52 protein-coding genes, 1 tRNA gene and 1 pseudogene (2 of these 54 only partly in view) are annotated in these 56,416 nt (G+C 59.8%); 18 read left to right on the forward strand and 36 right to left on the reverse strand.

Going from position 1 to position 56,416, the window contains the following annotated elements; translation table 11 throughout:
- Positions 1-398, forward strand: the final stretch of a protein-coding gene (locus VDP61_RS13915) for an MFS transporter (protein ID WP_323007457.1). The gene continues 748 nt to the left of window position 1, outside the view; 398 of the gene's 1,146 nt are visible here — the last part of the coding sequence; its start codon lies beyond the left edge, outside the window; it ends in the stop codon at positions 396-398.
- A 106-nt stretch (positions 399-504) separates the two neighbouring features.
- Here VDP61_RS13915 and VDP61_RS13920 read toward each other — a convergent pair whose 3' ends face one another.
- The 4 genes from VDP61_RS13920 to trpA form a co-directional block, all read right to left on the reverse strand.
- The gene (locus VDP61_RS13920) at positions 505-1,671 is read right to left on the reverse strand and encodes an alpha-hydroxy acid oxidase (RefSeq protein ID WP_323007458.1); all 1,167 of its coding nucleotides are present in this window, start codon (positions 1,669-1,671) and stop codon (positions 505-507) included.
- Positions 1,672-1,755: 84 nt separating this feature from the next.
- Complete coding sequence (locus VDP61_RS13925) at positions 1,756-3,156, reverse strand: glutamine synthetase family protein (protein ID WP_323007459.1); 1,401 nt, start codon at positions 3,154-3,156, stop codon at positions 1,756-1,758.
- Between the two features lie 122 nt (positions 3,157-3,278).
- Complete coding sequence (locus VDP61_RS13930; RefSeq protein ID WP_323007460.1) at positions 3,279-4,643, reverse strand: aspartate aminotransferase family protein; 1,365 nt, start codon at positions 4,641-4,643, stop codon at positions 3,279-3,281.
- A 121-nt stretch (positions 4,644-4,764) separates the two neighbouring features.
- Positions 4,765-5,556: a tryptophan synthase subunit alpha gene (gene trpA, locus VDP61_RS13935; RefSeq protein ID WP_323007461.1), complete on the reverse strand. Its 792-nt coding sequence runs from the start codon at positions 5,554-5,556 to the stop codon at positions 4,765-4,767.
- 306 nt (positions 5,557-5,862) lie between these two features.
- Here trpA and ychF point away from each other — a divergent pair, with 306 nt between their 5' ends.
- On the forward strand, positions 5,863-6,960 hold the full coding sequence (gene ychF / locus VDP61_RS13940) for a redox-regulated ATPase YchF (protein ID WP_323007462.1): 1,098 nt from the start codon (positions 5,863-5,865) through the stop codon (positions 6,958-6,960).
- Positions 6,961-7,016: 56 nt separating this feature from the next.
- Here ychF and msrB read toward each other — a convergent pair whose 3' ends face one another.
- Complete coding sequence (msrB, locus tag VDP61_RS13945; RefSeq protein WP_323007463.1) at positions 7,017-7,460, reverse strand: peptide-methionine (R)-S-oxide reductase MsrB; 444 nt, start codon at positions 7,458-7,460, stop codon at positions 7,017-7,019.
- Between the two features lie 139 nt (positions 7,461-7,599).
- Here msrB and VDP61_RS13950 point away from each other — a divergent pair, with 139 nt between their 5' ends.
- The 3 genes from VDP61_RS13950 (at position 7,600) to VDP61_RS13960 (ending at position 12,452) form a co-directional block, all read left to right on the forward strand.
- Positions 7,600-8,505 carry a LysR family transcriptional regulator gene (locus tag VDP61_RS13950; protein WP_323007464.1) on the forward strand — a complete coding sequence of 302 codons (906 nt, stop codon included), beginning with the start codon at positions 7,600-7,602 and terminating at the stop codon, positions 8,503-8,505.
- 147 nt (positions 8,506-8,652) lie between these two features.
- Positions 8,653-10,731: a hydantoinase/oxoprolinase family protein gene (locus VDP61_RS13955; RefSeq protein WP_323007465.1), complete on the forward strand. Its 2,079-nt coding sequence runs from the start codon at positions 8,653-8,655 to the stop codon at positions 10,729-10,731.
- Positions 10,732-10,742: 11 nt separating this feature from the next.
- Entirely contained in the window at positions 10,743-12,452 is a 1,710-nt protein-coding gene (locus VDP61_RS13960) for a hydantoinase B/oxoprolinase family protein (protein ID WP_323007466.1), read from the forward strand.
- A 434-nt stretch (positions 12,453-12,886) separates the two neighbouring features.
- Here the strand turns inward: VDP61_RS13960 and VDP61_RS13965 are convergent, their stop codons facing one another.
- From VDP61_RS13965 to VDP61_RS13975, 3 genes are all read right to left on the reverse strand, one after another.
- The gene (locus VDP61_RS13965) at positions 12,887-14,443 is read right to left on the reverse strand and encodes a trimethylamine methyltransferase family protein (protein ID WP_323007467.1); all 1,557 of its coding nucleotides are present in this window, start codon (positions 14,441-14,443) and stop codon (positions 12,887-12,889) included.
- Positions 14,444-14,549: 106 nt separating this feature from the next.
- Positions 14,550-15,248, reverse strand: a complete 699-nt coding sequence (locus VDP61_RS13970; RefSeq protein WP_323007468.1) for an HAD family hydrolase — start codon at positions 15,246-15,248, stop codon at positions 14,550-14,552.
- A gap of 61 nt (positions 15,249-15,309) precedes the next feature.
- Positions 15,310-15,591: a DUF3572 domain-containing protein gene (locus VDP61_RS13975; RefSeq protein WP_323007469.1), complete on the reverse strand. Its 282-nt coding sequence runs from the start codon at positions 15,589-15,591 to the stop codon at positions 15,310-15,312.
- Positions 15,592-15,734: 143 nt separating this feature from the next.
- Between VDP61_RS13975 and VDP61_RS13980 the strand changes: the two genes are divergently transcribed.
- Positions 15,735-17,120 carry a diguanylate cyclase gene (locus VDP61_RS13980; RefSeq protein ID WP_323007470.1) on the forward strand — a complete coding sequence of 462 codons (1,386 nt, stop codon included), beginning with the start codon at positions 15,735-15,737 and terminating at the stop codon, positions 17,118-17,120.
- Between the two features lie 114 nt (positions 17,121-17,234).
- Here the strand turns inward: VDP61_RS13980 and VDP61_RS13985 are convergent, their stop codons facing one another.
- The 4 genes from VDP61_RS13985 to VDP61_RS14000 all read right to left on the reverse strand — a co-directional run bounded on the left by VDP61_RS13985 (position 17,235) and on the right by VDP61_RS14000 (position 19,368).
- Positions 17,235-17,756: a periplasmic heavy metal sensor gene (locus VDP61_RS13985; protein ID WP_323007471.1), complete on the reverse strand. Its 522-nt coding sequence runs from the start codon at positions 17,754-17,756 to the stop codon at positions 17,235-17,237.
- Positions 17,757-17,759: 3 nt separating this feature from the next.
- Positions 17,760-18,128: a dihydroorotate dehydrogenase gene (locus VDP61_RS13990; protein WP_323007472.1), complete on the reverse strand. Its 369-nt coding sequence runs from the start codon at positions 18,126-18,128 to the stop codon at positions 17,760-17,762.
- Positions 18,121-18,711 (reverse strand): RNA polymerase sigma factor, encoded by a 591-nt coding sequence (locus VDP61_RS13995; protein WP_323007557.1) that lies wholly within the window; start codon positions 18,709-18,711, stop codon positions 18,121-18,123. Before VDP61_RS13995 ends, VDP61_RS13990 begins: the two co-directional genes overlap by 8 nt.
- An 87-nt stretch (positions 18,712-18,798) precedes the next feature.
- The gene (locus tag VDP61_RS14000; protein WP_323007473.1) at positions 18,799-19,368 is read right to left on the reverse strand and encodes a calcium-binding protein; all 570 of its coding nucleotides are present in this window, start codon (positions 19,366-19,368) and stop codon (positions 18,799-18,801) included.
- Between the two features lie 216 nt (positions 19,369-19,584).
- Here VDP61_RS14000 and VDP61_RS14005 point away from each other — a divergent pair, with 216 nt between their 5' ends.
- Together VDP61_RS14005 and VDP61_RS14010 are read left to right on the forward strand one after the other, a co-directional pair.
- Positions 19,585-19,977, forward strand: a complete 393-nt coding sequence (locus VDP61_RS14005; protein ID WP_323007474.1) for a DUF983 domain-containing protein — start codon at positions 19,585-19,587, stop codon at positions 19,975-19,977.
- Between the two features lie 46 nt (positions 19,978-20,023).
- A complete protein-coding gene (locus VDP61_RS14010; RefSeq protein WP_323007475.1) occupies positions 20,024-20,716 on the forward strand; it encodes an NUDIX hydrolase in 693 nt (230 codons plus the stop codon).
- On the opposite strand, the gene VDP61_RS14015 is transcribed toward VDP61_RS14010, so the two are convergent.
- From VDP61_RS14015 to VDP61_RS14025, 3 genes are read right to left on the reverse strand one after another with little or no spacing between them, the layout of a single operon-like run.
- Complete coding sequence (locus tag VDP61_RS14015) at positions 20,713-21,609, reverse strand: DMT family transporter (RefSeq protein ID WP_323007476.1); 897 nt, start codon at positions 21,607-21,609, stop codon at positions 20,713-20,715. The genes VDP61_RS14010 and VDP61_RS14015 overlap by 4 nt on opposite strands.
- A gap of 20 nt (positions 21,610-21,629) precedes the next feature.
- Positions 21,630-22,535 (reverse strand): fatty acid desaturase, encoded by a 906-nt coding sequence (locus tag VDP61_RS14020; protein WP_323007477.1) that lies wholly within the window; start codon positions 22,533-22,535, stop codon positions 21,630-21,632.
- Positions 22,519-22,743 carry a DUF2061 domain-containing protein gene (locus VDP61_RS14025; RefSeq protein ID WP_323007478.1) on the reverse strand — a complete coding sequence of 75 codons (225 nt, stop codon included), beginning with the start codon at positions 22,741-22,743 and terminating at the stop codon, positions 22,519-22,521. Before VDP61_RS14025 ends, VDP61_RS14020 begins: the two co-directional genes overlap by 17 nt.
- 98 nt (positions 22,744-22,841) lie before the next feature.
- On the opposite strand from VDP61_RS14025, the gene VDP61_RS14030 reads away from it, so the two are divergent.
- A complete protein-coding gene (locus tag VDP61_RS14030) occupies positions 22,842-23,699 on the forward strand; it encodes a helix-turn-helix transcriptional regulator (RefSeq protein WP_323007479.1) in 858 nt (285 codons plus the stop codon).
- Here the strand turns inward: VDP61_RS14030 and VDP61_RS14035 are convergent.
- The 8 genes from VDP61_RS14035 to VDP61_RS14070 form a co-directional block, all read right to left on the reverse strand.
- On the reverse strand, positions 23,696-24,181 hold the full coding sequence (locus tag VDP61_RS14035; RefSeq protein WP_323007480.1) for a lipocalin family protein: 486 nt from the start codon (positions 24,179-24,181) through the stop codon (positions 23,696-23,698). The two genes, VDP61_RS14030 and VDP61_RS14035, sit on opposite strands and share 4 nt — an antisense overlap.
- The gene (locus VDP61_RS14040; RefSeq protein ID WP_323007481.1) at positions 24,169-24,813 is read right to left on the reverse strand and encodes a hypothetical protein; all 645 of its coding nucleotides are present in this window, start codon (positions 24,811-24,813) and stop codon (positions 24,169-24,171) included. Before VDP61_RS14040 ends, VDP61_RS14035 begins: the two co-directional genes overlap by 13 nt.
- Positions 24,755-25,798, reverse strand: coding sequence for an aldo/keto reductase (locus tag VDP61_RS14045; RefSeq protein WP_323007482.1), 1,044 nt, complete (start codon positions 25,796-25,798; stop codon positions 24,755-24,757). The genes VDP61_RS14040 and VDP61_RS14045 overlap by 59 nt, the downstream gene beginning before the upstream one ends.
- Positions 25,799-25,943: 145 nt before the next feature.
- The gene (locus VDP61_RS14050) at positions 25,944-26,552 is read right to left on the reverse strand and encodes a nucleoside triphosphate hydrolase (RefSeq protein WP_323007483.1); all 609 of its coding nucleotides are present in this window, start codon (positions 26,550-26,552) and stop codon (positions 25,944-25,946) included.
- A 10-nt stretch (positions 26,553-26,562) separates the two neighbouring features.
- A complete protein-coding gene (locus VDP61_RS14055) occupies positions 26,563-27,567 on the reverse strand; it encodes a type I glyceraldehyde-3-phosphate dehydrogenase (RefSeq protein WP_323007484.1) in 1,005 nt (334 codons plus the stop codon).
- Between the two features lie 185 nt (positions 27,568-27,752).
- Positions 27,753-28,565, reverse strand: a complete 813-nt coding sequence (locus tag VDP61_RS14060) for a sugar phosphate isomerase/epimerase family protein (RefSeq protein ID WP_323007485.1) — start codon at positions 28,563-28,565, stop codon at positions 27,753-27,755.
- A complete protein-coding gene (locus VDP61_RS14065) occupies positions 28,562-29,947 on the reverse strand; it encodes a bifunctional enoyl-CoA hydratase/phosphate acetyltransferase (protein WP_323007558.1) in 1,386 nt (461 codons plus the stop codon). The genes VDP61_RS14060 and VDP61_RS14065 overlap by 4 nt, the downstream gene beginning before the upstream one ends.
- 60 nt (positions 29,948-30,007) lie before the next feature.
- Entirely contained in the window at positions 30,008-30,205 is a 198-nt protein-coding gene (locus VDP61_RS14070; RefSeq protein ID WP_323007486.1) for a heavy-metal-associated domain-containing protein, read from the reverse strand.
- A 139-nt stretch (positions 30,206-30,344) separates the two neighbouring features.
- On the opposite strand from VDP61_RS14070, the gene VDP61_RS14075 reads away from it, so the two are divergent.
- Together VDP61_RS14075 and cueR are read left to right on the forward strand one after the other, a co-directional pair.
- Positions 30,345-32,786: a heavy metal translocating P-type ATPase gene (locus VDP61_RS14075; protein WP_323007487.1), complete on the forward strand. Its 2,442-nt coding sequence runs from the start codon at positions 30,345-30,347 to the stop codon at positions 32,784-32,786.
- Positions 32,783-33,172, forward strand: a complete 390-nt coding sequence (gene cueR, locus VDP61_RS14080; RefSeq protein ID WP_323007488.1) for a Cu(I)-responsive transcriptional regulator — start codon at positions 32,783-32,785, stop codon at positions 33,170-33,172. Before VDP61_RS14075 ends, cueR begins: the two co-directional genes overlap by 4 nt.
- Before the next feature lie 50 nt (positions 33,173-33,222).
- Here cueR and VDP61_RS14085 read toward each other — a convergent pair whose 3' ends face one another.
- Positions 33,223-34,815 (reverse strand): alpha-amylase family glycosyl hydrolase, encoded by a 1,593-nt coding sequence (locus tag VDP61_RS14085; protein ID WP_323007489.1) that lies wholly within the window; start codon positions 34,813-34,815, stop codon positions 33,223-33,225.
- Positions 34,816-35,301: 486 nt separating this feature from the next.
- Here VDP61_RS14085 and VDP61_RS14090 point away from each other — a divergent pair, with 486 nt between their 5' ends.
- Genes VDP61_RS14090 through VDP61_RS14105 form a run of 4 tightly spaced genes read left to right on the forward strand, consistent with a single transcriptional unit; the run spans position 35,302 to position 38,618 of the window.
- Positions 35,302-35,856, forward strand: a complete 555-nt coding sequence (locus VDP61_RS14090; RefSeq protein ID WP_323007490.1) for a GNAT family N-acetyltransferase — start codon at positions 35,302-35,304, stop codon at positions 35,854-35,856.
- Complete coding sequence (locus VDP61_RS14095) at positions 35,853-36,275, forward strand: FdtA/QdtA family cupin domain-containing protein (RefSeq protein WP_323007491.1); 423 nt, start codon at positions 35,853-35,855, stop codon at positions 36,273-36,275. Before VDP61_RS14090 ends, VDP61_RS14095 begins: the two co-directional genes overlap by 4 nt.
- Positions 36,276-36,325: 50 nt before the next feature.
- Positions 36,326-37,525, forward strand: coding sequence for a glycosyltransferase family 61 protein (locus VDP61_RS14100; RefSeq protein ID WP_323007492.1), 1,200 nt, complete (start codon positions 36,326-36,328; stop codon positions 37,523-37,525).
- Position 37,526: 1 nt separating this feature from the next.
- Positions 37,527-38,618, forward strand: a complete 1,092-nt coding sequence (locus VDP61_RS14105) for a DegT/DnrJ/EryC1/StrS family aminotransferase (RefSeq protein WP_323007493.1) — start codon at positions 37,527-37,529, stop codon at positions 38,616-38,618.
- A gap of 189 nt (positions 38,619-38,807) precedes the next feature.
- On the opposite strand, the gene VDP61_RS14110 is transcribed toward VDP61_RS14105, so the two are convergent.
- From VDP61_RS14110 to VDP61_RS14145, 8 genes and pseudogenes are all read right to left on the reverse strand, one after another.
- Positions 38,808-39,473 (reverse strand): glutathione S-transferase family protein, encoded by a 666-nt coding sequence (locus tag VDP61_RS14110; RefSeq protein WP_323007494.1) that lies wholly within the window; start codon positions 39,471-39,473, stop codon positions 38,808-38,810.
- 75 nt (positions 39,474-39,548) lie between these two features.
- Complete coding sequence (mtgA, locus tag VDP61_RS14115) at positions 39,549-40,265, reverse strand: monofunctional biosynthetic peptidoglycan transglycosylase (protein ID WP_323007495.1); 717 nt, start codon at positions 40,263-40,265, stop codon at positions 39,549-39,551.
- Positions 40,266-40,354: 89 nt separating this feature from the next.
- A complete protein-coding gene (gene gltB, locus VDP61_RS14120) occupies positions 40,355-44,902 on the reverse strand; it encodes a glutamate synthase large subunit (RefSeq protein WP_323007496.1) in 4,548 nt (1,515 codons plus the stop codon).
- Between the two features lie 68 nt (positions 44,903-44,970).
- A complete protein-coding gene (locus VDP61_RS14125) occupies positions 44,971-45,348 on the reverse strand; it encodes a hypothetical protein (RefSeq protein ID WP_323007497.1) in 378 nt (125 codons plus the stop codon).
- Positions 45,338-46,066 (reverse strand): hypothetical protein, encoded by a 729-nt coding sequence (locus VDP61_RS14130; protein ID WP_323007498.1) that lies wholly within the window; start codon positions 46,064-46,066, stop codon positions 45,338-45,340. Before VDP61_RS14130 ends, VDP61_RS14125 begins: the two co-directional genes overlap by 11 nt.
- Positions 46,067-46,113: 47 nt before the next feature.
- Positions 46,114-47,554 (reverse strand): annotated as a pseudogene (locus tag VDP61_RS14135) (NAD(P)-dependent oxidoreductase).
- Between the two features lie 161 nt (positions 47,555-47,715).
- Positions 47,716-48,519: an undecaprenyl-diphosphate phosphatase gene (locus tag VDP61_RS14140; protein ID WP_323007499.1), complete on the reverse strand. Its 804-nt coding sequence runs from the start codon at positions 48,517-48,519 to the stop codon at positions 47,716-47,718.
- Positions 48,520-48,537: 18 nt separating this feature from the next.
- A complete protein-coding gene (locus VDP61_RS14145; RefSeq protein WP_323007500.1) occupies positions 48,538-49,524 on the reverse strand; it encodes a complex I NDUFA9 subunit family protein in 987 nt (328 codons plus the stop codon).
- Between the two features lie 149 nt (positions 49,525-49,673).
- On the opposite strand from VDP61_RS14145, the gene VDP61_RS14150 reads away from it, so the two are divergent.
- Together VDP61_RS14150 and VDP61_RS14155 are read left to right on the forward strand one after the other, a co-directional pair.
- Positions 49,674-49,758, forward strand: a tRNA-Leu gene (locus VDP61_RS14150).
- A 413-nt stretch (positions 49,759-50,171) separates the two neighbouring features.
- On the forward strand, positions 50,172-50,561 hold the full coding sequence (locus VDP61_RS14155; protein WP_323007501.1) for a putative zinc-binding protein: 390 nt from the start codon (positions 50,172-50,174) through the stop codon (positions 50,559-50,561).
- Positions 50,562-50,636: 75 nt separating this feature from the next.
- Here VDP61_RS14155 and VDP61_RS14160 read toward each other — a convergent pair whose 3' ends face one another.
- Genes VDP61_RS14160 through VDP61_RS14175 form a run of 4 tightly spaced genes read right to left on the reverse strand, consistent with a single transcriptional unit; the run spans position 50,637 to position 55,253 of the window.
- On the reverse strand, positions 50,637-51,785 hold the full coding sequence (locus tag VDP61_RS14160) for an OpgC domain-containing protein (protein ID WP_323007502.1): 1,149 nt from the start codon (positions 51,783-51,785) through the stop codon (positions 50,637-50,639).
- Positions 51,778-53,544, reverse strand: a complete 1,767-nt coding sequence (gene mdoH, locus VDP61_RS14165; RefSeq protein ID WP_416236540.1) for a glucans biosynthesis glucosyltransferase MdoH — start codon at positions 53,542-53,544, stop codon at positions 51,778-51,780. Before mdoH ends, VDP61_RS14160 begins: the two co-directional genes overlap by 8 nt.
- 12 nt (positions 53,545-53,556) lie before the next feature.
- Entirely contained in the window at positions 53,557-53,754 is a 198-nt protein-coding gene (locus VDP61_RS14170; protein ID WP_323007504.1) for a hypothetical protein, read from the reverse strand.
- Entirely contained in the window at positions 53,751-55,253 is a 1,503-nt protein-coding gene (locus VDP61_RS14175) for a glucan biosynthesis protein G (RefSeq protein WP_323007505.1), read from the reverse strand. The genes VDP61_RS14170 and VDP61_RS14175 overlap by 4 nt, the downstream gene beginning before the upstream one ends.
- Positions 55,254-55,845: 592 nt before the next feature.
- On the opposite strand from VDP61_RS14175, the gene VDP61_RS14180 reads away from it, so the two are divergent.
- Positions 55,846-56,416, forward strand: partial view of a LysR family transcriptional regulator gene (locus VDP61_RS14180; protein ID WP_323007506.1) — the 5' portion only. It continues 317 nt past the right edge of the window; only the first 571 of its 888 coding nucleotides appear in the window; it begins with the start codon at positions 55,846-55,848; the stop codon falls past the right edge of the window.

Consider the following 56,416-nt stretch of genomic DNA (forward strand, 5'->3'; position numbering starts at 1 on the left):
TGGCAGCAGCGCGGTTGGGGGGGCAGGCGCTGATCCAGCGAATTGCGCCGATACGCCTGCTGCGCTGGGGCGCGGGCGTGGCCAGCATCGGCGCGCTGATCGCGGCCTTGGCGACAAGCCCGGCCATGGCCTATGCCGGGTTCATTGTCATGGGCATCGGCGCATCCGTTATTGCCCCCACCGCCTTTTCATTGGTTGGCAGCAACGCACGGCCAGAGGCCCGCGCCCGCGCCGTGGCCCGCGCCACCCTGCTGGGCTATTTCGGCTATTTCTTTGGCCCGCCGGTTTTGGGCCTGATCGCAGGCAGTTTTGGCCTGCGTGCGGCCTTTGTCGCCACCGCCCTTGGAATATCGCTGGTGCTGATACTTGCCCCGATGATGGCGCGTGCCAAGCGCTAAAGCGCATCGCCTTGAACCCGCCTCACATATCGCGGCCTGAAATCAAAGATTTCAACGCGATATGTGATAGGCCTTGTTTCAAGCCAAGGGCGAAACGCTGCGGCGGTCACGCCACCCAGTCGCCTTCAAAGCCTTTCGGGATCAGCAGGTTCTTGCGCCCCAGCCCGTCAATCGACCGCTCACCCACCAGCCCCATCGTGGTGACCAGCTCTTTCTGGATCAGGTCAAGCGCCTTGGTTACGCCCGCCTCGCCCATCGCGCCCAGACCGTTGATATAGGCGCGCCCGATATAGGTGCCCTTGGCCCCCAGTGACAGCGCCTTCAGCACGTCCTGGCCTGACCGGATTCCGCTGTCCATATGAACCTCGACCTTGTCGCCAACTGCATCGACAATGCTGGACAGCGCCCGAATGGCTGACAGCGCCCCATCCAACTGCCGCCCACCGTGATTTGAGACGACAATCGCATCGGCCCCAACTGACAGCGCGTTGCGCGCATCCTCGGCATCCATCACGCCCTTCAGAATAACCTTGCCGCCCCACATTTCCTTGAACTTGGCGATACGCTTCCAATCCAGGCTTTCGTCAAACGCTTCTGCCGTCCAGGATGACAGGCTTGACGGGTCCGAAACCCCTTTGGCATGGCCCACGATATTGCCAAAGAACCGCCGCTTGGTTTGCAGCATTTCCAGCCCCCACGGCACTTTGGTCATCATATTGGCGATGGATTGCGGGGTCAGCTTTGGCGGTGCCGAAAGCCCGTTTTTCAAATCCTTGTGCCGCTGCCCCATGATCTGCAAATCGACCGTAATCACAATGGCTGAACAATTCGCCGCCCGCGCGCGGTCAAACAAGCGCCGCATGAAATCATCGTCTTTCAGGGTGTACACCTGAAACCAGAACGGCTTGGTGGTGTGTTCGGCCACATCCTCGATTGAGCAGATGCTCATGGTTGACAGGGTGAACGGCACACCGAATTTTTCCGCCGCCTGTGCCGCCAAAATCTCGCCATTGGCGTGCTGCATCCCTGTCAGGCCGACGGGGGCAAGGGCGACCGGCATCGCCACCGCTTCACCGATCATCGTGCTTTGGGTGCTGCGCCCCGACATATCAACCGCCACCTTCTGGCGCAGCCGCAACTGCGCAAAATCAGAGGTGTTTTCGCGAAAGGTCTGCTCGGTATAGCTGCCGCTTTCTGCGTAATCATAAAACATCTTGGGCGTCCGCTTTTTATGCAGTCGCTTCAGGTCTTCAATACAGGTGATCACTGGCATGGGGCGCTCCGGTAGATGTGGTAAAGTATTTTTACCAATAAGGGGGTGCATTGCAACGAAAATGCGAGGGCGACGCGCGGCCGCTCAGACTGTGTGCAGATACAGGTCAAAATCCACTTCTGATACGGTGCGCGCGACCCGCGCATATTCTGCCGCCTTGATGGCAACAAAGGTGCGGTGCATATCCTCGCCCAAGGCATCGCGCAAAAACTGCGAGTCCCGCGCCGCCTCGATCGCACCGCGCCAATCGACCGGCATATCGCCGGCCTCGGCCCCCTCATAGCCGTTGCCGGTGGTTTCCGGCCCCGGATCAACACGATGCGCAAGCCCGGCGCGAATGCCCGCCAAGACGGTGGCAGCCACCAGATAGGGGTTGGCATCCACCCCTGCAGGGCGATGCTCGATCCGCCGCGCCTTGATGTCACCCGCCGGAATGCGCAAGGCAACCGAGCGGTTGTTCACCCCCCAGGACGGGCTGACCGGGGCATAGGATTGCCCGACAAACCGCCGCCAGCTATTGCCATGCGGCGCGAATACCAGCATCGATTCCGCCATCGTCGCCCGCAGGCCCCCCAGCGCGTGCAGAATGGTCGGTGACCATTCGCCCTCGACCGCCTCGACAAACACATTGTGTCCGGCCTTGTCCAGCATCGACACATGAAAATGCATGCCCGAGCCTGCGTATTGCTCTACGGGTTTGGCCATGAAACAGGCCGTCACGCCATGGCTGCGCGCCTGCGCCCGCACGATCCGCTTTAGCCGCATCAGATCATCAGCGGCCTGCATAACGTCGGTCCGGTAATGCAAGGTCAGCTCATATTGCCCCGGCGCATATTCGGAAATCATCGTCTCGGCCTTGATCCCCGCCGCCGCTGCCCCGGCGTAAATATCAGAAAACAGAGGCAACATGCCGTGCAGATGATCGACTGAATACACTTCGGTCTTGGCACTCGCGCGCCCGTCCAGCACATCACGCGCGGGCTGCATCTTGCCATCGGGCCCACGCTCATTGGCCAGCAAAAAGAACTCCAACTCAAACGCGCCCGCCGGATACATCCCTTCGGTGGCCAAAGCATCAACCTGCCGCTGCAAGGCGTGGCGCGGGTCCGAGGTCATCGGCTTGCCGTCCAGATCATACATGCACATGAATACTTCGGCGCGCGCGGGCTTGGTGCCATGCAGCGGCACCAGACTGCCTGGCACCGGCCAGGCCCGCAAATCGCCGTCACCCTGATCCCAGATCAGGCCGGTTTCATGCACATCCTCGCCGCAAATATCCAGCCCCATGATCGAGATCGGCAGATGCCGCCCGGATTTGTAAAACCCCAGCAATTCGTGCCGCCGAATGATCTTGCCACGCCCCACGCCATTGGCATCATGCAACACCAGATCAATCGCTTCGATCTCGGGGTGGGCAGCCAAAAACGCCTCCGCCTCGGCCACGCTTGATCCCGAAGGGCTTACATCCTGTTTCACTTGTGCCATAGCAACGTCCCTTTTTTGTTCGTCTTTCTGTTCGGCCTAAATATCCCGGGGGGAATCCGGGGTACCCGGATGGGGGGCAGCGCCCCCCTTTGCCCGCGCGGCATGTCTTGTGGTGCAACCCGTCAATCAAACAGCTCCGCCAACACCTCGACAAAGGCGCCGATCAACCGATCCACCTGCCGCTTTTTTGTCATCGGACTGATCAGCATCATATTGTGAAACGGCGCAATCAGGCAGCCCCGGTTCACAAGCCCCAGATGCAACGCGCGTTCCACCGGCGGGCATTGTGCCGCCAGGGCTTGCGATCCGTTGCGCAACGGGCCGGGGGCACAAATGAATTCTACCCGCGCGCCAACCCGCACCACATGCCAGGGGGCCGATACCCCGGTGATCGCAGCGGCCAGCCCTGCCTCCAGCCGTGCGGCCAGCTTTTCCATATGGGCATAGGCCTTGCGGGTCATCACCGCGCCCAGATTTGCGCGCAGAGCGGCAAATTGCAGCGGGTTGCCCGACAGCGTGGTCCCCATACCGGAATGGCCGGGCGTCCGGGTCAGGTCATACGCAACAAAGCGGCGCGCAACCTCGGGGGCAAGCCCCCAGGCAGCACAGGCCACACCGCCCGCGATGGATTTGCCAATGACAAAGATATCGGCCTGCAATCCGTTGCCCCGCGCCCAGCCACCCAAACCGCTGGAAACCGTATGGGTTTCATCTATGATCAGCAGCGTGCCAGCGGCATCACAGGCCGCCCGCACCGCCAGCCAATAGCCGGGATCGGGCAAGACCATGGCGCAATTGGTCATCACCGGCTCGGCCAGAACTGCCGCCACATCGCCTGCGGCCAAAGCCGCCTGCAGGGCCGCAATGTCATTGAACTCTACCGCTACGGCATGGGCGGCGGGGTTGGCGACCTGGCCCACCATGCCCGCGCGGGTCACGGTCTGGCCATCTGCCAGTGCCACCATCACATCCTCAACCGTGCCGTGATAGCAGCCGTTGAACACCAGAATTTTGGGCCGCCCGGTTACCGCCCGCGCCACGCGAATGGCGCAGCGGTTGGCATCGGATGCCGTGGTGGCAATCTGCCAGCGGAAATTGCCAAAGCGTTTGGTCAACAGCCGCCCCACTTCCAGCGCATCGGGTGAGGGCAGCATATAGGTCAGCCCGCGCCTTGCCTGCTGTGCCACGGCTTTGGCAACGGGGGCAGGCGAATGGCCAAACAGGCTGCCGGTGTCGCCAAGGCAAAAATCATCAAGCCGGTAGCCATCCACATCGGTAATCCGCGCCCCCTTGGCGCTTTCCACCAATAGCGCAAAGGGCATCGGCCAATCGCGCATCCAATGCATCGGCACACCCGCCAGAAACGCCCCATCGCCCGCCGCAAGGGCGGCTTGGGTGTTGGGGCGGCTTGCGGCAAAGCGGATGGCTTCGCGGGTTGCAAAGTGGCGCAGGCGGTCCGTCTCTATTCCGGCGATCAGCGTGGTCATATCGGCCCCCATCTTTGCGGGCCTCAGCCGACCCGCGTCATTTCATTCAGTGCTGGTCATTCGGTAGCGGGCTGTCTCGGCCCCCACATCAGGCCTTTGCCCCAGAGCCCTGCGGCACGGATCAGCCGCGATGGGCGCCAGCGGCAAGCGCGGCAACGCGCGCCAGCACCTCGGCCACGGGTTTGCCATCGGCGATATCCTTGACGATCGCGGACCCAACCACGCAGCCATCGGCGATGCCGGCAATCGCCTCGGCCGCTTCTGGCGTGGTGATACCAAAGCCGACAATCACCGGCAGGTCGGTTCTGGCCTTGATCCGGGCCACTTCGGGGGCGACATCGGCGGCCTCGGGGGCCGCGGCCCCGGTGATCCCGGTGATTGACACATAATACACAAAGCCAGACGTATTTTGCAGCACCTTCGGCAGGCGTTTGTCATCGGTGGTGGGCGTGGCAAGCCGGATAAAGTTGAGCCCCGCTTTTTGCGCCGGAATACACAGTTCTTCGTCTTCTTCAGGCGGCAGGTCAACAATGATCAGCCCGTCAATCCCGGCGGCTTTGGCCTGTGTCAAAAACAGATCCGGGCCGCGCGCATAGATCGGGTTGTAATAGCCCATCAGAACGATTGGCGTGATGTCATCATTCTTGCGAAACGCCGACACCATCGCCAGCGTTTTGTCCAGTGTCATCCCGCCTTCCAGCGCGCGTTGCCCGGCAAGCTGGATTGTGGGGCCATCCGCCATCGGGTCGGTGAAGGGCAGACCGATCTCGATAATATCGACACCCGCACCCGGCAAACCCTGCATCACCGCAAGCGAGGTTTCAACATCCGGGTCCCCCGCCATGATATAGGAAACAAAGGCCTTCTTGCCCGAAGCTTTCAGGGCGGCAAATTTCTGGTCAATCCGTGTCATGGTGGCGTCCTTATAGGTGTCGTCGCCCGGTTTGCCCAAAGCCGGGCCGGAAATCAATGGCCGTCAGGTCCGATTGGGCCTCTGCATCCTTCAATCTGTGCGAAACAGGCCTGGGCCGGGCCAAACCCTGCGATCTGATGGCGGTCTGGCCGCGTAATAGCGGCGTTGTGAACCCCTGCGGCGGGGCAGGCCTTGCGCCTTTTGCGCGCAAATCTTCGCTGTGAAAGGCCTGTCTGCCAAGCGCTGTGCTTGCAGCCTGCCCATAATTCAGCCTATGAGGGCCAGGACATTGGATGGAGATATGACATGGGCTTTCGCATGGGAATTGTCGGCTTGCCGAATGTGGGTAAATCAACCCTGTTCAACGCGCTGACCCGCACGGCAGCGGCGCAGGCGGCAAATTTTCCGTTTTGCACGATAGAGCCGAATGTGGGTGATGTTGCCGTGCCGGATCCGCGGCTGGAAAAGCTGGCCGCGATTGCCGGGTCCAAGACGATTATCCCGACGCGGATGACCTTTGTGGATATCGCGGGTTTGGTGCGGGGTGCCAGCAAGGGCGAGGGGCTGGGCAACCAGTTCCTGGCCAATATCCGCGAATGTGATGCGATTGCCCATGTTTTGCGCTGCTTTGAAGATGATGACATCACCCATGTCGAAGGCAAGATTGACCCGGTGGCGGATGCCGAGACGATTGAGACAGAGCTGATGCTGGCCGATCTGGAATCGATTGACCGGCGGCTTGCCAACCTTGCCCGCAAGATCAAGGGCGGCGACAAGGAAGCGGGCGATCAGGTGCGTTTGCTGAAGCAGGCGCAGGCCGTGCTGGAAGAAGGCAAACCGGCGCGCTCGGTCGCGGTGGCCGAGGATGATCTGCGCAACTGGCGGCTGTTGCAGCTTTTGACCTCAAAGCCGGTGCTGTTTGTTTGCAACGTCGAGGAATCCTCGGCCGCGCAGGGCAATTCCCAATCGGCGCGTGTGGCGGAAATGGCCGCGAAACAAGGCGCCGGGATGGTGGTTATTTCGGCGCGGATCGAGGAAGAGATCAGCCAGCTTGATGCCGAGGAAGCCAAGATGTTTCTGGGCGAGATGGGGCTGGAGGAAGCGGGCCTGGATCGGTTGATCCGCGCGGGTTATGAGCTGCTGGGGTTGCAGACCTATTTCACCGTCGGGCCGAAAGAAGCGCGGGCCTGGACGATCACAAAAGGCACGCTGGCGCCGCAGGCCGCCGGGGTCATTCATGGCGATTTCGAGAAAGGGTTCATCCGGTCCGAGACGGTTGGATATGATGATTATATCGCCGGCAATGGCGAGGCCGGGGCCAAGGAAGCGGGCAAATTCCGGGTTGAGGGCAAGACCTATCTGGTGAAAGACGGCGACGTGCTGCACTTCCTGTTTTCTGGCTGAGGTAATGGCGGCTGCACGGCTTGCAGGCCGCGCAACCGCCATGGAGCGCGACGAATTTACCCTTCCTCGACCTGATCAAGATAGGCGGCGTAGCCCTCGGCCGCCATTTCAGCGCGGGGGATAAAGCGCAGGCTGGCAGAGTTGATACAATAACGCAGGCCACCCATGTCACGCGGGCCGTCGTTGAAAACATGGCCAAGATGGCTGTCACCATGGGCAGAGCGGACCTCGATGCGGGTCATGCCAAGGGTGGTATCGCGCATTTCCTTGACGTTTTCGGTGACAATCGGTTTGGAAAAAGAAGGCCAGCCACAGCCGGAATGGAACTTGGCCGAGGAGGCAAACAGCGGCTCTCCGGACACGATATCGACATAGAGGCCCGGCGCAAAATGGTCGTCATATGCGCCGGTATAGGGGCGTTCGGTGCCGTTTTCTTGTGTGACACGGAATTGCTCGGGTGTCAGGCTGGCAAGGGCTTTGGGGGTTTTGGCATAGGTCATGGTTCTGTCCTGCGGTCGGGTGAAGGGCTGGCTATAACCTAGGGGCTGGCGTTGGATTGTCCAGAGGCGGGCCTGTTGGGCGGTCAAAGCGGCAAACGGGCTTGACGCGCGGCCAAACCGGCGTATCCAATCGGGTACAATGATCAAAAGCCAGATAACCCTGAAACAGCTAGAAGCCCTGGTCGCAGTGGTCGACCTTGGGTCATTTCGCAAGGCAGCAGCGGCTTTGGGCACGACACAGCCCAACATCTCGAACCGGATTGCGACGCTGGAGGCCGGCCTGGATGTGATTGTAATGCACCGCGACGCCGGGTCGGTACGGCTGTCCGAGCGGGGCAAGGCGCTGGTGGCGGCGGCCCGCAAGGTGTTGTGGGATGCCGAGGCGTTTTTGGAGGTGGCAGAACGGCAAGATCTGGTTGCTGACCGCTTGCGGCTTGGGGTGACGGAACTGGTTGCCTGCACCTGGCTGCACCCGTTCTTGCGCCGGTTCCGTGCGGTGTACCCCGCCGTCGCGGTAGAGCTGGAAGTGGGATTGTCGGCCGAGGTGGAAAAGAAACTGGCGACCGGCCAGCTTGATCTGGCGCTGCAAACCGGGCCGTTTGCGTATGAAACCGCAGCGGCGCTGGCCTTGGGAACCTATCGCTATATCTGGGTTGCAACGCCTGCATTGGTGCCGCGGGGGGCGGTGAAAACGCCGCTGGGTGATTTGCTGAAAACCCCGGTTCTGATCCATGCCAAGCATACGCTGGCGGCCCGTGCGCTGCTCAAGCTGACCGAGGCGCGCAAGCTGGCGACCGATCAGATCGTCTATTCCAACAGCCTTGCCTCTTGCGTGCAGATGGCGATTGACGGGATGGGCGTTTCGCTGTTGCCCGCGGCATTGGTGCGCGACCAGATTGCATCAGGGCTGTTGGCCGAGGTTGCGGTCGACTGGCTTCCGGAACCGCTGGAATTTTACGCCCGGTTTGACCGCGCACGGGTGCCGCGCTTTGTGGAAGTGGCGGCAGAATTTGCGGTGGAAACAGCGCAGGCGCGGCGCGATTAGATCACAAAAATTTATCGGCTATAGTAATTTTAAGAATTTGTATTGATGTGCATCACATGCGAGGAGTCTGCAACAGATTGATTCCTTGCCTGTGCCTTTGCCCCAGCGCGATTGCCAGCGTCAGACAGTGAAGTGGAGAGAACCCGAATGAAAGCAGCAACCGTGCGTCTTGGGGTCGATATTGGCGGCACCTTTACCGATGTCGTTCTGGAAAAAGGCGGGGCGCAGTTTTCGACCAAGGTGCTGACAACCTATGCGGCACCTGAAAATGCGATCATTGACGGCATGGCGCAGGTTTGTGCCAAAGCCGGGGTGTCGCCGGGTCAGATTGGGCAGATTATTCACGGCACGACGCTGGCCACCAATGCGCTGATAGAGCGGCGGGGGGCCAAGACGGCGCTGATCACCACCGAGGGCTTTCGCGATGTGATCGAGATGCGGACGGAGTCGCGGTTTGAGCAATACGACCTGAATCTGGTGCTGCCAGAACCGCTGCTGGCGCGGCAGATGCGCTTTACCCTGCGTGAGCGGGTGAACGCCAAGGGCGAGGTGATGATTGCGCTGGACCGTGCCGAGGTTGAGGCCGTGGTGGCGCAGATTGCCGAGGCCGGGTTTGAAAGCGTGGCGGTGGGGCTGATCCATTCCTACCTGAACCCCGCGCATGAGCGGATGATCCGCGATGTTCTGGCCGAAAAGCTGCCCGATGTCGCGGTGTCCATCTCGGCCGAGGTCAGCCCGCAGATGCGCGAATATGAGCGGTTCAATACCGTGGTTGCCAATGCCTATATCAAGCCGTTGATGGCGTCATACTTGGGGCGACTGGAAGGGCGGCTGAAGGATGAGGGCGTGGATTGCCGGATTTTCCTGATGCATTCGGGGGGCGGGATTATTTCTATCCAGAATGCGGCTGATTTTCCGGTGCGGTTGGTTGAAAGCGGGCCTGCGGGGGGCGCGGTGTTTGCTGCCCATATCGCAGGGCGCTATGGGTTGGACAAGGTGCTGTCGTTTGACATGGGCGGGACCACGGCCAAGATTTGCCTGATCAAGAACCAGACGCCAAAAACCAGCCGGGTGTTCGAAGTGGCGCGGACCTATCGGTTCAAGAAAGGCTCTGGCATGCCGATTTCGATTCCGGTGATTGATATGGTCGAGATTGGCGCGGGTGGTGGCTCGCTGGCGCATGTTGACTCTATGCGCCAGATCCGGGTCGGGCCGGAAAGTGCGGGGTCCGAACCGGGGCCAGCCTGTTACGGGCGCGGCGGCGACCGGCCTGCGGTGACCGATGCCGATTTGGTGCTGGGAAAGCTGGACGGTGACAATTTCGCGGGCGGCTCGATCACGCTGCATCCTGCGGCGTCAAAGGCGGCGCTGGGCGCGCATGTTGGCGATGTGCTGGGCATGGAGGCGGTTGAAGCCGCCTTTGGCGTGGCCGAGGTGGTGGATGAAAATATGGCCAATGCCGCGCGGGTGCATGCGGTGGAAAATGGCGAAGACCTGTCGGATTATACCATGATTGCCTTTGGAGGTGCGGCGCCCCTGCATGCCGGGCGCTTGTGCGAAAAACTGGGGGTCCGTCGGTTGATCGTGCCGCCGGGGGCAGGGGTGGGTTCGGCCATCGGGTTCTTGCGCGCGCCGTTCAGCTTTGAGGCGAACCGTTCGGTCTATATGAAGCTGAGCAATTTCGACGGGTCGCGGATCAAGGATCTGTTGACCGAATTGCGCGATGAGGCCACGGGGTTTGTGCGCACCTGTGATGCGGTCAGCCCGATCTTGGCGGAATTCAAGGTTTATATGCGCTATTCCGGGCAGGGCTGGGAAATTCCGATCACCCTGACCGAGCGCCAGGCGATGAACCCTGACGGCGCAACCTTTCTTGCGCGGTTCGAAGAAGATTACACCAAGCTGTTTGGCCGCACGGTCGCGGGGATGGATGTAGAGATTACGGTGTGGTCGGTGAATGCCACAACACCGCCGGAAACCGTCGCGCGGATTGACGTGACGGACGATGCGGCGGCGGCAGATTTGACAGGCGCGCGGCAGGTATTTGATGCCGCCACCGGCGCTTTTGTAACGGCGCATGTGGTGGAACGGGCAGGGCTGGCGGCAGGGCAACGGGTGCCGGGGCCGGCGGTGCTGGTAGAGGCTGAAACCACGATCATCGTGCCAGCCAGTCGCGATGCCATTTGTCAGCCAGACGGCTGCATCGACATCGTGTTGAAAGGGTGAAGGGGATAATCATGGCCAAAGAACATTCAACCGTCGCCTATCAAGTGATGTGGAACCGCCTGATTTCGGTGGTCGAAGAACAGGCGCAAGCCCTGGTGCGCACCGCGTTTTCAACAAGTGTGCGCGAGGCGGGCGATCTTTCGGCGGGGGTCTATGACACGCATGGCCGGATGCTGGCGCAGGCGGTAACAGGCACGCCGGGGCATGTGAACGCCATGGCTGATGCTGTGGCGCATTTTATCCGCCGCATTGGCAGGCAGAATATGTTTGCGGGCGATGTGTATCTGACCAATGACCCTTGGGAAGGCACTGGGCATCTGCATGATATCACCATGGTCACACCGTCCTTTCACAACGGATTGCTGGTAGGTTTTTTTGCCTGCACGGCGCATATTGTCGATATCGGCGGGCGCGGCTTTGGCGCGGATGCGGCAAGCGTTTATGAAGAGGGGCTTTATATCCCCATCATGAAATTCGCTGAACGCGGCACGGTGGATGAAACCCTGGTGCGGATCGTGCGCGGCAATGTGCGAGAGCCGGATCAGTTGGTCGGCGATATGTATGCGCTGGCAACCTGCAATGAAATTGGCCACCGCCGCCTGATTGAGATGATGACCGAGTTTGGCCTGACCGATCTGGAGGGGATTGCGACGTTTATCCTTGAAAATTCGCGCCGCGCCACGCTGGAGCGGATTGCGGCGCTGCCGCGCATGTCGGCGGATGGCGAGATGACGGTAGACGGGTTTGACGTGCCGATCACGTTGAAGGTCAAGGTGACCGTACACGAAGACCGGATTGTTTCGGATTTTACCGGAACGTCAGGGGTGGACAAGAAGGGCATCAACTGCCCGCTGGTCTATACCAAAGCCTATGCCTGCTATGCGCTGAAAGTGGCGATTGCCCCCGAGATTCCGAACAACCACGCCTCTTTGTTGCCGTTCGAGATTGTGGCCGAGGAAAATACCATCGTGCATGCGGTTCATCCCGCGCCGGTAGCCTTGCGCCATATCATCGGGCATTTTGTGCCGGATGTGGTGTTCAATGCCTTTGACAAGATCGTGCCGGGGCTGGTGCCCGCCGAGGGCGCCGGCTGTCTGTGCAACTTTCAGGCCAGCTTGCGGCCCCGCAGCGATGGGCCTGCACCGATCGGTGCGCGGCGCTCAGAGGTGTTGACGTTCAATTCCGGTGGCTCGGGGGCGCGGCCGGGTTTTGACGGGCTGAACGCAACGGCCTTTCCGTCGGGCGTGATGACAATGCCGATCGAGGCGACAGAACATGCCGGGCCGGTGATCATCTGGCGCAAGGAGTTGCGCCCCGACAGCGGCGGTGCGGGCAAAACGCGCGGCGGGCTGGGGCAATATATGGAAGTCGGCGCGATGGAAGGCTATGAGTTCGACATCCAGGCGATGTTTGACCGTGGCCAGCATCCGGCGCGGGGGCGGCGCGGGGGTGGCAGTGGTGGGCAGACCACGATTGTTCAGGATGACGGCACCGCGATGCGCGTCAAGGGCAAGCAGTTTGTGCCCCATGGCCGCCGCGTGTTGATGGCATTTCCTGGCGGTGGCGGTTACGGTGCCGCGGGTGATCGTGACCCGGCTTTGGTGCGGCGCGACCTTGCGCGGGGCTATATCTCGGCCAAGACCGCAGAGAGCGACTATGGGATGAGCCGGGCGCAGATTGAAGCCGTTCAAGAGGCCATACGCAAGGGGCATGACGTGTGATGACAAACCTGCGCAAGCGGCCCGCGACTGTGGAAAAAACGGGCACCCTTTAGCGTTTCGCCTTTGACTTGAAGTAAGGCCTATCAAATCATGCTTTGAAATCTTGATTTCAGGCAGCGATATATGCGCAAGGTTTAAGGCGAAACAGTTCAATGCACGTTGCGTTTAAATGGTTTCGTGCTCTGCGGTTTTGAAGGAATTGTCGCATTCGGCCTTGGTGAAGCGGCCACCAGCGCGCCAGAGAGGTTTTCGCAAGGGCCTGCCGCCGCCCTGCAGATCAAAGCCTTGGGGTTGGCGGGGGCCACTTAACCGGGTTCAGGCCGGGGCTAAATTGCTTGCCCAGACGCCTTGCTGCCCAAAACCGCCGTGCAACCGGTGGGGTGGTGCAACCGGCTGCCGGTTTGCGGCAGGAACATGCCCAAGATGTCAGGGATTCAGAAATCAGTTGGCGCCCCGCCCTCTTGTTTGCGTTTGGCCACAAAACGGATCAAGTCTTCGCGGTGGTCGCCGTTCATTTCCGGCGGCTCAAACTCGGCCATGATCTGCTTGAAAACGCCATGCGCCCGCTCATGGGTCCAAACCCCGCCGTCTTGCTCCCAAGCCTCATAATTGCGCCAATCCGCAACCATCGGGGCATAAAACGCTGATTGATAACGGTCTTGCGTGTGCTGGCAGCCAAAATAATGCCCGCCAGCGCCAACCTCTTTGATCGCGTCAAAGGCAAGGTCTTCGTCAGCGGTGGCAAAGGTCGCTTCTTCGAAATAGCGCTGGATCATTTGCAGGACTTCACAATCCATGATGAATTTCTCGGGGCTGGCGATCAGCCCGCCTTCGAGCCAGCCCGCTGCATGATAGACCATATTGGTTCCGCTTTGGACCGCCGCCCACAAACTGTTTGACGTTTCCCACATTGCCTGTCCATCCGGCACATTCGCCGCACAGACCCCTGACGACCGCAACGGCAGCTTGTAAAACCGCGCCATCTGCCCCGTCATCTGCGTGGCGCGCATATATTCCGGGGTTCCAAACGCGGGCGCACCCGATTTCATGTCCACATTGCTGGTAAACGTTCCAATCGCAACCGGGCAGCCGGGGTTGATATATTGCAGCAGCGCAATCGCGGCCAAGGCCTCGGCAATGCTTAACGCCACCGCGCCCGCCATCGTTACCGGGGCCATCGCCCCCGCCAGTGTAAAGGGGGTCACCACCACCGGCTGGCCTCTTCTTGCCAGTCGCATCGCCCCGTCCAGCATCGGAAAGTCATGTTTCAGCGGGCTGACCGAGTTGATATTGGTAAACATCCGCGGTCTGGCGGCAAATTCGTCATGCGACAGCCCGCCCGCAAGCCGGGTCATCTCCATCACATCCTCGACCCGCTCGGCCCCGAGGGAATAGGCGTGCACCACCTTATCCGTGATCGTCAGCTTTTCGAAAAGACACTCCAGATGCCGCACCGAGGGGTGAATATCTATCGGCTCCACCGGGTATCCGCCCGCGATATGGATGCAGTTGAAATATTGCGTCAGCTTCATGAACTCTTTGAACGTCGCAAAATCGCCCGGGCGTTTGCCCCGCTCCATATCCCATGAATTGGGGGGCGAGGAGACATTGACAAACACCATATGCTTGCCGCCGATAATCAGCTCTCGGTCGGGGTTGCGCGGGGTGATGGTAAAGCTTTCGGGGGCGTGGCCCAGCATTTCCATGATGAAATCTTCGCGCATGCGCACGTTTTCGCCATTCACGCGGCACCCGGCCTTTTGCAAAATGGCCAGGGCATCGGGGTTCAGGAACTCAATCCCGATCTCGGACAATATCCGCATGGCCGCGCGGTGAATTGCCTGCACACCCTCGCCGTCCAGCGGCTCTATCGGCCGGTCAGGGTTGACGGGCAAGCGCCACGGCATCTGATCGACCGATGCGGTGCCCGCGCGCGTTTTATTGCCTGCCCGCCCCCCGGCCCTGCGGCGTCGTCCTGCATCTTCGGTCATGGCAGCCACTCCGTGAAAGCTTCCGTTCAACAGAAGCATGGCCGATGCAGGCCGGGATTGGACACTCAAACCACGACATGAAAGTGTCGTTTTTTTGCCGGCGGCTTTATTGGGGCGTCGTCACCCCATCAATCCAGGCCCCCAAAACGCCAATATCGGGCAAGATCACGTCGGCAAAGGGGCGCAATTCCTCAGCCTCGGCGATTCCGGTCAATACGGCAACGGTTCGCATGCCCGCCGCCCGCCCGGCGATCAGGTCGTGGCAACTGTCGCCGACCATCACCGCGCGGGTCGGGTCAATGCCGGTTTGGCGGGCAAAGGCAAGGCACATACCCGGCCCCGGCTTTGGGCCATGACCGGAATCGTAGCCCGCCACAAAATCGAACAGATCCAGTACCCCATGCGCCAGCAGATGCGCGCGGGCCGGGGCCTCGGTGTCGTTGGTGGCCAGCCCCAGCGTCAGCCCCCGGTCACGCAAGGCCCCCAAAACCGGGCGCAACGGCACTGCGGGGGCCATCACCGCATTTTGCGCCAAGGCGTTCAACTGCGCGACAAGTGCGCGCTGGTTCTGGCCCGGCAAATGCGGCAACAGCGCTGCAGAGATTTCTTCGGCAGTCGCTGCAATGACCGGGCTGTCGGGGTGAAAATCCTGGCGGTCCGGGTAATAGCCAATGGCAGCGGCAAGGATCGCGGCATGGGCCTGATCCTGGGCGATCTGCTCCAGCAGCCGGGCAGTCCACGCCCCCCAGCTTTGCCGGAAATCGAACAACGTCCCATCCTTGTCAAACACCACCCCGTCAATCATCGCGCGCCCCCAATGCTGCATTGCTGCTGCAAGATGGCCGGAGCGTCAGGGAAATGCAACGCTAAGTCCAATTCATCTGCTCACCGCCCGGCAAGGCCGCGCGCGCCTGCATCGGGGCGGTGTAGGGCAGGTTGACGGCATCACAAAAAGCGATGACCCAGGCATCATCCATTACCAGAAAATCAAGCACCGAGCCAAGAAAGGCCGGCTGTTTCGCGCTTGCCGCCAAATCGGTCACCGATGCGCCGGTCGCACCCAGGAAAACCGGAAACAAATCTTCGTTTCCGGCCAACCAGCCCAAGGCCTGCAAGGCAATTGTTTCGGCGCTTTCTTGCCTGTTCACTGGCTGAACCTTTCGTGCTTTGGGGCAAATCACCCGGTTGTGACCTGTTTGTTAGATTTCACCACAAATTGGAAAGAAATTCTTAACCATATCACTGGAAGAATGGATCATGTGGTTTTTACCGAAATGTGAGTTGTAGCAAAATGTCTGGCAAAATTCTGATTGTGGATGATGTTGCGACCAATCGCATCGTATACAAGGTAAAACTTGGTGCTGCGTGCTATGCACCCATCCTTGCGGCAGATGGCAAGACCTGTCTTGCCTTGGCGCGGCAGGAAAAGCCGGACCTGATATTATTGGATCTGGTCTTGCCCGACATGCCGGGAACCGAGGTTCTGCGGCGATTGCGCGCCGACCCTGCAACGGCTTCGATCCCCGTTGTTGTTTTTTCAGCCGAGGGTGATGCCGCCTCTCGTCTGGCCGCGCTTGCGGCGGGGGCTGATGAGTTTTTGACAAAATCCTGTGATGATCAGACCTTGCTGGCCCGCTTGCGCAACCTGTTGCGGGAACATGAAGCGATTGCCGAATTGGAAAGCGGTGGGGCCCCGATCCGCGCCTTGGGGTTTGCCGAGCCGGTTTCGGGATTTGAGATGCCCGGCACGATTGCCCTTGTCACTCACCGCCCCGAAACAGCCCTGCGCTGGCGCCGTGATCTGGAGCCGCAAATGCCCGACAAGATGATCTTGATCTCGCGGGAGGTGGCCTTGTCCGAGACGGCCCTTTCCCCCGTGCCCGATGTGTTTGTAATTGAATATGATCTTGCTGACCCGCTTGGCGGGTTGCGGCTGATGTCTGAACTGCGGAGCCGGTCGCAAACCCGGCATGCTGCGATTTGTATCGTCAAGCAAAATGATGGCAGTGGTGGCAAGGCATTGGCGTTTGATCTCGGCGCAAACGATGTCGTTTACGCGACCGAAGATCCGCGCGAAATCGGACTGCGGATCAGCCGTTTGCTGCAACGCAAGCGAACCACCGACAAGCTGCGCGCCTCGGTGCGGGATGGCTTGCGACTTGCGGTCATTGATCCGCTGACCGGGCTTTTCAACCGGCGTTATGCCGTTAGCCAATTGGCCGATATTGCTGCGCAGGCCAAGGATGCACGGCAAGCCTTTGCTGTGATGGTTGTGGATTTGGACCGTTTCAAAGAGGTCAACGACCATTTTGGCCATTCTGCTGGCGACGCTGTTCTGACCGAGGTTGCACGCCGCCTGGCCGCGAATATCCGGCACGGCGACCTGTTGGCGCGGATTGGCGGCGAAGAGTTTTTGATTGCGCTTCCGAATACCAACCTGGCGATGGCTGGGCCTATCGCACAACGGCTTTGCCGTTCGGTACAAGAAGAGGTCTTTGCGGTTCCTGGTTTTGCGCCGCTTGGCCTTACGGCCTCTATCGGTCTGGCAATCTGCGATCCTGGCGTCTCCTGGGCGAACGAGCCGGTTGCCGCCGTGATCGACCGCGCCGATCAGGCCTTGTTGATTGCGAAGTCAGGCGGGCGCAATCAGGTCACCATCAGCAAGAATGCGGCCTGATTGGGTTTGGCGCTTTATTGGCACCGAACCACGGTCATATCAGGCCATTTCTTATTGGGTTTGGCCGTATCTTTTGCGTTAGACCGTGCCTGCGGCAGATCAAAGGCAGTCGCATCATTTGTCATTGCCGCGCGGCGGTTTTGGCCGCTGCAGGCGCCGCATAAGGGATGCCTCCATCCGATCCGCAACTTGCTGCCGCTCGGCACCAGACATGCTGGCTAAATAGTCCAGCACAACCTCTTGCCCCTTGACCTGCCGGGCCGCAACGCGGGCCGCCCCGGCGTCCAGCGTCAATCGCAGCGCCTCGACATCAAAGGGCTCGGCGCGCAGCAGCGTCAGCATGGTTTGCAAATCGTCACGCATTTTTTGGCGCTCGGCGCGCATATTCGGCTTGGCTTGCACATAGGCTTGGCGCAGCGTCTTGCGGTCTTCTTGTGAAAACGCCTCGGTAAACAGGCCAAAGCCAAGATCCCGCGCGGCCAAATCATGCCTGTCGTGCCCAAACCGGCCCCAGACGGCCCCGCCCACGATGCCCGCAACCGCCAAATTCAAGGCGAGTGAAACGAACAGCACAGCCTTGCCCCAGCGAAAAGGCGGTTTTGATGGCTTTGGCAAGGATGTTTTAAGGGGGGTCATCATCTATCCTTCGCTTAGAAAATCATCGAAACTTGGCAGAATATCAACCGTTTCCGTCGCGGTCCCACCCGCCAGAAAGGCATCTGTCACCGAGCTGAGCGCAATGGGCTGCGCAAACCCGATCCAGACCCCGGCGATAGCTGCGCTTGACAGGCCAGCCAAGCCGCCGACACCGCCAATCGCGGCCATAAACCCCGCGAATAGCCTTGGCTTTCGTGCGCGGCTTGGCAAGGTAGCGGCTGCAGGTTGCCAGCTATCGGCATCTGCAAGCACCCGCGCCATAAGGTCGGGGGAAACAGTCACGGGCTGTTGCCGTGCCGTCGCAAAAAGATCTTCCAGATCAGTGTCTTGCATCTCGGTTTCCTTACTCATATCCCAGCTCTGCCCGGCGTCCGGCCATCACGGCGGCCAAAGCCCGCTTGCCCCGCGCCGTCAAACTTTCCACCGCTTCGACCCCGATCTCCATCACCTCGGCAATCTCGGGGTTTGACAGCCCCTCGATATGCCGCAAGACCACGGCTTGGCGCTGGCGGTCAGGCAGGGTTCCCAAGGCTGCAGTCAGTGCGGTCATCCGCTCAGTCTCGACCATGGTTGCCTCGGCGCTTTTGGCCCCATCCGCAACATCCGGGGCATCGTCCAACCCAACAGCACGCCGACGGGTTTTGCTGCGCAGCCGGTCGGTACACAGGTTGGTCACCACCCGGTAAAGCCAGGTGGAAACCTTGGCCTCGCCCGTCCGCCACTCGGGCGCGATACGCCACAGCCGGAGCATCGCCTCTTGCGCGACATCTTCGGCCTCGGCCCGGTCACCGCCCAACAGACGCGCGGCAAAGCCCAGAACCCTTGGCAAATGCCGCGCCGCCAATTCCCGCGCGGCCGCAGCGTCCCCGTTGGCATAAAGCACCAACAGGGCCTCATCAGGCACATCAGAGGCATCGTCGAAGGGCATGGTCATCCTGTCGGGAGTATCTGTCGGCACTCAATACTTCAATGCGCCTTCCCCGCCCAATCCGGGCGGGGAAGGCATTATCAACCCCAGGCTTCAGCCCCGGTCGCCCCAGCCAGACTTTTGGCCACCATGCTTGTGCCCGCCATTCTTGCCTTTGCCTTTGCCCTTGCCGCGCTGGTCGCCATCGCGCCCACCTGAACGTCGGTCCATCTTGTCTTTCATGGCATCGGCCTCGGCCTTGGAAATTGCGCCATCGCCATCCGCATCAGCCCGTTTGAACATTTCAATTCCACGATCCGCCGGGGGGGCCATTTCATCCAGCGACAAGACGCCGTCCTTGTTGGCATCGCGCATTTCGATCATGCGCTTGGCCATTTTGGCCTTGCGCTCTGCGCGGCGCTGCTCTTGCCCGGCGATCAGCTCGGCTTCGGACAGGTTGCCATCCTTGTCGGTATCCATCGCGGCGATTTTGGCAGCGTTGAATGCGGCGATTTCGGCTTGGGTCACCTTGCCATCGCTGTCTGCATCCATATCTTCAAAGACAAACATCTGCCCCATCCGGTCGCCCCCACGCTGCCCAACCTCGGCATAGGCGATGGTGGAAAAGCTTGCAGCAACCATGGCCGCCAATGTTACCGCGCTAAAAAGTGTCTTGGTTTTCATGCTCAATCTCCGGTTTGCTCTGACAAGCTGTCTCGCCCGTCTTCATGTACAGTCAAACGCCGGAGCGCAGGGTTTCCGTCGCAAGGTATAAAAGTATTTTGCGACATCGCGCCGCAAAGCTGAAGTTGCGCTCTACTTTTCAGATGAAACCGGGTATGAGAGGGGCTTGCCGCGATCGCCCCTGGCAGGGCCTACCAGAATTCAGGACCAAAACGGATGACCGACCACGCCTTGACGATGCAACAAGATCGCCCCTTGGGCCAGGCCCTGCGCCGGGGGTGGCGCTGCCGCTGCCCCAGTTGCGGGGCGGGGCCCTTGCTGCGCGGCTATCTGAAAGTGCGCGACAGTTGCGCCGTGTGCAATCAGGAACTGTTTCATCACCGGGCCGATGATGGCCCGGCCTACCTGACGATTTTGATCGTAGGGCATCTGATGGCCCCGCTGATTCTGTGGGTGTTTGTTGCCTACCGCCCCGATCCTTGGGTTCTGGCCTCGGTATTTTCTGTTGGCACTGTGGCCTTGTCGCTGTTCTTGCTGCCGCGCCTGAAAGGGGCAGTGGTGGCGTTGCAATGGGCCAAGCAAATGCACGGGTTTCGGGATAATGCCTGATTCTGCGCCTGATTCGGCACCTGATCCTGTGGCGGGTGCGCCCGTGATGCCTGGGATTGACAAAACCGCTTTGCGCCATGCGGCGACCGTGGTGCTGTGGCGGCAGCAGGCCGGCGGTTCCGTTCAGGTCTTGATGGGGCAGCGCGGCGACAAGGCGGCCTTCATGCCGTCAAAATATGTGTTTCCCGGCGGTGCGGTTGATTCGGCGGATGCCGATGTGGTGCTTGCCGACGGGCTGCCTGCGGCCTGCGCGCTGCGCCTGCAGGTTGATACCGCGATTGCCCCTGAAACCCTGGCCGCCGCCGCAATCAGGGAGCTGTGGGAGGAAACCGGGCTTGCGCTTGGGGTCAGCGGCACCTGGGCCGCGCCGCCCCCGCCGGATGAGGGCTATGACTGGGCCGGATTTGCCGCGCGCGGTCTGGTGCCTTGCGCGGCTGCGATGCAATTCATCTTTCGCGCCATCACCCCGCCCGGCAGGTCGCGGCGGTTTGATGCGCGGTTCTTTCTGGTGCCCGCAACCCAGATCCCCGGTGATATCGACGATTTCAGCGCCGCGTCAGATGAGCTGTCGCATCTGCATTGGATTGATCTGGCCGCAACCCGCAGCCTCGATCTGCCCTTTATCACCGAGGTGGTTTTGGCCGAGGTTGCCGCCGTGTTGCGCGATGGCCCAGCCAGCGGCGGTGTGCCGTTCTTTGACAATTCAAGCAACCGCCCTTTGTTTCGGCGGCTGGTTTAGGCCAGCGCCACAATCATGATGATTGAAACGGCCAGCAGCGCCATGCCGGCCACCTCGCGGGCTTTGGGTTTTTCACCGAAAACCAGCAGCGACACCAGCACCGAAAAGATCAGCTCTACCTGCCCGACAGAGCGCACATAGGCGGCATTTTGCAACGCAAAGGCAGTGAACCAGCCAAGCGAGCCCAGCACCCCCGTCACCCCCACCGGAAAGGTTGCGCGCCATTGGCCCAGCACCTTCGTCACCTCACCCGCCTCGCGCCAGCGTAGCCACAGCGCCATGGCCACGGTTTGAAACGCGGTCACACAGGCCAGCGCCAGCATCGCCCGAAACAGCGGGTCGGGGTTGGCAATCTCTATCGTGGCCCCCCGATAGCCAATTGCAGACAGCCCGAAAAACCCACCCGCCAGCAGCCCCAACACCGTGGCCCGGTTAAGGATTTTACCGGCCAGCCACCCTTCGGCAGGGCGTGACAGCAGCAAAACACCGGCAAGCCCGATTAAAATCGCCACGATTCCAAGGCCCGAGACTGCCTCGGCCAAGAACACTGCGGAAAACAGCGCAACCTGCACGGTTTCGGTTTTGGTAAAGGCAATCCCCACCGCAAAGCTGCGTTCAGAAAACAGGGCCACGGTGCAAAAGGTCGCGATAATCTGCGCCACCCCGCCCGCCACAGCAAAGGCCCAAAACATCAGGCCCAGCGGCGGGAGGCTATAGCCGCGCAGGGCCACCAGCACCGCAACGCCCAAACCAGCCAGCGGCACCGCGAACAAAAACCGCGAAAACGTGGCACCGCCCGTGGAAAGGCCCAACCCCTTCAGCCGCTTTTGCAGCATGAAGCGGATGGTCTGCACGGCGGCGGCGGCGATTGTGGCGATGACCCAAAGTTCCATGCCCCCTCATCGCATGCGGGTTACCGACTGTCGAGCGGATCTGTGGCAGGGTAGAGCGGATGCGGCAGCGGGTCTTTGGCGCGCAGGAAATAGCTGCGAAACACCTGCGCATAGCTGCGGTAGGCATAGCCATCATTGCGGGTCAGAAACCCCGCGCGATTGGCAGCATAGGTTTTTGGCAGGTTGTACCAAGGCACGCCGGGGTGGCTGTGATGCACGGCATGGAAATTGTTGTTCAAGAACAGCAGCGCCAAAGGCCCGCGATCTTCGATAATCACCGTGCGCGCAGTGGCAACTTCATGCGCGCGATGCTCCAGAAAGGTGCGGATTTTCAGCAGCCCATGCCCCAGCCACGCCGCCAACAGATAGGCCCAGAACGGCATCTCTGCCCACCACAACCACCCCACCAGCGGGATGAACCCAAGCGCATGCAGCCCCCAATCGCGCCGCACACCGGGGGCGTTGCGGGCAAACAGGCGCGCCTCGCCCAACAGCCACATCGCATTGCCGAGGATCGGGCCAAGCACGATACGGCCCAACAACGTGTTATTGGCGCGAAACAACATTTGCACTGCGGCGGGCAGCCGCGCCCAGATCGCCGGATCAAAGAAATTGCTTTCCGGGTCATCATAAGGGTCGGTCAAGATCGGGTCATGGTGATGGGCCAGATGCGTATCGCGAAAGCGGCCATAAGGCACGGTCAGCGTCAGCGCCGGTGATACCAGCGCCGCATTCACCCATTTCAACCGAAACGGATGGCCATGCAGCGCCTCATGCTGAAGCGAGGAAAACAGTGTGATCGCGACCCCCGTCACAATCACCCCCAGCAGCGGTGCCCCGCCATAGACCACGCTGGTTCCCAATGCCCAAAGCGCATAAGTCGCCAGCAGCATCAGCACCGTTGGCCATTCAACGCGTTTGTGCATCATTGCCCCGCAGTTTTCCCCAGCTGATCTGCGCCCAAAGCCGCTCATGCAGCAGATAGCACACGAAGCCCACGGCCATATTGGCCAGCGCCAGACCGCCCGCCACAAAGGCCGACCCGGTGACAAGCCAGCCGACAATCAGCATGGAAACCAGGCCAAAACCTTGCCAGACAAGGGCTTTTACAAGACTGCGGCGGCGGGTTTCCATAGGCTCTCCTCTTGCCTCAATGGGATAGCGCCGGGCGGCTTGTTGCGGTAGTCTGGATATAGGCACTATTTTTAGAACTATGGTTAGAAAATTCACCAATGCAGACCAAACCCGACAAGCGCACCCGCGCCCGCCTGTTCCGTGACCGGCTTGCCATTGCAATGGCCGCAACCGCAATGTCGCAGGCAAAACTGGCGCGGCTGGTCGGCGTTGATCGCTCTACCATCTCGCAGCTTTTGGCCGAAAACAGCAGCCGCCTGCCGAATGCGCAGGTTGCGGCCGAATGTGCCTTGGCGCTGCAGGTCAGCGCTGATTGGCTGTTGGGCTTGACAGATCGGCCCGAAATGGGCGCCGAATTGCTTGCCGCCTCGATCGCCATGACCGAGGCACCGCGCGCCTTGGTTGATGATCAGATCTTTCGCTGGCATCAAGAGGCGGCAGGCTATAAAATCCGCCATGTGCCCGCCACCTTGCCGGATATGCTGAAAACCGAAGCGATGCTGCGTTGGGAATATGAGTCGCATCTTGGCAAATCCATCGAACAGGCCATCGGCGCGACCGAGGACCGTCTGGGATGGATGCGCAGCGCGCGTTCAGATTACGAGATTGCCCTGCCTCTGCACGAACTGGACGCCTTCGCACAGGCAAGCGGCTATTATCACGGCTTGCCGCTGGCGGTGCGCCAACAGCAGCTAGATCAGCTTATTGCGTTGACCGAACAGCTTTACCCGTCCTTGCGGCTGTATCTGTTTGACGCGCGCCGGGTGTTTTCGGCCCCGGTCACGGTGTTTGGGCCGTTGCTGGCCGTGGTCTATCTGGGCCGTCACTATATGGCATTTCGCGATTCCGCACGGGTGGAAACCCTGACCCAGCATTTTGATTGGCTGGTGCGTGAAGCGGCTTTGGGCGCGCGTGATGTTACGGCGCATCTGCGCGCGCTCAGGGCAGCCCTTTAACGCAGCGCCGCAAGGTTATAGCCGTTCCAATCCAGCACCTCACGCGCGGCCTGCATCCGGTCGGCGGGCAAATCACCACCCCGGTTCAGAATAAAGCCGAACCGCCCCGATGGCGTGCCGATAACCAGGGTCCGATAGCCGACATCGGCCCAAAGCACCCACCAGGCCTCGCCCGTTGGTGGGGTGAAACGGCCAGGCCCAGCGACGGCCAAGGGGCCAGAAAACTGCGTCACCTTTCCGCCAAGGCAAAGCTGCGCAGCCAGTGAAAGCCCGGTTGCGGCACGCGAAATCCTGGCCCCGCCCAAGGGGCAGGCTGGTGCGGCCTGCGGCGCGAATTCGGCCACTTGCACCCAATTTCCGACCAGCTTTTCATTTTCCAGCACCGCATTGGAATAAATCTGGGTGCCGGGTTTGCGAAACCCCGGCGCAGGCGATTGGGCCATGCAGCCTGCCAGCAAAACAAGGGCGATCAGTCTATACATAGCTCAACCCGCCGCCCATCGTCTTGCAATATGGCCTGACATCCCAGTAATGGCTTGACCGGCGCACAGCTGTTGGAGCGCGCAAGGCACAGGCCGTCACAGTCGCTTTCGCGTGTGCATTGTTTGCCGCCGTCACGGGTCGGCATCTGGCAGGTCATCGCCCCCGATCTTCCGACGCTGACAAAATGCCCCCCCCGTTTTTCGCAGGCGATTTCACTGGCGGATTTGACCTTGACGGCGATGGGCGCTTGCCCCGCCTTCTCTGCCTTCTCTGCCTTCTCTGCCTTCTCTGCCTTCTCTGCCTTCTCTGCCTTCTCTGCCTTCTCTGCCTTCTCTGCCTTCTCTGCCTTCTCTGCCTTGTCAGGCACCGGCTTGGCGTCAAGCGGCCCAGTTTGAACCGCCTCTGCCGATTCCATTGGGGCCAAGGATGTTACGCTAACCGCTGGCCCTTGCAGCGCCGTTGGTGCGGCAACATCTGATGGCGCTGCTGACTTGCCGCCGATCTGGCACCCGGCCACGGCCAGCGCCAGCAGCAAGCCCCCGATGATCGGCAAAATCCCCTTGCGATTCATTCTAGAACGGCCGCGGAAAGGCACGGTTAGCCTCGTTGATATCGGCCAGAACATCTTCATTCAGCACCAGATCGGCAGAGCCGATGTTCAGCCGCAACTGATCAAGGTTTGTGGCCCCGATAATCGGGACAACCGGAAACGGGCGGTTGCGCACAAAGGCAAGCGCCATCTGGTTCGGATCCAGCCCGTGACGGGCGGCAATACCCAGATAGGCGGCGACCGCCTCAAACACATAGGGCGTCACACGGCCACCAAGATCGGGAGAGTTTACCCGGCGCGTCCCATCGGGCACCACACCGCCCGCATATTTACCGCTGAGCAAGCCCGCAGCCAGCGGCGAAAACGCCAGCAAGGGCATGTTTTCCAGCGCCGAAAACTCGGCCCAATCGCTATCAAACTGGCGGCAAAGCAAGGAATATTCATTCTGTACCGTGGCCATGCGCGGCAAGCCCATTGCCTGCGCCAATCGCAGCCAACTCGCAGCCCCCCAAACGCTTTCATTCGACAGACCAATCGCGCGAATCTTGCCCTCGGCCACCAGCTTATCCGCCGATTGCAGCACATCGGTCATATGGGCGAAAATCTCGGATGCGGGCGTGGTTGTGGGGGCAAAATTCCATATATTGCGGAAATGGTAGGACCCGCGATTGGGCCAATGCAATTGAAACAGGTCGATATAATCGGTCTGCAACCGCCGCAGCGATGCCTCAACCCCCGCGCGCAGGCTGGCCCCGGTAATCGGCGCTCCGTCGCGCACCTGCGCGTTGCCCTCGCCCGTGACCTTGGTTGCCAGCACTACCTTGTCACGGCCGCCATTGCGGGCAAACCAGTTGCCAATGATCGCTTCGGTGTCGCCAATGGTTTCCTTGCGTACCGGGTTGGTCGGGTACATTTCTGCAGTATCCCAGAAATTCACCCCATGTTCCAAGGCCATGGCAATCTGGTCATGGCCGTCACTTTCAGTATTCTGCGAGCCCCATGTCATCGTGCCAAGGCAAAGTTCCGAGACCATAAGGCCCGTAGCCCCAAGCGGTATTTGTTTCATGGTTTGGCCTTTCAAGAGGTTAACGCAGCAATCAATCCGCCAAAGACTCGCATCATTTGCAAAGCGGCGCAAGTCGCCACGAAAACACCCTGACACGACAAAGCAAGAAACAAAACCAACGACTTACAATACCAAGAGCGCAGCCTTACCCTTGCCGGATACGCATATCCGGGGGGGCCGAACGCGCGATCACCCGCCTTGCGTTCGGAATGTCATTGCCCATGGCCCGCGCAATTGCGGCATCATTGGGCAAGCCATGCGCGCGCCAGCGTTGGGTCAGACGCGCCTCCAGCGTTGCAAGTGGCACCTCAATCCCGATGGTCAGATCCCAAAACCGGAAAAGCCGGTTCCAAGGGGTTTCATCCAACAGCAGGTAATTTCCCTCGACCAGCAGCACCCGCTGGGCGGGGCCAATCACCCGTGCCCCGGCTATTGCCAGATCGCGGCTGCGGTCAAAGACCGGAATAACAACCTCTGGCTCGGCCTTCAGCCGGGCGAGCAGCGCTGTGAAGCCAGCCACGTCAAATGTCTCGGGCGCGCCTTTGCGGGCCAGCAGGCCACGCGCCTGCAAGACCGCATTATCAAGGTGAAACCCATCCATCGGCACCACCGCCGAGGCGTCGATCTGGGCGGCCAGTGCCTCTGTCAGCGTCGATTTTCCGGCCCCCGGCGGCCCGGCGATTGCCACCAACACACGCCCCGGCCCGTCATGCGCCGCGATTGTCGCCCTGATCTCTGCCAACGCCGTCTTCATCGTATGCCCGTCATTTTTCCATGGATTTCAACCGGCTTGCCACATCCAGCATCCGGTTGGAAAAGCCCCATTCGTTATCATACCAGCCAAATACCCGCAGCATCCCTCCGGCGGTGATACGGGTTTGGGGGCAAGCCATGACAATGCTTTCGCGCCGCGCCCGCAAATCGGTGGAAACCAGCGCCCGGTCGGTCGCCCCGATCACGCCACCCGCCACCAAAGCCGCCGCATGAAACGCTGTATTCACGGCCTCTACCGTGGCGGGCCGCCGGGTCATCACCGCCAGATCAACCGCTGACACGCTGACCACCGGCACCCGCACCGCCGAGCCTTCAATCCGGCCTGCAAGGTCTGGCAACACATGGTCCAGCAAACGCTGCGCCGAGGTGGTCGTCGGCACCATCGACACCGCAGCAGCCCGGCTGCGGGCAAAGTCAGCGGCGGGCGCGTCAACCGTTGGCTGGCTGCCCGTATAGCAATGGATCGTCGTCATCGACCCGGTTTCAACCCCCCATTCCGCCTCGATCAGCGCGACCAGCGGCGCCAGCGCATTGGTGGTGCAAGAGGCGTTCGACAAAATCCGATGCTGGTGCAGGTTCAGCCCCGCCTCATTCGCGCCCAGAACCACCGTAAAATCAGCCGCCTTTGATGGGCCAGATACCAGCACCCGCCCCGCCCCGGCCCGCAAGCCCCGCGCCGCCATTTCGTGCCCATCGGCGCGGCCCGTACATTCCATCACCAAATCCACACCGCGCAAATCGAGTGTGGAAATATCTTGCACCCGGTGCAGCACAATGCGCCGGCCATCAATCACCAAATCCGTGCCATCTTGCACAACACTGCCGCGCCACGGGCCAAAAACACTATCAAATTCAAATAGGTAGGCGCACATATCGGGGGCGGCAATATCGTTGACGCCCACCACCTCCAGCCCCGGCCAACGGTCTGGGCTTTGCAAGAATGCACGCAACACCGAGCGCCCGATCCGCCCGAACCCGTTGATGAATATCCGCATGGCTGTGCCTTTCGTTTGCACAACCTGACCATGCTGCGCGCGCCGGATCAATGGGCTGCGGGGGGGAATTTTGTATCTGTCACAATTGGCATCAACCCGGCACACAGGCTGCGCAGTGCCGGGCATCGCAAAGCCTGCCTCAGCCCCGCCCAAATCGCCAGATCAGACGACCCCCGCGCCTGCGGCTATTGCGCCAACCCCAGCGCTGCAAGATTGGCCGCGCCGCGGGTGACGTGGCGCAGGTCATCCACCTCCAGGATCAGCCGCGGCATTTTGGGCAGCGCGTGCAAGGCGGCAAAAATCGCGTGCCAGTTCAACGGGCCATCGCCGGGGTGCCAGTGACGATCGGCAAAGCCGTCACTGTCTTGCAAATGCACATGGTCCAAGCGTTTTCCCGCCGCCATGACATAGGTATCAACCGGCGGTGCCCCACAGGAAAAATGCGCATATTGTGCGTGGCCGGTATCAAGCGACACTTTCAACGCTGGTGATTTCAGCGCATCAACCATGCGACAGCGCGCCGCCGGGTCGATATCTTCGATGTTTTCCAGCACGAGCCCAACGCCGATATCTTCGGCGCGCTTAAGCACCGGGCCCAAAGTATAGCGCACCCGCTCAATCTGGCTGAGCGCGTCATGCTCACTGACCTGCTGGTTTCCATGATCCCATGATGTGATCGGGGAATGTATGACCATTTGCGTGGCCCCCAGCGCCTCGCACACCTCCAACGCCTTGAGCATGCGGGCCTGCACGATCAAGGCGATATCTGGGTCGGCGCTATCAATGCTGAAACCGATATACGGGCCGTGGATGCCGATGCGCCCGGTCAGCCCGTCGATCAGCGTTTTGGCGCGCGCCAGAGGCGTTGCAAGATCGCCGTTCAGCACATGCGGCAAACAAAAGCTTTGAATTTCCAGATCGCGCGGGGCCGACAGCATCCAATCGCGGTGCAGGGCCAGCATATCCAACGTCAGGGCTGCGCCAAGAACAGGCTTCATTCGGCGGCCTCCTGCATGCGGGCGTGGTGGATGGCGGCAATGGCGCAAGAGGCCAGGCGCGCCATCGAACTGTCAGACCGTGAGTTGAGGATAACCGGCACCCTTGCCCCCATCACCAACCCCGCCGCCTCGGCATGGCTGATATAGGAAAGCTGTTTGGCCAGCATATTGCCCGCATCTATCCCCGGCACTACCAGCACCTCGGCGCGGCCCGCCACCTCGGATGTGATGCCTTTGGTGCGCGCAGCAGCCACCGAAACGGCGTTATCCATCGCCAGCGGGCCATCGACAAAGCCCCCGGTTATCTGGCCACGCTCGGCCATTTTTGACAGCAACGCGGCGTCGATCGAGGACGGAATCGCCGGGTTCACCGTTTCCGTCGCTGAAAGCACGCCCACACGCGGCTGCGCTATGCCGATGGAAATTGCCAGATCAATGGCGTTTTGCACGATATCAACCTTGGTCGCCAGATCGGGCGCGATATTGATTGCAGCATCGGTAACCAGCAAAGGATGCTCCAGCCCCGGCACGTCCATCACAAAAATATGGGTCAGGCGGCGGCCAATGCGCAGGCCTTTTTCCCGGTCGACCATCGCGCGCAGCATATCATCCGTATGCAGATTACCCTTCATCACCGCATCGGCGCGGCCCTCATGCACCAGTGCCACAGCGCGGGCGGCGGCCTCGGCGTGCTGTGGGCAGTCGATGATTTCAATCCCGGTCAGATCCGTACCCAATTCAGCGGCGACGGCGTGAATTTTACCCGCATCGCCGACAAGGATCGGGGTGATGATGGTATGCCGCCGCGCCAGCAAGGCCCCGCCCAGCGAGGCGGCGTTATTGGGGCAGATAACGGCGGTGCGCAAGGGCGGCAGCGGTTCAGCCTTGGCGAGCAAGGCTTCAAAATGGCGATGGCGGCGCACCGTAAGGCCCGGCAAGGTAGAGCTGTCAACCCGGTAGCTTACAGCCGGGGCCTGCACCCGGACAGTGCCCGACAGGATCTGCTTTTTGTCAATCTCGCGGATAACACGGGCGGCAAGGGTGACGATGCCGTTTTCAAGCCCGGTCACGGTTACGGTTGTCACCAGCTCATCCCCCGCATGGGCGCGGCCCTGAAAATCATAGGATTGCGAGAGGGTCATGATCCCCGGTCCGGGCAGTTGCGTGCCCAGAATCGCAGTCACAAGCGAGGCCGCAAAGGCCGTTGGTACCATCGCCTCGGCCTGTCCGTCGCCATCGCCATCAAGCCCCGGCACATGCAGGGGATTATGGTTTCCGGTCGCTGCGGCAAAGATATACAGGTCATCGGCCGTACACAGGCGAATGGCCTGGGCGGTATCGCCCAGTTTGAGCGTCTCAAACAAGTGGTTTTCAAGGATCATCACAGACTCCGGCATTGCTTGCCCTGTTGTGGCCGTGCAAGGCCGCAAGGGCAAGCCCGGTCAGGCCATTTGTGCCGGAAACCCCACGGCATCCAGCGCATTGATCAGCGCTTCGATCGGCTCGGTCGAGGTCACTTCGGCGCGGCGCGTGACCAGGTCCACCACGACGCTGGCTGTCGGGTCCAGCTTCAGGATGGCGGCCTCAACCGCCGATTTGCAATGGCCGCAGGTCATATCGGGGATGGATAGGGTGGTCATGGGGGCTCCTGTCTTTTGGGGCAAGATTGGGGTTCCTGCCGGGGGAAGGTCAAGGAGAAAATATCGGGAGAATATCAGCGTGGGCCCTTGACCTTCTAGTAACTGGAAGCCTTAAGTATGCCCTGAAAGTGAGGGCGCCATGGCTGGATTCAAGTTTGAGGTTGAAGGGATGACCTGCGGGTCTTGCGTCGGCCGTGTCGAGCGGATTTTATCTGGCGTTGATGGGGCGGGCAGGGCAGAGGCCAACCTGGCCAGTGGCACCGCCACGGTCGCGGGCGGCGCGGCGCCGGCGCTGGCATTGGCGCTGAAAAATGCCGGCTTCGGCACGCGCGAGGACAGGCTGGTGCTGGCGGTTGAGGGGATGACCTGCGCCTCTTGCGTGGGGCGGGTGGAACGCGGGCTGGCCGCATTGCCGGGGGTTACCGACGCGCAGGTGAACCTTGCGCTTGAACGGGCCGAAGTTCGATTTCTGGCGGGTTCACAGACGGCGGACTCGGTGATTTCCGCGATTTCCGCCCTGGGCTATGTTGCAAAACTGCAAGAACGGGTGGCCGAAGACGACCACAAGGCAGAAGAGATCCTGGCCTTGCGGCGGCAATTGCTGATCGCTTTGGTGCTGGCCCTGCCCGTGTTCATTCTGGAAATGGGCGGGCATATGGTGCCTGCGTTTCATCATTATATTGCGCGGACCATCGGCACCCAGACCAGTTGGCTTATTCAATTCGTGCTGACTTCGGCAGTGCTGATCGGGCCGGGGCGGCTGTTTTACACGCGCGGCTGGGCGGCGCTGCGGCATGGCGCGCCTGATATGAATGCGTTGGTGATGATCGGCACCGCGGCGGCTTACGGCTTTTCGGTGGTGGCGACCTTTGCACCGGGCTTGCTGCCCAGCAGCGCCCGCGCGGTGTATTTCGAGGCGGCTGCGGTTATTGTCGCCCTTATCCTTTTGGGGCGCTGGCTGGAGGCGCGGGCCAAGGGCCGCACCGGGGCCGCGATTGCGCGGCTGGTCGGGCTTGCGCCCAAAACCGCACAGGTGGAACGCGGTGGCGTGGTGGCGGATGTGGCACTGGAAGAGGTGATTGTCGGTGACATATTGCACCTGCGCCCCGGTGAGAAAATCGCCGTGGATGGCGAGGTGATCGACGGGCAAAGCTATGTCGATGAAAGCATGATCACCGGCGAACCCGCGCCAGTGGAAAAAGCCCCTGGTGCGACAGTGACCGGCGGCACGGTAAACGGCACCGGCGCGCTGCGCTACCGCGCGTTGCGGGTTGGGGCCGATACGATGCTGGCGCAAATCATCCGCATGGTCGGCGAGGCGCAGGGGGCGCGGCTGCCAGTGCAGGATCTGGTCAACAAGATCACCGGCTGGTTTGTGCCTGCCGTATTGGTCACGGCCGCGCTGACGGTGCTGGTTTGGCTGATCTTTGGGCCTGCGCCAGCCCTGACCCATGCGCTTGTTGCGGGCGTGGCGGTGCTGATCATCGCTTGCCCCTGCGCCATGGGCCTTGCGGTGCCGGTGTCGATCATGGTTGGCACCGGCCGCGCGGCCGAACTGGGCGTGCTGTTTCGCAAGGGGGCCGCCTTGCAAGCCCTGCAATCGGTCGATGTGGTGGCCGTGGATAAAACCGGCACCCTGACTGCTGGTCGCCCTGAAATGACAGATTTCGTGCTGGCGCAAGGGTTCAACTCTGACATTGTGCTGGCGCGTGTGGCCGCCGTGGAAAGCAAGTCAGAACATCCCATCGCCCAAGCCATTTTGCGGGCCGCGCGCGAACGCGGGCTGGAGCTGCCCCCGGCGTTCGAATTCGAATCCCACACCGGCTACGGTATCGCCGCGCATGTTGCCGGGCAGCGGGTGCTTGTCGGCTCTGCGCGGTTTTTGAAACGTGAGGGGGTTGATCTGCGCAAGCTGGACAAGGCCGGGGCAACGCTTGCCAGCAACGGAAAAACGCCGCTTTATGCCGCGTTGAACGGCCAGATTGCGGCGGTGATCGGCGTGTCTGACCCGGTGAAACGCGGCACCCCCGAGGCGATTGCGGCGCTGCAGGCGATGGGGCTGCGCGTGGTGATGATCTCGGGTGACAATACCGAGACGGCGCGGGTCATTGCCGGAGAGTTGGGCATAAAAGAGGTGGTGGCCGAGGTGCTGCCCGACGGCAAGGTCGAGGCTTTGGCGCGCTTGCGGCGCGATGGCGCAACGCTGGCCTTTGTTGGCGATGGCATCAACGATGCGCCCGCGCTGGCCTTTGCCGATGTTGGCATCGCGATTGGCACCGGCACCGATGTTGCGATCGAAGCGGCGGATGTGGTGCTGATGTCGGGTGATTTGCGCGGCGTTGTTTCGGCGTTGGCGATCAGCCACGCAACAATGCGCAACATCAAACAAAACCTGTTTTGGGCCTTTGGCTATAACGCAGCCCTGATTCCGGTGGCGGCAGGGGTTTTGTACCCGATCTGGGGCGTGCAATTGTCACCGATGCTGGCGGCGGGGGCGATGGCCATGTCTTCGGTCTTTGTGTTGTCAAATGCGCTGCGGCTGCGCTGGGTTGCACCGGGCCATGCAGGAGAGGCGCAGTGAACATCAAAGAGGCCGGGAAACTGGCGGGATTACCCGCAAAAACCATCCGCTATTATGAAGAGGTCGGGCTGGTCCGCCCCCTGCGCGATAGCAACGGCTATCGCGCATTTCGTGAGAATGATGTGCATAAGCTGGGGTTTCTGGCACGGGCGCGCGCCCTTGGATTCACCATCGAAGATTGCCGGGTGCTGCTGTCTTTATACGAAGACAAAAGCCGTGCCAGCGCCGATGTGAAAGAGATTGCCGAACGCCATCTGACGCAAATCTCTGACAAGATTGCGGCGTTGCAAATGATGCATGAAACGCTGTCACATCTTGTGACCTGCTGTCATGGCGATGATCGCCCGGATTGCCCGATCCTGGCCGATCTGGCCCCGTCAAAATAAGGCGCATTTGCCGGAACGTGATGGATATTTGCGCCAGAAAGAGGGCAGGGTCAGGCCGCTTTAGCCCCGTCAGCACCCGTCACAAACACAAAGCCATTCGGCCCAAGGATCACGTTTGTGTCGATTATTTCCGCGTTTTGGCTGGGGCCTGTCAGGTGGCCTTGGGTGTTTAACGTCAGCCTGACCTCGGTGGGCGAGAGGTTGTAGAGGCACAGCAGATCGTCGCGCAGAAAGCCAAGGACAGGTTCGGGCAGGTCTAGAAACCGCGTTCTGCCCTGCCGCAGCGCCGGGGTGCTTTTGCGAAAGGCCAACACCTCACGATAGGCAGCAAGCACCGACCCTGCGCCCTGGCTTGCGACGTTGCGCGCCTTTTGCTGCGGTTTGATCGGCAGCCAGGGGGGGGCGCTGGTAAAACCCGCTTGCGCGCTGCCATCCCAGACCATCGGCGTCCGGCAACCATCACGGCCCTTGTAGTCGGGCCAGAACTTGAAGCCCGGCGGGTCGGTCAGCTCATGGTAGAGGATGTCGGTCTCGGTTTGGCCCAATTCCTCGGCCTGATACAGACATAGCGAGCCTTCAAAGCCGGCAAGCATGGCGATGGCCAGTTTCGCCAGCGCATCTGGCGCCCCATGATCGGCCCAGCGGGTGACGTGGCGGATCACATCATGGTTGGAAAAGCTCCAACATGGGCAGCCATTTGGGGCAGCGGCGTAAAAGGATTCCAGCTTTTGGCGGAAATGCCCGGCTGTAAATTCCGGGCCAAGCATATCAAAGGAATAGGCCATGTGCAGGCGGGTTGTGCCAGCCGTGTATTGGGCCATGATTTCACCCGCCCGGCGCGATTCACCCACCTCGCCCACCATCGCGCGGGCGTCGTATTCATCTGTCAGCGCGCGCAGACGTTCCAGAAAGCCAAGGTTTTCCGGCCGGTTTTTGGAATACAGATGGTCTTGCATGTCATAGGGATTGACCTTTGGCGTCACCGCATTGCGCGGGTCGGGCGGGTTTGGGCGCAGCTTTTGGTCGTGGAAATAAAAGTTCACCGTATCAAGCCGAAAACCATCGACCCCACGGTTCAGCCAGAAGCGCATGGTTTGCAACAGCCAGTCTTGCACCGCAGGGGTGTGAAAGTTGAAATCGGGCTGCGAGGCCAGGAAATTATGCAGATAATATTGCCGCCGCCGCGCATCCCATTCCCAGGCCGAGCCGCCAAAAACCGAGACCCAGTTATTGGGCGGGCTGCCATCGGGCATCGGGTCTACCCAGACATACCAATCGGCGCGCGGGTTGTCACGGCAGGCGCGGCTTTCCACAAAGAACGGGTGCTGATCCGAGGAATGACTGAGAACCTGATCAATAATCACCTTCAGCCCCAGGTCATGCGCCCGCGCCAGCAGCGCGTCAAAATCGGCCAATGTCCCGAACAGCGGGTCAATATCGGTGTAATCGGAAACGTCATAGCCCATATCCGCCATCGGCGAGGTGAACACCGGTGAAAGCCAGATCGCATCAACCCCAAGGCTTGCCACATGCGCCAGCCGCGCGGTGATGCCGGGAATATCGCCGATGCCATTGCCGCTACTATCCTGAAACGAGCGGGGATAGATTTGATATGTTACCGAATTGCGCCACCAATCTTGCATCATGCCCCCCTTGCCGCTGCCGCGCCCAGACGACGCCAAAGACGCGCTGGGCGCAAGCCTGTTTTTAAAACGCGTTGCGGCCTGTTTCGTTTCAGCCCACCTCTGACGGCATGATCTGGGATTTCCTTTTCTGCAACGAGGGTGTGGAAGGGGGGGGCGGGCAAGCCGCATCCTGTGGCGCAACGGGGGCGTGTTGTTGCGTTTGTGGGCGAAGGGCGCTTGCACCGCCGCCTGAGGCGTTCATTCCGGCGCGAGGCAGATCATCAGCGGTTGCGGTTTGAGGAGGCCCATATCATCCGCCAGAAACGCGATGAACCAAGCCGATGGTCCGGGGCGGGCTGGCACGCAGGCGACCGGATATCGGCTTCCCTTGCCTTGGTTTGATCCAGGCAGTAGTGTCTGATCGAGAAAACACCCCGGGCACCATCTTGCAGCGCGATTGCGGCCTTTGGATTGCCTTTGCGCCCCCTTGAATGACGTGAGACCATGATAAACCCCAACCTGTCCCGCCTCCAAGGCCCGAACCTTGCCCTGCGCCTTGTCCAGCCCCGCGACGCAAGCTATTTGTATGGCCTGCGGGTGAATCCGGCCTACAATCTGCACCTGTCACAAGTGCGCGGAACCGCAGAAGATCAGCGCCACTGGATCGAGGCTTACAAAACGCGCGAGGCCGAAGGGTGCGAGCTTTACTACATCATCGAAAGGCACGACGGCCAAGCCTGTGGCACCGTCAGGCTGTATGACATCAAGGCAGACAGCTTTACCTGGGGCAGTTGGATCTTGGATGCCGGCAAGCCGCCAAAGGCCGCGCTGGAAAGTGCTGTTCTTGTCTACCGGATCGCCTTTGATCTGCTTGGCCTGCGCATTGCACAGTTTGATGTGCGCCGTGACAATGAAACCACACTTGCCTTTCACAGGCGGTTTGGCGCCACACAAACACATACAAGCGAAACCGACGCGTTTTTCACCTATCCCCGCACGCAATATGACGCGGATCTGGAAAGACATATGGGTGTTTTGCGCGGAGTAGCTGCGGAATGAGCGATATAAAGGGCTTTGTCCGGGAAATCAGCCTTCCCCAAATCCATGACCCACGGGGTGATCTGACCTTTGTCGAGGGGGGCAACCAAGTGCCCTTCGACATCCGCCGGGTCTATTACCTCTATAACGTACCAGTGGATTCCGAGCGCGGCGGGCATGCCCATCGAGAGCTGGAGCAAGTCGTGTTTGCGCTATCGGGCAGCTTCCGCATGAAGATTGACGACGGGCACACAAAATCAGAATACTGGCTGCGCGACCCGCGCAAGGGGCTTTACATCAGCCGCCTGATCTGGCGCGAAATGGATGCCTTCAGCCAAGGTGCCGTCTGCATGGTTCTTGCATCACATCGCTATGATGAAGCCGATTACTTTCGGAACTATGATGATTTTCTGGCGGCGGCAAAGGGTGCAAACGCATAATGCGGTGGAAGCGATCTTTCATCAAACGGAAAATCCGATATGGAAAACGGTTGTTTGATTTCATTGCCAGGCAACCAAATTCGTCGAAACGGCGGGCTTTTCTAAAACTGATCGGTTACGAGCTTTTGCAGCCCTGCGACCTGGCGGGCGCGGCGGTAAACAGCTTTGATTTGGTGCCACCCTCTGATGCGACCATTGCGCAGCCGAACTTTGCGGGGGCTGTGGCTGTGGCGCCCTTGCTGCACACCCATCCAAAACTGCAGGCGCATGTTCTAAGGGGCGCAATTGTCAGCGCCTACACGTCCGGTATTGTTTGCGATGATCGGCTTGCACTGCCCGATGATGTGCGCGAAGGGCAGCACCGTGTCTTGACCGATAATGACAACCTGTTTCATTTTGAACCGGGGCATTCGGTGCGCTACAAGTACCCCTGCACCAAGTTGAAAAATGCCATCTTCATTGGCGGGTCCGGGGCGTATAACTGGTATCATTTCGTCATTGAAATTCTGCCCAAGGCGCTGCTTGCCCAAATGTTGCCAGCGGCCTATGCGGATTATCCGCTTGTGGTGCCCGAAGAATGTCGCAGCATACCCAGCTTTGCCGAAGTCCTTGCAATTTTTGCCGCTGGCCGTGAAATCACATATTTGCCCAAAGGCAAATATCTGCAGGTTGAAGAATTGATAGCGTTTGATGAGGTCAGCACCGGGCCGGACAACGTGAAGGTCGGATTCTGGCCCGAGATTGGTGATTATAGTCAGCATGATGACTTCATGCGCACCTATGTTGATGCGTTGCGCGCGGCCCTGTTGCCCGATCACCATGCACAAGCAAACACTGCCAAACGTATTTTCTTGATCAGGCCGGGGGTTCGGCGGAATTACAATCAAGACGCTTTGGTTGCCATTGCCGCGAAATATGGATTTGCGCCGCACGACCCGTCGGCTTTGTCGCTTGCAGCGCAGGCCCGGCTTTTTGCCAGTGCGGAAATGATTATTGGCCCCTCGGGGGCGGCTTGGGTTGGCATGGTGTTCCGGCAAGATCCGGCGCAGTTTCTAAGCTGGCTACCGGCAGAATACCGGCAGTTTTGCAGCTATGCCAGTTTGGCCGCCATATTGGGCCACGACATGCGCTTTCTTGAAACGATCCCCGATCGCCCCCTGAAATGGTCAGGGGATGCGTATACGGGCGGCTACCAGCTTGCCCCCGAGCCTTTTGAACGCGCGCTGCAACACATGACAGGAGCTGCCTGATATGATCCCCTTTCTTGACCTTGGCGCGGCATACCGCGAAATCAAACCTGAAATTGACAGGGCCGTCCAACGTGTGCTGGAAAGCGGGTGGTATATCCTTGGCCCCGAGGTTGACGCGTTTGAGGCGGAATGGGCAGAGTATTGCGGTGCGGCCCATGCTGTCGGGTTGGCAAATGGGCTTGATGCCCTGATCTTGGCGTTGCGCGCGTTGGATGTGGGGCCGGGGGATGAGGTGATCGTACCATCCAACACCTATATTGCAACTTGGCTGGCGGTATCGGCCGTCGGCGCGCGCCCCGTCCCGGTTGAGCCGGACCCGGCCACCCACAACTTGAACCCATCCCTTATCACAGCGGCTTTGACCGATCGGACCAAAGCAATCTTGCCGGTGCATCTATACGGCCAACCGGCCGATCTTGACCCGATCTTGATGCTGGCGCGCGCGCATGGAATTGCCGTGGTCGAAGACGCGGCCCAGGCGCATGGCGCGCAGTACAAAGGCCGCAAGATCGGCGCGCATGGTGATATTGTCTGTTGGAGCTTCTATCCCGGAAAAAACCTTGGTGCCTTGGGGGATGCCGGGGCAATCACGACCAACAATGCCGATCTGGCCGACCGCATCCGCATGCTGCGCAACTATGGCAGCCGTGAGAAATATGTAAACGAGGTGCAGGGCGTGAATTCGCGGCTTGATCCGATACAGGCTGCGGTTTTGCGGGTAAAGCTGGCGCATCTGCACAATTGGTCTGAACGGCGCCAGGCCATTGCCGCCCTTTATCTGGAGGGTTTGGCCCGGACAGACCTGATCCTGCCCCATGTGCCGGACTGGGCCAACCCGGCTTGGCATCTCTTTGTCATACGCAGTGCAGACCGCGATAGCGTGCAGGCGCGGCTAACCAAAGCGGGGATAGGCAGCTTGATTCACTATCCAATCGCGCCGCATATGCAGGCGGCATATTCAGAAATGGGGCTTGCTGCCGATACCCTGCCCGTGGCGCGGAAATTGGCCGCCGAGGTGCTGAGCTTGCCGATTGGCCCACAGCTATCATTGCAAAATGCGCAGGCCGTCATAGAGGTGTTGACGGATATCTGACCCCAGCCCCCCAAAGCGCAAATTGGTTTATAGCATTTCGCCTTGAACTTGAAACAAGGCCTATCACATATCGCGTTGAAATCTTTGATTTCAGGCAGCGATATGTGACGAAGGCTTCAAGGGGAAATGCCTTGAACCCGCTTTGATGCCACATTCCTGTGTCTGGCCGAATGGCAAAACTGCCCGGCGCTAGAAATCAAGATCGGCGTAATGCGATGGGGGCGGGAAGCCCGGCACCTGATCGGCCAGCAAAGGCCGGAAACTGGGGCGCGATTTGATCTTGGCATACCAATCCTTCACATTGGCAGACCGGTTCCAATCCACATCCGAGATATAGTCCAGGCAGCTTAAATGGGCCGCCGCCGTGAAATCTGCCAGCGTCATCACATCGCCCGCCAACCATCGCCGCTGATCCAACAGCCAAGCCATATAATCCAGATGGTATTTGATCCGCGCCGCGCCGAACTTCACCGCTTTGCTATCGGGATAGCCCAGCTTCATCACCTTTTTATTCACGCGTTCATAGAGCAGGTTCGATGTCACCTCGCCATGAAACTTGTCATCAAACCAAGCGCATATCCGGCGCACCTCAAACCGGCCAGCGGGGTCGCGCGGCATCAGGGGCGGTGTTGGGATTGTTTCCTCAAGATATTCACAAATCGCCTGGCTTTCAGTCAGATGCTTGCTGTCCATCTTCAAAATAGGCACTTTTCCCGCCGGGTTACGCCGCAAAAAATCGGCAGACGGTTCCCAATACCGCTCCTCCACCAGTTCGACTTCCAGCTTTTTCTCGGCCAAAGTCAGCCGGACCTTCCGGCAAAACGGGGAGAGCGGGAAGTGATAGAGTCGGTTCATTGCGTAATGACTTTCGGCAAAAGGATCAGGCCTTCTTATCGCCCAATCCGCAGAAAATTCAATCCCACTTCCCGCCTACGGTTCAAAACAAGCGGATCTACCGTCGCGGTGAATGGTCTTTGCCCCATCCAGAATCGCCGCCGAACGCTTGCGCAGCGCCGAAGAGGGGTTTTCGGCACTCCGCTCTTTTGGGTTTGGCAACACGGCGGCCAATCGCGCGGCCTGAACTGGGGTCAGGTTTGCCGCCTCAACGGCAAAATAGCGCGCTGCCGCAGCTTTGACCCCAAAGACGCCTTCGTCAAACTCTGCCACATTCAGGTATACCTCCAGAATTCGGCGTTTGGACCAGACACCCTCGATCAGCAGCGTGATCAGGGCCTCCATCGCTTTGCGCGTATAGCTGCGACCGTGCCACAAAAACACGTTCTTTGCGACTTGCTGGGTCAGCGTTGAGGCGCCGCGGTTGCTGCCTGCATCAATGGCGGCGCGAATGGCCCGCATGTCAAAGCCCCAATGCAGGCAGAAATTTGCATCCTCTGCCGCTACGACAGATCGCGCCATGACCGGGGCGATTTCATCCCAATCAGCCCATTCTTGTTTGACACCGCCAAGGCGTTGCCCTTCTTGCCACATATAGATCGTCGTTGGCGGGTTCACGACCGAGAACAGAAAGACAAGTGTGACCAAGGCCAGGGCAAGGCCGCCAGACAGCCGGAAAACCCAGCGCAGCGCCCATTTCACAAGGCGGCGGCGGGGGGGGGCTGCTTTCTTTTGTGGGTTGCGTTTAGCCATGCTGCCTTAAGCCATGAAGCCAAGCGGCAATCAAGCGCCGATCCCCCCGCCGGCACAGCGCGCGCCGGGGGAGGGGGGCAACATTCTTGCTACTCAGCGGGGACTGCTTCGCGTTCATCGGACAAAGGATGCGGCAGATGTATCAGCATTTCCTTGGGGCAGGCTTGCAAAAAGTTCACCCGCTCATTTGCCCAATCGTTCAGGATCGCTTTTGCCTTCAGGCTGCCGGTTTCTTCGGCATGGCGTTGGACAAGCCCTTTCAACTGCGCCTCCCAATGGGGGTGGCCAACGGCACAGGTCACAAGGCTTTCAAGGTTCATAAACTCCTCGGCCACACCGTCAGGATCATAAAGATAGGCCATGCCCCCCGTCATCCCCGCGCCAAAGTTTGCGCCGATACTGCCCAGAATTACCGCCACACCGCCGGTCATGTATTCACAGCCATTGGTGCCGCAGCCCTCGATCACCACCGACGCGCCCGAATTGCGCACGCCAAAACGCTCGCCGGCGCGGCCACAGGCAAACAGGTTGCCCGCAGTCGCCCCGTAAAGAACGGTGTTGCCGATGATGGTATTTTGTGACGCCTCAAGCGGGCTTGACATATGCGGGCGCACCACGATCGTCGCGCCCGAAAGCCCCTTGGCAACATAGTCATTGGCATCGCCGGAAACTTCCAGTTTCAGGCCCCGCACCGCAAAGGCCCCAAGCGACTGCCCGCAAGAGCCGGACAGCTTTACCGTCAGATGATCCTCTTGCAAGGAATTGCGCATTCCAAAACGTTTGACGATATGGCTGCTGGCCCGCGTGCCAATCGTGCGATGTGTGTTGCGCACGGCATAGGACAGTTGCATCTTTTCGCCATCTTCAAAGAATCGGGCGGCGTCACGGATAATCTCGGCATCCAGCGTATCGGGCACCGCATTGCGGGGTTTTGACCGATCATAGGTGATGCGGTGCGCACCATCGACGGTGATCAGCAGCGGGTTCAAATCCAGATCATCCAGATGCGCCGAACCGCGCGAAACCTGGCTCAGCAAATCCGCCCGCCCGATGATCTCGTCCAAAGAGCGCGCGCCGATACTGGCCAGAATCTCACGCACTTCTTGCGCGTAGAAAGTGATCAGATTGACAACCTTATCTGCCGAGCCGGAAAACTTCTTGCGCAGGTCTTCATCCTGGGTACAGACGCCCACCGGGCAGGTGTTGCTTTGGCATTGGCGCACCATGATGCAGCCCATCGCGATCAGTGCCGCTGTGCCGATACCATATTCTTCGGCCCCCATCATTGCCGCCATCACGATATCGCGGCCCGTGCGAAGGCCGCCATCGGTGCGCAGGGTCACCCGCTCACGCAGGTTGTTCATGCTAAGCACCTGATGCGCCTCGGTCAGGCCCATTTCCCACGGCAGGCCTGCGTATTTGATGCTGGTCGCGGGTGATGCCCCGGTGCCGCCATTATGGCCGGAAATCAGGATCACATCGGCCTTGGCCTTGGCCACGCCTGCCGCAATCGTGCCAACGCCCGAACTGGATACCAGTTTTACCGTCACCTTGGCGCGTGGGTTGATCTGTTTCAGATCATAGATCAACTGCGCAAGGTCTTCGATGGAGTAGATATCATGGTGCGGCGGCGGTGATATCAGCGTCACCCCCGGCGTGGAATGGCGCAACCGCGCGATCAGTGCCGTGACTTTCATGCCGGGCAACTGCCCGCCTTCGCCGGGCTTGGCGCCCTGCGCGACCTTTATCTCCAACTCTTCACAGGCGTTCAGATATTCCGCCGTCACGCCAAAGCGCCCCGAAGCCACCTGTTTGATCTTGGCGCTTGGGTTGTCGCCATTCGCCTCGGGCAGGAAATGCGCCGGGTCTTCGCCGCCCTCGCCCGAATCCGACTTTGCCCCAATCCGGTTCATGGCGACGTTCAGCGTCTTGTGTGCCTCGGGGCTAAGCGCACCAAGGCTCATGCCCGGCGTCACGAACCGCTTGCGGATAGAGGTGATGCTTTCCACTTCCTCAATCGGCACGGGTTTGCCAAGCGACTTGATATCCAGCAAATCGCGTAGATGGATCGGTGGATTGGCCCGCATGACAGCCGAATACTGCTTCCAGATGTCAAAACTGGCGCGATCACAGGCCGATTGCAGCATGTGCATGGTCTGCGCTTCCCAAGCGTGCTTTTCGCCCGATTTGCGCGCTTTATAAATCCCGCCAATCGGCAGCACATCCGCGCCGCCCAGCCATCCGCGCGCATGCACTTCCAACAGTTTATGCTGAATGCCCGAAACGCCAATCCCGGAAATCCGGCTTTGCATGCCGGGGAAATATTCGGCCACCATCGCACGCGAAAGGCCGACTGCTTCAAAATTCAGCCCGCCGCGATAGGATGACAGAACCGAAATGCCCATCTTCGACATGATTTTCAGCAAACCCGCATCAATTGCCACGCGATAAAGCCGCATCGCCTCGGTTAAATCCGTGTCCAACAGCCCCCGCGCAATCCGGTCAGCAATGCTGTCTTGCGCCAGATAGGCGTTTACCGTCGTTGCACCGCAGCCGATCAGCACTGCGAAATAATGCGGGTCAATACATTCCGCCGAACGAACATTGATCGAGCAAAACGTCCGCAAACCTTTGCGTGTCAGCCAGCTATGCACCGCCGATGTCGCCAGGATCATCGGCATCGCCACCCGGTCCGGCCCCTGGTGTTCATCCGTCAGCACCAGATGCCCGGCACCAGACCGAACCGCATCCTCGGCGTCGGCGCGAATACGTTCGAGACATTGGCGCAGACGGTCGGGATGGGCATCGCGCGGGAAGGTGCAATCAATCACCGAAACCGTATCGCCAAAATGCTGCATCATCGCATCAAATTCGGCATTGGCGATGAACGGGCTTTCCAGCAGCAAAATCTCGGTCTGGCTGCTGTCTTCATCCAGCACGTTTTTCAGGTTTCCGAACCGTGTTTTCAGGCTCATCACCCGGCTTTCGCGTAACGAGTCGATTGGTGGGTTGGTAACCTGGCTGAAGTTTTGCCGAAAGAAATGCGACAGCGGGCGGTACACCGAAGACAGAACAGCCGCCGGGGTATCATCGCCCATCGAGGCGATCATTTCCTTGCCATCCTCGGCCATCGGCGCCAGAACCTGCTCCAGCTCCTCCAGCGAATAGCCCGCTGCGATCTGGCGCTTGCGCAGTTCAGTGCCGGTATAGCCCGCAACTTCGGGCAGGTTGGTCAGAAACTCTTCCAACTCCACCACCTTTTCGATCCAGTCACCAAACGGCTGGGCCGCGGCCAGTTTATCCTTGAGCGGCCCGTCATGGTAGAGCTTGCCTTCGACCATATCGACGGCAATCATCTGCCCTGGCCCCAGCGCGCCCTTTTCACGGATCGTTGCCTCATCCACGGGCACCATCCCGGCTTCAGACCCCGCAATCAGCAGCCCGTCGCCCGTGACCACATAGCGCATCGGGCGCAAGCCATTACGGTCAAGCCCCCCGCACACCCAGCGGCCATCGGTCATCGCCAGCGCAGCCGGGCCATCCCAGGGCTCCATCACCGCGTTGCAATAGGCGTACATATCAGCCCAAGCTTTTGGCATGTCGGTCGTGGCTTTGCTCCAGGCTTCGGGCACCAATATGGTTTTGGTGAACGGCGCGTTGCGGCCAGACCGCACCATAACTTCAAAGACCGCATCCAAGGCACCGCTATCCGAAGTTCCTGCCGGAATGATCGGCTTGATATCCTCGGCCATGTCGCCAAAGTTGTTCGAAGCCATGCGAATTTCATGGCTGCGCATCCAGTTCACGTTGCCTTTCAAGGTGTTGATCTCACCGTTATGGGCCAGCATGCGGAATGGTTGGGCCAACCACCACTGCGGAAACGTGTTGGTGGAATAGCGCTGATGGTAAATCGCAAAGGCAGATTCAAACCGTGGGTCCATAAGATCGGGGTAGAACACCGCCACTTGTTCGGCCAGCATCATGCCTTTGTAAATGATCGAGCGGCACGACAGACTGCACAGATACAGCCCCGCGATCTGCGCCGCAACCGCGGCTTTTTCTACCCGGCGGCGGATGATATACAGCTCGCGCTCGAACTGCTCCTGGTCAATATCCTTGTCACAGCGGATCAATATCTGCTCAATTTCGGGGCGCGTCGCATTGGCCTTTTCGCCCAGCACAGCAGTTTCGACCGGCACATGCCGCCAGCCGTAAATGTAGTGGCCCATTCGCAACACTTCGGTTTCCACAATGGTACGGCAGCGTTCCTGTGCACCAAAATCAGTGCGCGGCAAAAATACCTGCCCCACCGCGATCAGCTTGGTCAAATCCGGCTCATGCCCGGTGCGGCGCACCTGATCGTAAAAGAACTTGGCTGGGATTTGCACATGAATCCCCGCGCCATCGCCGGTCTTGCCATCGGCATCGACAGCGCCACGGTGCCAAATCGCCTTCAGCGCGTTGATCCCGTTTTCCACGACTTTCCGGCTTGGCTTGCCAGAAATGGACACCACCAAACCGACCCCGCACGAGGCATGCTCATCCTCGGCCTTGTACAGGCTGTGCGTGTCCATAAAGGCGCGCTTGGTTTCCTCGGCTGTGACCCAAGCGGCATCGTAAACGGGTGAGTTGGTCATTGGGTCACTCCCTCAAAAGGATAGAAGTTGAAAATTGCTGGCCCAACAAGGGCCTTGGGCCGCCATGCTCATTTTTGCAAAGCGCCGATCAGATCAGCGATCATCTGCGCGTAAACCTCATTTGGCGTCATCGTCCAGGGAAAGGCCTCACCCTGTTCAAACGCGCTGCGCCAATCGTTGTAATTTTCATCGAACAGCTCTTGGTTCACGTCAAAGGGGTCGGCATCCATCATCTCGCCGTCCAGGGCGCAGCTTTCCCAAAATGGCGCATAGGAATTGATCGGCGTGTCGGGATCTGGCGATTTGATCACAAGGCTGACCACCGGCTCATGTGCCGTACCGTCAAAATCATCGGGCAGATCGACCCGGCCAATCCAGATGACCACTGGCGCCAGGCCATCTTGCACACAGGTGTAAAACCCGCCCAGTTCCAGCTCATTTTCCATCGCTGACCCCGCGCGAATAGCTGCTTAGCACAGCGTCACATTCATACAGGGGCGCGGTTGCAAAGAATCCCGGCTCGCCGGGGAAAATGAACTGCACCGGGCTGCCATCCATCGGCACATAGCCGCTGCCACCATCCCATTCCGATGGGCCTGCAAAAAACAAACGCCAGCCCGGATGAATATATTCATTGCCGCGCGACCGACGCAGCGCCCCCCCCGAAACGTCCTCTTCGGCAAACTCAAATTCCGTTTGCAACAGCGTAACCCCATCAATTTCAACCGATTTTCCGGTCAGCCGGTCAAAACCACGCACGCGGCTGGCCTCGCCATTATCGCGCGTCAGGTTGAACGCAAATGTATCAAGCCCCTCCAGCAATTCCGAGAAAGAGGCCGGGTCTTGCGAACCGGCGTCCAGCGTTTGGCGCACCATCGGGTTCATCTCAATGCTTTCCACCCATTGCGCCTCGGCATCAATGCGGCTGGCAAAAAACAGGCCTTCCTGGTCAAAGTCTGCCCGCCACTGATCCCCTGGCGTGTCTTGCGTGCATTTGTAATAATTCGAAACCCGGCAGGCCCGCGCCTGTACCGTCAACCAGCCACTACACCCGGCAGGCGGGGTAAACGACCCAGCATTGGCTGGCACCACGCCCACAAGCAATGCCATCAGCGCAAACCCGGCATGGCCTTTGTGCAAAAGGGTCAAAACAGCTTCCTTCATATCGGGTCCTTACCTGTTGCGGCATTTGTGTCTTGGCTGATACCCCATCATTCAGCGGCAGCTACAGCACCACCTTCGGCCATATATGCCAGCATTGCATCCGCCGCCTCGCGGCCATCGCGAATGGCCCAGACCACAAGGCTTGCACCACGCACGATATCCCCAACGGCATAAACCCCGGCAAGGCTGGTCGCGTGGCTTTTGAAATCGGCCCGAAATCGTGCCCCAGCGTGTCACGGTCAATTCCGGCTGATCCCACAACATGGGCAGCGCCTCTGGCTCGAAGCCCAGCGCCATGATCACCAGATCGGCAGGCTCTAGATAATCCGCGCCCTCAATCAGTTCCGGCATCTGGCGGCCGGTTGCATCCGGCGCGCCAAGGCGCATTTTTTGCACCACCACACCTTCCACCACCGTGCCGCCGGTAAACCCCTTTGGCGCTGAAAGCCAAACAAATTCAACACCTTCTTCTTCGGCGTTTTGGGTTTCACGCTGGCTGCCCGGCATGTTTGCCCGGTCGCGGCGATACAGGCATTTCACCGATGTCGCGCCTTCGCGAATTGCTGTGCGCACACAGTCCATGGCTGTATCTCCGCCGCCGATCACAACCACCCGTTTGCCCGCAGCGTTCAACGTGCCGTTGTCATATTCCGGCACCTCATCGCCAAAGCTTTTGCGGTTGCTGGCGGTCAAGAACTCCAGCGCGGGAACGATACCTTTGGCGCCAATCCCCGGCATTGCCAGATCGCGCGCTTTGTAGACGCCAGTCGCAATCAGCACGGCATCATGCTGCCCACGGATCGCATCAAATGTCAGATCCTTACCCACGGTGCAGTTCAGGACAAACTGCACGCCCGCCGCTTCCAATTGTTCAACGCGTTGCGCCACAACGTCTTTTTCCAGCTTGAAGCTGGGGATGCCATAGGTCATCAGCCCGCCGGCGCGGTCATAGCTGTCATACACCGTCACCTGAACGCCGGCCCGGCGCAATACATCCGCAGCAGAAAGCCCCCCCGGCCCAGCACCGACAATGCCCACACTTTCCGTGCGTTCGCGGCCCGGTTTGATCGGCTTTACCCAGCCATTTTCCCATGCGGTATCGGTCAGGTATTTTTCAATCGCACCAATCGTTACTGTACCATGACCAGATTGTTCAATCACGCAATTGCCTTCACACAGCCGGTCTTGTGGGCAAATCCGGCCACAAATCTCTGGAAATGTGTTGGTCGCCTGCGACAACTCATAGGCCTCTTGCAACCGCCCTTCGGCCGTCAGGCGCAGCCAGTCGGGAATGTTATTGTGCAATGGGCAATGGGTTTGACAAAACGGCACGCCGCATTGGCTGCAACGGCTTGCCTGCTCGGCGGCCTTTGCGGCCGCAAACTCGCGGTAAATTTCATGGAAATCCTGTGCGCGCAGGTTGGGTGGGCGCTTTTCCGGCATCTCCCGCGAGACATTGACGAAGCGGAGCATCCGTTCCTTGGCCATCGTGACGCCTCCCTGACGAGTTTGGATAAGGAGGTCTTGATACTGCGGGGGCAGGTGAAATAAAAGGCAGCAAGGCTGACCTAAATGTCAGTATTTTACAAAAAGTATCGGTGCCGCGCATCTTTCTTCAGGATAAAAGGTAAGTATGAGTTACCTATCGGTCAGTATCCCAGCGAAATCGCCATCAAAGCCAAGCTGCCAACGATGATTCGCCACCAACCGAACAGCGCATAGCCATGGCGGCTGACATAGCCAAGCAACCAGCGCACAACCAGAACGGCAGTGATAAAGGCCGCGACAAACCCTATCGCAATTTCGTTCACGGCCCCGGCATCCAGCAAGTCGCGGTTTTTATAGAGGTCATAGGCAAAGGCCCCGGCCATGGTTGGCATCGACAAAAAGAACGAAAACTCTGCGGCTGCGCGTTTATTGGCCCCCAACATCAAGGCACCAACAATCGTTGCGCCAGAACGCGAAACCCCAGGGATCATCGCAAGGCATTGAATGAAGCCGATCTTCAGCGCCATAGCCAAAGGCAACCTCATCGCGTCATCATAGCGTGGTTCAGGCGCAATACGGTCAACAAGCACCAGGATGATGCCGCCGAGGATGAGCATCACAGAAATCAGCCGGGGGCTTTCAAACAGCACCGTCTTGATGAAATCATGCGCCAGCACGCCGATGACCACTGCAGGCAGAAACGCGATCAGCACGGAAAGAATGGTCTGCCGCGCCTGCGCGCTTTGCGGAGCGGCCCTGAACAGCGCCCAAAGCTTGACGGAATAAACCGACAGAACCGCCAGCACCGCCCCAAGCTGAATGACCACTTCAAACGTCTTGCCAGTGCTTTCAAACCCGATGAAATGCCCTGCCAACAAGATATGCCCGGTCGAAGACACCGGGATAAATTCGGTCAATCCTTCCAGAACCCCCAGAAAAAGGGCCGCCAGCGTTGTATCAGCCATAACCGGCCCCTTTAAGGTTTAGACTTTACGAAGGTTCCGGGCGCTGTTCTTGATCGCGGCATATTGCCCCGAAGACCGATACCGCCACAGGTATTCGGGCAGCATCGAGTCCATTGTAACCGGCGTAATCCCCAGATCCGCAAAGGTTTTTGCACCATCAGCAACCACATTGTCAGAGCGTAGCGATTTCACCTGATCGCGGGTCAAAACCTTGTTGGTCACAAGCCCGCCCGTCAGCACTGTCAGCGCGTCGAAACCGGCCGCGATGACAGAGGCAAGGGCGAAGGGAATGTTGACGATCAGCCTGTTGCGCTGAACAACGTTCAACATCTGCTTCATGAGGTCGCGGAAACTTGCAACCTCTGGCCCGCCCAGCTCATAGATGCCCGGTGCGGCCTCTCCGGTTGCGCCCAGAACCGCAGCTTGCGCGACATCATCCACAAACACCGGCTGGAAGCGGGTGCTTGCGCCAACGACAGGCAAAACCGGCCCCATGCGCGTCATCGCGGCAAAGCGATTGAAGAACCCATCTTCCGAACCAAAGATCACGGAGGGCCGCAGAATAACTGCCGCTGGAAAGGCTGCAAGAACTGCCGCCTCACCCGCTGCTTTTGTCCGGGAATAGTCACTTGCAGCAGCGCTTTCGGCACCGATAGACGAGATTTGCACCAGATTGCCGACCGCCTCTTGCGTCGCTATCCGCGCAATCCGGCCTGCGCCCTCGACCTGCACCGCCTGAAAATTGTTCTTGCCGCCTTTGTCAAAAGTGCCAACGCAGTTCACAACCGCGTCTGCGCCCTGCATGGCCCGGCGCACCGACGCGTCATCGCGGATATTGCACAAAACCGGCTCTACCTGACCTACAGCGCCATAGGTTCTGACAAAAATCGCCTCATTGGGGCGCCGCACGGCAACCCGCACCCGCCAGCCAGCCTTTGCCATTCGCCGTGCAATATATCGCCCGACAAATCCCGAGCCGCCATAGATTGTGACCAGTTTGCTCATCCGACATGCCTCCATCTGGAACGTGCTCCATCCGATTGCCTGCATATCCCCACACGCCCGTCCAAACAAGCAACAAAAGTCTTGATGATTTTTGCAAAACACCCGTTGACAGTACCCCTGCGCCGCTTTACATCGCCCCTACGACACCTGCCCAGGTGGCGGAACTGGTAGACGCGCACGGTTCAGGTCCGTGTGCCGCAAGGCGTGGAGGTTCGAGTCCTCTCCTGGGCACCATTACGGCAAAGAAAACCCAGCAACTTTAATTAGTTGCTGGGTTTCTTCTTTTTCGCATCCTCTTTTTGACGCTGTCAGGCTGGCTCTGCCCACAATCTCAGGCCCTGCGCCTTTTACGGGTGAATACCCTGCAAAAGCCCCGCACGGGGCGGGCATCTGGGCGGCTTTGGCCTTGGGATGATTTTAGGGCTGCGGCGTTTGGCCCGCGTGAACTGATGCCGTTGGGTGGGGGCCTCTACCGTATCAGTGCACGCAGCCTTTGCCGGGATAGACCATCCAGACCATAGGGCGCTTGATCTTACGGGCGCTGCCGCTGCCGCTGCCATGCGCCGTGTTTGCACTGCGACCTCGTGTCCGTCGACACTTCATCGCAGATGTGATTAAATCGGGGGCCACGCTTTTTGAGGTTTTCCATGTCGTCACGCGCCAATCTGCCTTTGGTCTATTCCTGCTCTGGCTGTTCCAGCGCGGCGCAGATGGCAAATCACATCGCGATCGGGCTGGACAGGCGTGGCCTTGCCGAAATGTCCTGCATCGCGGGCGTCGGTGGTGACGTGCCAAAGCTGGTGCGCCTTGCCAAATCCGGCCGCCCTATCATTGGAATTGACGGTTGCGCGCTTGCCTGCGTTCGCAGTTGCCTTGCGCGTCACGGCGTTGCGCCGACAGAGTACCATCTTCTGTCCGATCATGGGGTCAAAAAGCGCTACAAGACCGATTTCGATGCCGCAGAGGCCGAACAGGTCTTGGCCAAGATGGCCGCAGCTTTGGCGCCCGAGGCAGCCAAACAAGAAAGCGTTTCTTGACTGCTGGGCATGCGCCGAAAAATACAGCGCCAAAACGCCCGAAAGCGCCCCCGACAGGTCAGGCATCTGCCCCGGTCAATCTTGCAGGGTCATGGCCGGAATGGTTTTTGCGCGCTTTTGTTTGTCGCGCAAATGGGCCACCAGAAATAGCAGGCACAGCCCGGTTGCAATCAGCAAACTATCCAGAAGGAATGATGCTGGCTGCAGGGCTTTGATGACCTGTGCGACATAGGCCAGCACGGAACCGGTGGCAAAAACAGGCAAGGAATGGCGACCCAGCAAGATGATTGGCGCCACGGTTGGAGAGGCCGCCAGTGTCTTTACCGCAGGTAGAACGCTCAGCGTATAGGCCAAGGCGAGACAATGCAGAAGGCGCGGCAGGAACACGAAGCTTTTGTCAAAAGATGTGAAAACCGGTGGAAATCCGGCATATTCATACAGTATCCAAAGCCCGTGACCGCCCCAGGCGGCCAAGATCGGCACCTGAACCCAAAGCGCTGACAGGATCAGAAAAGCAATCGCCAAACGCAAGGCCCAGCGCCTGATCGGTAAAAAGCGCCGCCCCTGCCGCATCGCCAAGCCTGTCAGTATTCCGGCCACGAACAGCACTTGCCACGCCAGCGGGTTAAAGGCCCAACCGTTTTCGGTGGGCCAGGTCGGCATCTTGATTTTCCAGAAACCCACCACAAACCACAGCACCAACGCAGCCGCCATTGTAAGCCTTGGCCAGCGCGCCGCGACAAACAAAACCGCTGGCGCAGCCAACAGTAACACAACATATAGCGGCAGAATGTCGGCATAGGCAAAGTGGTGGCCCAGCGAGACAAGCGCAAGCATCAGCCCGGCCGGATCTTGGGCCGCGAGCAAGATGTTGCGCCGCTCGGCCATAAGCGCGATACCCGGCTGGTTGATGGCCAAAACGAACAGGGCCAGTATGCAAAAGATCACAACGCAATGAACCCACCACAGCGTCACGGCCCGCCGCCACGGGCGCAAAGCCATGGCAAGGTTGACCGGGCCGTTCAGAAAAGCTGGCCCATATGCAAGCCCGGTGGCGATGCCGGACATCAAGACAAAGCCTTCAGCCGCGTCTGAAAAGCCGAAATTGCGCGAGGTGAAATTCTCCCAGATGGTGCCGGGAATGTGGTTGATGAAGATCATCAGCAAGGCGATGCCACGCAGCAGGTCGATCCGGTTATCGCGCAAATGTATGTGCTTAGGCAACTTTCGGCTCCGTGATCATGGACCATACCGCAAGGATGGCGCCATAGCGGGCAATGATGGCGGGTTGTGATTGATCGGCAGGCACCGGAAAATGGCCGGGGGCAGCGGTGCGCGATGTCCAGCAGATCAAAAGCGGTGCGATGATCATCGGCAGGGCCACGGGCAACAGCCACAACGTCAGGACCGGTGCAAGAAACTGGGTAATCAGCATCCCGCCAATGCCCCAAGCGGTAATCCAACGCGCTGCCAGCCAACTCTCGGACAGCGTCAGTTGGCCATCGCCGCGGTTGTTGGGGGGCCAGCCGCCATCGCGCCCCAGCAAGACCTGAATGACAGAGCGGCTTTGAAAGGCCAGAAGCACGGGCGCGACAAGCGATGACAGCGCCAGCTCTGCCAGCACCGCCCGCAGGCTTTTTCCAGCGCCGCCAAAGCCCCGCGCCCGCCCTGTCAAAACTGCATCCAGACCGATCAGGAATTTTGGCATGACCAGCAAGCCAAAAACCCCCAGCGCAAGGCCGATTGCCTTGGGGGTCTGGTTGTTGGGGAATACCGGAAACGGCCAATTCGCATAGGGGAAGTAGTTCAGTTCATCGGCCAGCGGGATCGCCGCGATTGACGCTGCGATGAAGGCAAGCCAGATCAGCGGTGCCAAATAGGCGAAGATGCCTTGAAACAGCGCAAACCTGCTCCAAAGCAGCAATCCGGGGGCGGCGATGACCTTGCTGTGTTGCAGGTTGCCTTGGCACCAGCGGCGGTCGCGCTTGGCGTGGTCGATGATGTTTTCGGGGCCACCCTCAAACGAGCCGTCCAGATCATCGTCCAGCCGTACCGCCCAGCCCGCGCGCGCCAGCAGCGCCGCCTCAACCGAGTCATGGCTCATGATATGCCCGCCAAAGGGCGGCCGCCCGGACAATGCCGGCAAACCGCAGCTTTCGGCCCAAGCGCGCACGCGCACAATGGCATTATGCCCCCAGAATGGCCCAGACCGCCCCTGCATGGCCGCAAGGCCACGGGCGAAGGCTGGCGAATGAAACACCGCGGCAAATTGCATCGCGCGCCCAAAGATCGAACGCGCACCGATCACCCGTGGCAGGGTTTGCAATAACCCAAGATCGGGGTCGGCCTCTATCCGGCGGATCATTTCCAGAAGGGTTGCGCCCTCCATCAGGCTGTCTGCATCCAGTATGACTGCATAATCCCAGGCACCGCCAGAATTGGTGATGAATTCTTCGATATTGCCGGCCTTACGGCCCGTATTGTCGCTACGGCGACGATAGAATATGCGCCCCAAGGCTGCCTGCCGCGCAATCAGCGTTGTAAGCCATTGCTGTTCCAATGCGGCAATCGCGTTATCCCTTGTGTCTGAAAGGATCGCAAAATCAATATGTGGGCGCGCCGGGCACGCATCAAGAGAGTCGTCCATCGCGGCGATGCGGGCGAATGTGCCTTTCGGATCTTCGTTGTAGATTGGCACAATCACCACAGTCTTAGCCCGGATCGGCCCGGCAAGCGGTGTTGCGGCAGCGGGTTGGCGTGAGGTCAGGCCAAGCAGCGCCGTAGCGGCCCCCCAGGCAAGCCACCATGTCGAGAGCGCAATCAACACGGTGCGGGCTACGTCGATCAACGACACACCATCGGCCGCGCCATAGATGAAAAAGACCATCCCGGCCGCCGTGGCCGCCAGCAGGCTTGACGACAAGGCAAGCAAACGCGCCCCGCCGGTGCGGGCCTTTGTGGCGGTTTGTTTTGGGTCAATCACCCTGGCCATGGCCTAGTCGACGCGCCGAAAGCCATGTTTCAGCAGCGCAAGGCGCACCAGCAAAACGCCAAAACCACGCCCGATGAGGCCCTGCTTGGCCTGCAGGATTTGCTTTGGCATGACCAGCGGAGCGAAAGGCGGCGCAATGGCCGCTGACGCCAAGCAGATCAAGGTCGCGCCATTGGCAACAACCGGCATTTGTTCGGTCATGCTGTCACCCATTGATATAACCAGTTTTCCGTCAGTTTTCGCCCAAACCCTGCCACATGGGCCCGCAACTCTATCGTTTCGCCAGAGTTGGGCAGAACGTCGAGCACAAGCCGCCAGACATTCAAGCCTTCGATCTTTGACAGCGTTTTCACGCTGATAGTCCCGCCAGAGATTGACGCGACAGGCTCCAGCTTGGCGTCTGCGGGTAGGGATGCCAGCATTCCGCCGGCAAAATCCACCACGAACTTGCGGGTTTTATCGGTGTTCTCGCCGCCCGAGACGCCGCCAATGCCCGCGCGGGTTTCCTTGACAAAGGCGATATCTGCCGCCGGATCAACCGGCAGCGCGCCCCAATGCAAACGATAGACAAACTCTTGCATCGCACCGGGCAGCGGTTTTTCTTCGGGCACCCAAAAGGCAACGATATTGTCGTTTATCTCTTGTTGGGTTGGAATTTCAACCAGACGCACCGCGCCACGGCCCCAGTCACCCAGCGGTTCAACCAGCAAGGACGGCCTGCGTTCGTAATGCGCCACCGCATCTTGATACCTGTCAAAATCGCGGTCGCGCTGCATCAGGCCAAAAGCCTGCGGGCTTTCCTCAACAAACCACGATTTAGAGAGGCGCGCGGGGTTGTTCAGCGGCCGCCAGATCCGGTCACCATCGCGCCGATGAATGACCAAGCCATCACTGTCATGCACATTGGGCCGGAAATCGTCAAAATCCGTGCGGTTCTTTTCCGAAAACAGGAACATCGAGGTCAATGGGGCGATGCCCATCTGATCGACTTCACTGCGAAAGAACAGGCGCGCAGTGACATCCATCACGGTATCCGTGCCGGGCCGGATGACAAAGCGGTAAGCGCCCGTACAACTGGCGCTTTCAAGGGCGGCATAAACCGTCACGTCACGCGCAAAGGGAACGGGCTTTTCGATCCAGAAGCGTGAAAAGCGCGGGAATTCCTCGGGTTTGCCCAGCGCGGTGTTAAGTGCAAGGCCGCGGGCAGACAGGCCATAGCCGTTACCACGCCCCACAGCGCGAAAATAGCTTGCCCCCAGAAAGGCAATGACCTCATCAAACAGATCGGCGCGGTTAAGTGGCGCATTCAGGCGAAACCCCGCCACGCCGGGCAATGGTTCATGCGGGGGAACCCGGTCTTTGACCCGATCATAGTAGCGAAAATCGTCGGTGGAAAAGACCATGGGGCGCGCAACGCCCGACTCTACTTCGAACATGGTGACGGGTTCGGCAAACAGCCAGCCAAGATGGAAGGCATGCAGGTGAAACCCGGCTTCTGGTGCTGCCCAGCGGGCCTGATCGGGGTTGAACTGAACCGCCTGATAATCATCATAGCTGAAGTCAGAAAAGAAGCCTTCGACCTTTGCCGCGGGAACGGCGGCCTGTTGCGCAAGCGCGCGCGCATCTTCGGTCAGCCAGTCAAAATCAAAGGGCAGGCCCGCGCCCGCTGGCTCTGTCACAACCGCAGGAGTCTGTGCCATGGCCCGCCCGGCCAAGCTTGTGCTGCAGTGCAGAAACGTAATGCCACCAACACCGGCCAAGAAGGCGCGGCGGGGTAGAATAGCGTGTAACGTCTGTTGGACCGACATGCCGGCTTCCATCCTTCGATTCGCGAAAAACTGTATAGAAATCGCAGATTATGCGGTAATGTGCCAGATCACTTGCCATGCGTGGCGCGCAATGGTGTCATGCGAAAAATGCTGACCTGCGTTCTCTGCGCCGCAGCATATCTCGGGCCTCTGATGCTATGCTTGAACGGGCTTTGTCAACGGCTCAACACTGAAAATACGGATGAATTTTTTCGTTGCCGGGCTGGCTGCATCCTTTGTCCGGGTGCGCCCATGCCGGTTCAGCCAAAGGCCGCCCGGTTCAGCCAAAGGCCGCAGGACGTATCTGGCGGCAGGCGCAAGGTTGTGGGCCTTATCGAATGGCAGGTGCCTGGCTTGGCCTATGGGTGGCAAGGCGCATTTGGACGATCTGCGCAGGGTCAGGCGGATGGCGCGACACCTATTGAAATTGCCTATGCCTTTCATCAGAATTGATAGGAGTATTCAACTGCACAAAGGCTTTGCCATGCTTGACAAATTGGACATGCTGATCGCCCTTGCCAAAACCGAGCACTTTGGCAAGGCCGCCGAAAGCCTTGGGATTACCCAGCCGACGCTTTCCACCGGCATAAAGAACCTTGAAGACCAGCTGGGCGTCAAACTGGTCTTTCGCGGCTCACGCTATGGCGGCCTTACCCCAGAGGGGCAAAGCGCGCTGGCCTGGGCCCGCCGGATTGTCAGCGATGCGCGCCAGTTGAAAGACGAAATGCGGGCCAAGAAATACGGGCTGGCGGGGCAATTGCGGGTCGCTGTCATCCCGACGGCCCTGACATGGGCCGCAAAGCTGAGCGCGCGTTTCAGCGAAAAACATCCAAAGGTCCGCTTCACCCTGTTGTCGCGTACCTCTATCGAGATTTTGTCGATGATGGAAAATCTCGATGTTGATGCAGGCATCACCTATCTTGATAATGAGCCAACCGGGCGGGTAAGCACCGAGCCGCTGTACCGCGAACATTATATGCTGGTCTGTGGAAAAACCTCTCGATTTGCCGGGCGCCCCGCTGTGGGCTGGAAGGAGTTGGAGGGCGAAAAGCTGG

Source organism: Pseudorhodobacter sp. (assembly GCF_034675685.1).
Taxonomy (GTDB): Bacteria; Pseudomonadota; Alphaproteobacteria; order Rhodobacterales; family Rhodobacteraceae; genus Pseudorhodobacter.

Excerpts from the sequence above, each read along its gene's own strand:
- VDP61_RS13920 (WP_323007458.1), bottom strand. The coding sequence starts at position 1,671 with ATGCCAGTGATCACCTGTATTGAAGACCTGAAGCGACTGCATAAAAAG.
- VDP61_RS13925 (WP_323007459.1), bottom strand. The coding sequence starts at position 3,156 with ATGGCACAAGTGAAACAGGATGTAAGCCCTTCGGGATCAAGCGTGGCC.
- VDP61_RS13930 (WP_323007460.1), bottom strand. The coding sequence starts at position 4,643 with ATGACCACGCTGATCGCCGGAATAGAGACGGACCGCCTGCGCCACTTT.
- trpA (WP_323007461.1), bottom strand. The coding sequence starts at position 5,556 with ATGACACGGATTGACCAGAAATTTGCCGCCCTGAAAGCTTCGGGCAAG.
- ychF (WP_323007462.1), top strand. The coding sequence starts at position 5,863 with ATGGGCTTTCGCATGGGAATTGTCGGCTTGCCGAATGTGGGTAAATCA.
- msrB (WP_323007463.1), bottom strand. The coding sequence starts at position 7,460 with ATGACCTATGCCAAAACCCCCAAAGCCCTTGCCAGCCTGACACCCGAG.
- VDP61_RS13950 (WP_323007464.1), top strand. The coding sequence starts at position 7,600 with ATGATCAAAAGCCAGATAACCCTGAAACAGCTAGAAGCCCTGGTCGCA.
- VDP61_RS13955 (WP_323007465.1), top strand. The coding sequence starts at position 8,653 with ATGAAAGCAGCAACCGTGCGTCTTGGGGTCGATATTGGCGGCACCTTT.
- VDP61_RS13960 (WP_323007466.1), top strand. The coding sequence starts at position 10,743 with ATGGCCAAAGAACATTCAACCGTCGCCTATCAAGTGATGTGGAACCGC.
- VDP61_RS13965 (WP_323007467.1), bottom strand. The coding sequence starts at position 14,443 with ATGACCGAAGATGCAGGACGACGCCGCAGGGCCGGGGGGCGGGCAGGC.
- VDP61_RS13970 (WP_323007468.1), bottom strand. The coding sequence starts at position 15,248 with ATGATTGACGGGGTGGTGTTTGACAAGGATGGGACGTTGTTCGATTTC.
- VDP61_RS13980 (WP_323007470.1), top strand. The coding sequence starts at position 15,735 with ATGTCTGGCAAAATTCTGATTGTGGATGATGTTGCGACCAATCGCATC.
- VDP61_RS13985 (WP_323007471.1), bottom strand. The coding sequence starts at position 17,756 with ATGACCCCCCTTAAAACATCCTTGCCAAAGCCATCAAAACCGCCTTTT.
- VDP61_RS13990 (WP_323007472.1), bottom strand. The coding sequence starts at position 18,128 with ATGAGTAAGGAAACCGAGATGCAAGACACTGATCTGGAAGATCTTTTT.
- VDP61_RS13995 (WP_323007557.1), bottom strand. The coding sequence starts at position 18,711 with ATGACCATGCCCTTCGACGATGCCTCTGATGTGCCTGATGAGGCCCTG.
- VDP61_RS14000 (WP_323007473.1), bottom strand. The coding sequence starts at position 19,368 with ATGAAAACCAAGACACTTTTTAGCGCGGTAACATTGGCGGCCATGGTT.
- VDP61_RS14005 (WP_323007474.1), top strand. The coding sequence starts at position 19,585 with ATGACCGACCACGCCTTGACGATGCAACAAGATCGCCCCTTGGGCCAG.
- VDP61_RS14010 (WP_323007475.1), top strand. The coding sequence starts at position 20,024 with ATGCCTGGGATTGACAAAACCGCTTTGCGCCATGCGGCGACCGTGGTG.
- VDP61_RS14015 (WP_323007476.1), bottom strand. The coding sequence starts at position 21,609 with ATGGAACTTTGGGTCATCGCCACAATCGCCGCCGCCGCCGTGCAGACC.
- VDP61_RS14020 (WP_323007477.1), bottom strand. The coding sequence starts at position 22,535 with ATGCACAAACGCGTTGAATGGCCAACGGTGCTGATGCTGCTGGCGACT.
- VDP61_RS14025 (WP_323007478.1), bottom strand. The coding sequence starts at position 22,743 with ATGGAAACCCGCCGCCGCAGTCTTGTAAAAGCCCTTGTCTGGCAAGGT.
- VDP61_RS14030 (WP_323007479.1), top strand. The coding sequence starts at position 22,842 with ATGCAGACCAAACCCGACAAGCGCACCCGCGCCCGCCTGTTCCGTGAC.
- VDP61_RS14035 (WP_323007480.1), bottom strand. The coding sequence starts at position 24,181 with ATGTATAGACTGATCGCCCTTGTTTTGCTGGCAGGCTGCATGGCCCAA.
- VDP61_RS14040 (WP_323007481.1), bottom strand. The coding sequence starts at position 24,813 with ATGAAGATGTTCTGGCCGATATCAACGAGGCTAACCGTGCCTTTCCGC.
- VDP61_RS14045 (WP_323007482.1), bottom strand. The coding sequence starts at position 25,798 with ATGAAACAAATACCGCTTGGGGCTACGGGCCTTATGGTCTCGGAACTT.
- VDP61_RS14050 (WP_323007483.1), bottom strand. The coding sequence starts at position 26,552 with ATGAAGACGGCGTTGGCAGAGATCAGGGCGACAATCGCGGCGCATGAC.
- VDP61_RS14055 (WP_323007484.1), bottom strand. The coding sequence starts at position 27,567 with ATGCGGATATTCATCAACGGGTTCGGGCGGATCGGGCGCTCGGTGTTG.
- VDP61_RS14060 (WP_323007485.1), bottom strand. The coding sequence starts at position 28,565 with ATGAAGCCTGTTCTTGGCGCAGCCCTGACGTTGGATATGCTGGCCCTG.
- VDP61_RS14065 (WP_323007558.1), bottom strand. The coding sequence starts at position 29,947 with ATGATCCTTGAAAACCACTTGTTTGAGACGCTCAAACTGGGCGATACC.
- VDP61_RS14070 (WP_323007486.1), bottom strand. The coding sequence starts at position 30,205 with ATGACCACCCTATCCATCCCCGATATGACCTGCGGCCATTGCAAATCG.
- VDP61_RS14075 (WP_323007487.1), top strand. The coding sequence starts at position 30,345 with ATGGCTGGATTCAAGTTTGAGGTTGAAGGGATGACCTGCGGGTCTTGC.
- VDP61_RS14085 (WP_323007489.1), bottom strand. The coding sequence starts at position 34,815 with ATGCAAGATTGGTGGCGCAATTCGGTAACATATCAAATCTATCCCCGC.
- VDP61_RS14090 (WP_323007490.1), top strand. The coding sequence starts at position 35,302 with ATGATAAACCCCAACCTGTCCCGCCTCCAAGGCCCGAACCTTGCCCTG.
- VDP61_RS14095 (WP_323007491.1), top strand. The coding sequence starts at position 35,853 with ATGAGCGATATAAAGGGCTTTGTCCGGGAAATCAGCCTTCCCCAAATC.
- VDP61_RS14105 (WP_323007493.1), top strand. The coding sequence starts at position 37,527 with ATGATCCCCTTTCTTGACCTTGGCGCGGCATACCGCGAAATCAAACCT.
- VDP61_RS14110 (WP_323007494.1), bottom strand. The coding sequence starts at position 39,473 with ATGAACCGACTCTATCACTTCCCGCTCTCCCCGTTTTGCCGGAAGGTC.
- mtgA (WP_323007495.1), bottom strand. The coding sequence starts at position 40,265 with ATGGCTAAACGCAACCCACAAAAGAAAGCAGCCCCCCCCCGCCGCCGC.
- gltB (WP_323007496.1), bottom strand. The coding sequence starts at position 44,902 with ATGACCAACTCACCCGTTTACGATGCCGCTTGGGTCACAGCCGAGGAA.
- VDP61_RS14125 (WP_323007497.1), bottom strand. The coding sequence starts at position 45,348 with ATGGAAAATGAGCTGGAACTGGGCGGGTTTTACACCTGTGTGCAAGAT.
- VDP61_RS14130 (WP_323007498.1), bottom strand. The coding sequence starts at position 46,066 with ATGAAGGAAGCTGTTTTGACCCTTTTGCACAAAGGCCATGCCGGGTTT.
- VDP61_RS14140 (WP_323007499.1), bottom strand. The coding sequence starts at position 48,519 with ATGGCTGATACAACGCTGGCGGCCCTTTTTCTGGGGGTTCTGGAAGGA.
- VDP61_RS14145 (WP_323007500.1), bottom strand. The coding sequence starts at position 49,524 with ATGAGCAAACTGGTCACAATCTATGGCGGCTCGGGATTTGTCGGGCGA.
- VDP61_RS14155 (WP_323007501.1), top strand. The coding sequence starts at position 50,172 with ATGTCGTCACGCGCCAATCTGCCTTTGGTCTATTCCTGCTCTGGCTGT.
- VDP61_RS14170 (WP_323007504.1), bottom strand. The coding sequence starts at position 53,754 with ATGACCGAACAAATGCCGGTTGTTGCCAATGGCGCGACCTTGATCTGC.
- VDP61_RS14175 (WP_323007505.1), bottom strand. The coding sequence starts at position 55,253 with ATGGCACAGACTCCTGCGGTTGTGACAGAGCCAGCGGGCGCGGGCCTG.